Genomic DNA, 57,671 nt, shown 5'->3' with positions numbered 1-57,671 from the left:
CGCGGCGCGCACGGTGTCGGCGGTGATCTCGCCCGCCTCGACCCGTTGCGCCTTGGTCAGCACCTGCGCCTCGAGGCGCTCCTTGTAGTGCTGAACCCGCTGGCGCAGCTCGAGATCGGCGGTCCCCAGGATCTGCGCCGCCAACAGTCCGGCGTTCTTGGCGCCGTCGATGGCGACGGTCGCCACCGGCACCCCGGCCGGCATCTGCACGATCGAGAGCAGCGAATCCTGCCCCGAGAGCGCCGCTGACTTGACCGGCACGCCGATCACCGGCAGCGGCGTGATCGCCGCGATCATGCCAGGCAGATGCGCCGCGCCGCCGGCACCGGCGATGATCACCCGCAGACCACGTTCGGCGGCCTGCTCGGCATAGGTGAACAGCCGCTTCGGGGTGCGATGGGCCGAGACGATGCTGAGTTCGTGCGCAACCCGCAATTCGTCGAGGATCTCGGCGGCGGCCTGCATCACCGGCAGGTCCGAATCACTGCCCATGATGACGCCGACCAAGGGTGTGTCTTGATGCATGCTCATCAGTCTTGCTCACCTCCGATCTCGATCAGGGAACGCACCTGCTCGGCCTTTTCGCGCGCACGTTCGATATCCGCATCCAGGACCGTGACATGGCCCATCTTGCGAAACGGCCGGGTCTCGGCCTTGCCATAGAGATGCACCGAGACGCCGGGGATCGCGAGCGCCGCGCGCAAACCGCGGATCACCGGTGGCCCCGACTCGCCCGGCGCGCCGAGCAGGTTGATCATCGCCGCCGGCATCAGCTGATCGGTCACTCCGAGCGGCAGTCCGGTGATCGCGCGCAGATGCTGCTCGAACTGATCGGTGATGCAGGCCTCGATGGTGTAATGGCCGGAATTGTGCGTGCGTGGCGCCACCTCGTTGACCAGCAGCTCGCCGTCCTGGGTGAGGAACAGCTCGACGCCGAAGATGCCGACCCCCTCCAGCGCGGTCACCGTCTCGATGGCCAGGCGGCAGGCCGCCGCAGCGGTCGCGGCTGGGAGCCGTGCCGGGGCGAGCAGCATATCGAGGATATTCTCGCCGGAGCGGAAGCACATCTCCACCGGATCATAGCTGCGTACCTCGCCCTCCTGGCCGCGCACCACGATCACCGCCAGCTCCTTGGCCGCCGGGATGAACCGCTCGATCAACGAGGGCACCGGCAGCGCTTGGTCAAAATCAGCCGCCGAGCGCATCACCACCACGCCGCGACCATCGTAGCCGCCGCGCCGGGCCTTCTGCACCAGCGGATAACCGAAGCGCGCGAAGCTGTCCACATCCGGCTGTTCGGCGGCGACGAACTCGGCGCTCGGGATGCCGAGCCTGAGCAGCAGCTGCTTCTGGCGCAGCTTGTCCTGGATCTCGGCGAGCAGGGCCGTCGGCGGCAAGATGCGGTGCCCGCGCTGCGCGATCGTGCTCAGGATGGCGACATCGATGTCTTCGATATCGAAGGTGATCACATCGACTTGGTCGGCGAGCTGCTGCAAGGCGTCCGGATCATGCGAATCGGCCAGGATCTGACGTCCCGAGACCTGACCGGCCGGCGACTCCGGGGTGGGATCGAGCACGACGCAGGTACAGCCGATGCGCCGGGCGGCCTTGACCAGCATGCGCCCGAGCTGGCCGCCGCCAATGATGCCGATACGAAACACGGGATAGGGATACTGGTCCGGTGACCGATGCTGCTTGGACATGGCTAGAGGCTATTTAGGCGTGGCGCGATGGCGCGATCAGGCTGTCGCGCACATGGGCGAAATTGGTCTCGGCCTCGGCCAAGCGTGCCCGAATCTCGGGCTCGTAGTCGATGGCAAAATCGAGAAAGGTGCGCGCGATCAGCGACAGCTCGCGCGCCCGGGAATAGACCAGGTGCCAGCGGCGGATGATCGGAAAGCCCTCGACATCGAGCAACGCCAGGCGCCCGCCGGCGCTCTCGAGGGTGAGCGAGTGCAGGGACAGGGCGGCGATGCCCAGACCACCGACGATGGCGCGCTTGATGGCCTCATTGCTGCCGAGCTGCATGCGCACCCGTGGCACGAGTCCGCCGGCGGCAAAGTGCGCGAGCACCGCGTCCCGAATGCCGGAGCCCGACTCGCGCAGGATGAAATTCTCCTCGGCCAGGGCGCTGAGTGGGATCGCGCGTTGCCCGGCCAGCGGATGATCGACGCTGGCGACCATGACGAGTGGATTCGGCGCAAACGGGATGGTCTGAATCTGATCATTGAGCTCGCGCGGTTGGCCCATCACATAGAGATCATCGTCATGCCCGAGCAGCCGCTCGAGGATGTGCTCGCGGTTGGTGACCTTGAGCGAGACATCGATGCCCGGATAGACCTGGCAGAAGGCGCCGAGGATCTCGGGGGCGACGTACTTGGCCGTGGTCAGCACCCCGAGCCGCAAGCGGCCGCGTTTCAGCCCCTTCAGATCGGCGAGCTTGATCTCGAGGTTCGACAGCGTACCGAGGATATCGCGACAGGCCGCATGCACCTCACGGCCGGCGTCGGTCGGCTCGATGGTGCGCCCGACATGGCGAAACAGTGGCGTGCCGATGGCCTCGGAGAGCTTCTTGATCTGCATCGAGACCGTCGGCTGGGTGAGGAAGAGTTCCTCGGCCGCGCGGGTGAAACTGCCCAGCCGCACGATGGCCTCGAGCAGTTGCAGTTGGCGCAGGGTGGTATGGCGGATCAGATAATCCGTGCCGTTACCGCCGGTGCTCGTGCGCACCTCAGCGGCGGCGGGAGTGATCGATTTGGGCATCGCGCTGTGACGACTGCTTCCAGCAGGTGCGCCCTTGGGTTTACGTCCGGCCATGCGACCACGTCCTCGGCTCGACAGGCTCTATGCCAGGATCAGCCTGTTGGCTCATCGCGGGACTTGGTCGAGCGGGTTGAAGCGCGTGCAGGAACTGCGCTCGCGAACCAGCCTGGATGCAGCACCGGTGCCGGACCGAACGGTCTCGGCGCGGTAGGATCAATCTGGCCAGACCCGGTGACCGCCTTGAAAGGGATCATCGACGGAGGGATTCAGCGCGCGTGACTCGCTCGCGAGCGCCGCAGCGCCAAACGCCTTCGAGTGGGAATGCACCGTTCGTTTTTGACGGCTCTTGCGGGCCGGTGCAGCGGCCTTAGCCGGCGCTTTCTTACGCGTCGTTGTCGCCGAGTTCGAGGGAGACGCGGACGTCTCGGTCGACCCGGATTGGGTGTTCTCTTCGCTCATTATCCATTCTCCAAGCAGTCTGCGAAGTGCAACGCGCTGGGCATCGATAGACCGCCCTATGGGCTGCGCTCTTAGGAGCCCTCGGCGGTGTCGAGAAGCGCATCGGCCTGGCGCGCGAAGGCATGCAACGCCTCACCGACCTGCTCCGCCCCTTCTTCGGCAAAGAGGGTTAAGTTCACATAGGTGCGGCCAAAGCTCAAGTTCGGAAAGATCTGGGTTGCTTCAGAAAGCGCTGCAACCTGATCAAGGTACTCTCGCAAAGGCTCATAACCGTCGAATTCAATCCGGCGCTCCAACCTCAGCGGGCGCGCGCGCTCGCGCCAGGGATGACCGCCGGTGTCGGCCGTGGATCTAGCCATCAGAAATAGGCCCGTTCATTTGGCTGATGCCGGGGCACCCCGAGAGCCTCGAGCCAGGTCTCGATCTCGGCGGCGTGATGCAGCTCATCCTGGAGCAGGCCATTGAAGAACTCGCCATTCTCGTGATCGCCAATGCGCCGACAAAAGCGCGTCGCCTCGTCGTAGAGGGCGACGATCTCGGCCTCGAGCACGGCGTCCTGGCGCAGCAGATCGATCAGGTTCCGGGCCACACCCGCCGGGCGCATCTGCGACGCATTCGGCGAGACGCCAAGGCCGAGCATGCGCTTGACCAGGCGTTCGGCGTGCTGCATCTCCTCCACGGTCTCGCGGCGGAACCGATCAGCCGCGTCCTTCAAGCCCCAGGCCTCGGCCAGTGCGGCTTGCGTCATGTACTGCTGCACGGCTGAGTATTCGAGACTCAGGGCACGGCCCAGATAGCCCAGTGTGCGTGGATGTACGGTTGCGTGACGCATGCGCTGCGTGGACCCCAGTCCGTCGATGCTGATTCGCCGAGCAGGCTTGGCCGATCAGGCCCCTGTTCGCCCCTGTTTCGCGCCCTCTCAGTCCGCCGAGCTGTTGCCGCTCGGCAGCACCTGCTCGACCTCGCGGTGCGGGCGGGCGATGATGTGCGCGGCCACCAGGCCGTCGCCGACGCGCTCGCAGGCATCGGCACCGGCGCGCACGGCGGCGTTCACGGCGCCGGTTTCGCCGCGCACCAGCACGGTGACATAGCCACCGCCGACGAACTCGCGGCCGATCATCCGCACCTCGGCGGCCTTCGTCATCGCATCGGCGGCTTCGATTGCCGGCACCAGGCCGCGCGTCTCGATCATTCCGAGGGCAATGCCCATCGTTTCATGTGCCATCGAACTTCTCCCAGGGTTGACGCGCCGGGCCTAGGGGACCCGCTTCGCGGTCGTGTCAATGAGGCTCGAGGCCGACCGCGACGAGGGCTGGAACTGCCCAGCCCAGCGCGCGGCGGCTCGCTTGGATGCTGCGGCCGGGCCGCGCCCGATCAGTCCGCGCTGTTGCCACTGCCGGTCGGCAGCACCGGCTCGACCTCGCGGTGCGGGCGGGCGATGATGTGCGCGGCCACCAGACCGTCGCCGACGCGCTCGCAGGCGTCGGCACCGGCGCGCACGGCGGCGTTCACGGCGCCGGTCTCGCCGCGCACCAGCACGGTGACATAACCGCCACCGACGAACTCGCGACCGATCATCCGCACCTCGGCGGCCTTCGTCATCGCATCGGCCGCTTCGATTGCCGGCACCAGTCCACGCGTCTCGATCATGCCAAGCGCAATACCCATGGTCTCGTTCGCCATCGTTCTTTCTCCGTCTGTCTACTGTCTTTGATTAGGTTGGTCTCGATCGTCAACGCCCGTGGACTCAGCGACCGGGCTCACCGGGCTTGAATCCCTCGCCGGCCTGCTCGAGCACCGGTTCCACTTCGCGGTGTGGACGCGCGATGATGTGCGCGGCCACCAGGCCATCGCCGACCCGCTCGCAAGCATCGGCACCGGCGCGCACGGCGGCATTGACGGCGCCGGTCTCGCCGCGCACCAGCACGGTGACATAGCCGCCGCCGACGAACTCGCGGCCGATGAGCCTGACCTCAGCCGCCTTGGCCATCGCATCCGCGGCCTCGATCGCCGGCACCAGACCACGGGTCTCGATCATGCCGAGCGCAATGCCAAATCTTTCGCCTGCCATTTCTGTCGTCTCCGTTAAAGACTTTGATGCCGCTTCGATCGCGGTTGGGGTTGATCCACTCTGGGCCATTCGTCTCTGGGCCATTCGCCAGCCTAGGCGGCCTGATCGCGGTGTTGCTCGAGCATCCCATCACTGTCACCAGGCTCTGGCTTGGCCACATCCTCGGGCTGCCAGGCATCGATAATCCCGCCGATGGTGAGATCGGTCATGATCTTTGCATCGCCCATCGCGTAGCGTCCGGCCGAGCCACTGACGGTGAACACCCAGTTTCCGGGCCGCACGCCGACCGGATCGGTCGCCACCGCGAGCTTGCCCTTGCGATCCTTGAGGATCTGCAGGCTGCAATGGCGCAGGCCGTCGATCCGTTCGGTGCAGTACAGGGTGCCGACCACTTGATTGATCTCCATGCCGGCCCGCCTCAACGCTCCGCGTCCGGGTCCCAGTCGTCGATGATGCCGACGATGGTCAGATCGCTCGGATATTCCTTACTGCCAGCGGCCTCGCGCGCGGCGGAACTGCCCACGCAGATGACCCAGTCGCCGGGGATCGAACCGACCGCATCGACCGCGACCAGTTGGGCGCTGCCGTCCTGCACCACCTGCAGATGCTTGTGCTCGAACCCCGGAATGCGGTTGGTCGAGACCAGGGGCTTGAGAACCTTGCAAATCTTCATGAGCGACCTGGGCCTCAGTGCGCGGCGGCTGCCGCTGGCTGTAACGACGAGCCAACGATCTCGATCGGCGCCGCCTGATCGCAATCGCGCACCGCGCGCAGGCAGTGCAGCATGCCCTCGGCGCAGAGCTGCGGATAACGGGCCTTCAAGGCGGCGGCGATTCGCTCGCAATGCGCGATGGCGCGCTCGCGCGCGCCCGGCACGCCGCCGTGATAGTCGTGGCGGACGATGACCGGCACCGGCAAGCCGCGATTGACATTCAGCCCGGTAAAGATCTTGATGCCCACATCGAGATCGGCCGCGCCTTCCTCGACCGTGCTCAGATAGGCGAAATAGGTCAGATTACGCAGCTGGATCTCCTCGAAGCCGATGCCGGCGCCGATGAAGCGCTCGGCATGGCCGATATCGGCGTAGCCACCGGCGTGATACTGGCGCACGTAATCGATCTGCGAGAGATTGTTCTCGATCAGGCCGGTGATCAGACGCACCATGCCGTCGCTCAGCGCCTCGCCGGCCGCTTTCCCCGGCGCATGCGCCCGCACCAACTCGGCAATGCGCACGCGCGCCTGCTCGGGTGACAGCCCACGGGTGATCTCGTAGACCTTGGCGGCATCGAGCCAATGCGCGAGGTCGCAGTAGCCCTCGGCATCCGGCACATGCACGCGGATCGCGTCCGTATCGGTGTCCAGCCCGACCAGCAGCAGGTCGACCGAGGCCCCGCAGCAGAAACTGTTCTCGATCGCCTGGCGAAACGCCTTGAGCCGCTCGAGCCCGGCGCTGGCGGCGGCGGCATCATCGGAGCCGTGCGCGGCGCAGCCCTGATGCGCGGGATCGACCGAGCTGCCGTGATACATCACCACCTTCAGGTAGCGTGTCGGTTCATCGGCGCTGTTCGGACGCCCTTCGCGGAAGCGCGAGAGTTCCGTTTCAACCCATTTCTCGACTGTGTTCTCGATGTCAAACAAGGACCCGGCATAAGATTTACGGCGCACGCGCCCATAGGGCAGGCGCAGGACATAACTGATCGCATGTGCCAGGCGACCGTCCGCGCAGGGCGTCACGTCCATCAAGTGGAAGCCGCAATCGAGCAGAAATTGTTCAAAGGCCTCGCCGTCGCGCCCGCCGAGCGGATCAGCGGTGAAGAACGCATCGCTAACCCGGTGATAGGTCTCGAACACGCAAGCCGCGAACAGGCGCCGCATGTCGAGTCCATTGATCCAACTGTCCTCGAGGATCTGGGTGGGCAGGTCGAAGCCGAACTCAGCGCGCGCGATCGACTGTGCCCGCGTCACGAAATCCGGTTCGCAACGCTCGCTCGCGATCCGTTTTAGAACCGGCACCAGATGATCGAATGCATGCTTCACCGAGGACTCGTAATCATGCAGTCGCGCATTGGCTTGGGCATCGGTCAGCGGGTGTAGTCCGCGCTCAGCGCTCGAGTCTCGGCTCCCTGCCCCGAATCCCATCGGCTTGGGCTCAGGCGCGCCACGCTCGGCCACAGGCCGGTGTGCCTTCAGTTTCGACGGTCCTGGCGGCGCCGGCCGAGGCGGACGCGTAGGCCGGGTCGCCCCGCGCCCGAGGCTGGCCGGACGTTCCATCCGGCCACGCGGCGCGGCAGCCTCGCTTGGCTCCATCGCCGGCGCACTGCTCGTCTCCGCGTTCGCGGGCGACAGGCTGCGTGGGCTTCGGCCCAGGCTGCGCGAGCGCGGTGGTGGTCGATGGCGGATAGGCATGGATCTTATGGACGTTTCTAGCTAGCTAAGGCCTGTACGTACGCGCGCTCGCTCAGCCGCGAGCACCCCCAGAGTAGGTAATCAAGGCACCACGATCGGTGCTGCCCGCGCTACCAGTCACCTGGCTGGTCGGCTGCGGTACCTCCTCGTTACGCTTGGCCTCAACCGGCGGCATCGCACTCATCACACCGGGCCGGGTTGGATTGCGACGCCGCGCCGAACTGCCCTCGGTGCCAGTCACACGCTCGCCACGATCCCAATCATCTCCGGTGATCTTTTTACCAGCCGATTGGCCCTCGCCTGTGATACGCGAGGGCGCTGCCGCGGCACCCGAGGCCTCAGTTTCACCTGCGCCCGACTCGGGAGTCAGCAGATCCGGGCGGGACCGCCGGCTGTCAAAGCGAGACTGTTCGGTGCCCGTGATCTTGCCCGTCCCCATCCCAAACGGTCCGGTGATGTGGCGATTCGACTCATAGCTGGTCCCGGTCACATTGCCACGGCGTCTGTCGTCAAAGGCCGCTCGCGCTGGCGAGCTGACGCTAAACCCCTGTCCGGGTGGCGGTGCTGATGCTGCTCCAGGTACTGATGCTGGTGTTAGCGTTGGTGCCTCATCGCCTAGGTTCATGGGCCGCGGGAAGTCAGGCTGCCCAGGCTCGGCGGCATTGCTGACATCAGTTTCACAGACGCTCGCAAACTGGTCCGCCCCCAGATAGGGCGTCCCGGTCAAGGGCTCGCAGGCACCTTTGGAGCCCCCCGTCATGACACCGCCGATTCCCGGTTGGATACCGGTCATACTCGGCCCCGGTGTCGCCGACATGATGCGGGTGCGGGCCTTGATCTCATGCTGCTGATTGGGCGCACAGTAATCAGAGGCCTGCTCCAAGCCCGCGTATGGGGTACCAGTCACCGCTTTACAGGTACCCGGCTCGTCACCGGTCACCTTGCCCGAGCGACCAGTTTGGGTGCCGGAGACGCGACGTCCCTTGTTGGTCATCGACATCCCGACCTTGGGCGGCTCAGGCTGCGGACTGATCTCACAGAACTCCTCGTACTGAGCGCGATCGGCATATTGATCACCAGTAACCAACCGGCAGGTGCCCGGCTCGTCGCCTGTCATGCTCGTGGCGCGCCCAACCCGCGTGCCCGTGACTGTCCCGCCAGAAAGGGTCACCGAGGTACCAACCTTCGGCGGCACTGAGCGATCAGTCGGGATCTCCGAGGCGGCGGTGTACTGGGTCCCAGTCGGGACCACATTGGCGCCGAGTTCATTGCCGGTGACCTTCGCGGAACGAGTGACCATGGTCCCGGACAACCCTTGCCCGGTGAGGGTCGTATCGACACCGGTCTCGCGCGGTTCCGGCGCTGGACGCGTATTGCAGTAGCTCTGATACTGATCGGGCGATAGATATTGCGTCCCAGTCACACTCGTACAGGTGCCCGGTTCATCGCCGGTGACCCTAGGCGAGCGTCCAACCTCGTTACCGGTGACAAAGTTGCCATAGCCGGTGGCGCTCACGCCGAACTTATTGAGCGCCGGCGCGGGGTCGGTCTGACAGAATTCACGGAAGATGTCCGCGCCCATGTACTCGGTGCCAGTAATCGTTCGGCAGGTACTGGGCTCATCGCCGGTGGTCTTCTGACTGCGACCGACGCGGGTACCAGTGACGAACTGGCCCGTGGTCGTCTCGCTCACGCCGACCTTCCACGGCTGATCACTCGCGCCGGTCCGGGTCGGACGCATCCGGCCGGTCGGCTGTGACTTGGGTTCGCCGGCGCCGCCATTGGCGCTGCGTTGGGCGCGAACCCGCTGTGCCAGCTCACGAGAACTCAGCTTGGGATTAGCCTGACGGGCGATACCGGCGGCCGACTTTGGCACATTCGTCGCGCCCTTACCGCGTCCGCTAAGCGCGGCGCGCCGAGCAAGGGCTACGGCACGGCCGGCCGGCTTGATGGCGAGCGCTGGATTCAGCTTTTGCTTGCGGTTCTTCGCTTGGCCATTGTTCGCCGCGGGCGCGCTTAGCGACAGTGAAGGAGACGCCGACCGGGCCGTTGGCTTGGCGGTGGCCGATTCCGCGCCATTGTTTGGTGGTGACGTGGGTTTTGATCGGTCATGAGCGGCCCGGGGATCACGCACTCGATCACCGTTGCGCTGGGCACGGCGCCCGTCACGCGAGAGCTTTACGCGGCGTTGGCGCGCGATTTCACGGCTTGCTTGCGCTGGGCTCTGCGGCAGCGCGTGACGCGGACGCGAACTCGCCGTGGACGAGAGATCAAGACTAGGCCTAGAGCTGGGCGCCCGCGCTGGAGCGGTGCTGGCCGGCGCCGAAACAGGCTCGGGATTGGAGCGCTCCGCGGAACGTTCGGTGCGCGGTGCCCGCTTGCGCTCGGGCGTCGTCTGCACCAAACCCTGCTTGCCCTTGGACGACAGGGCACGCCGGCGGGCCAGGGCCGCCTCGCGGCCACTCGATCTCAGGTTCGCTTTGCTTGCCATGGGTAATTCCGTGGTGCTGTCGGGTTGGCTGTCCGTCGTCGCCGGGCGAGCGGGCAGCTCGGGATAGTGCATCGCTTGCCGGACTGTCGCACCCGCCAAGTGCTGAAAGACCGAGAAGGCGAAGATCGACATCGTTGACGCTAGACTTCCGGCGAGGAGCCGGTCGCGGACTCAGCGTCCGTAACCGGATCGAGCGGAGGCAGCGCTTGGCCCAAGCGTCAAGCGCGGCCTTCAAAGACCACGAAACACGAGCCCTGGCTCTGCGTATAACTGTCGTAACCAGTCAGGCGAACATGATGATCCGGATAAGAGCGGTGGCAGGCCTCAAGCTCGGACGCCACATTGCCCAGTTCCTGCTCACCGAAGAACGGCAGCTTCCACATGGTCCAGTAGTCATCCATGGTGCCGCTCGGATGCACATGCTCGATCGCGGGCGTCCAGCCCTGAGCAATGATGTACGCGATCTGGTCATAGATCTCCTGTTGCGACAGCGGCGGCAGGAAGCCGAAGGTCTCGAGGGTCTTCTTGGTCTGGTAGTCGCCCATGGTGGCTTGCAAGGACATGGCGGATACTCCTAGTAGGTGCGGTTCGAATGTGAGATGGCGAAGGCCGATGAAGCCATGCTCCGCTGGGGAGCAGGCCGGGAACAGGCGCCTAGGGCGCGGCCGCTCCCAGCGGGATCAACCGATCAGGTATCGAGCTTATCGACGGTCTCGAACTCGAACTTGATCTCCTTCCAGGTCTCCATCGCAATGGCCAGCTCTGGGCTGTGCTGCGCAGCCTCGGTGAGGATCTCCCGAGCCTCTTTCTCGAGCTCACGACCCTCGTTGCGCGCCTTGACACAAGCTTCGACGGCGACACGGTTAGCGCAAGCGCCAGCGGCATTGCCCCAGGGATGCCCCTGAGTACCACCACCGAACTGCAGCATGGAGTCATCACCGAAGATCGTCACCAGTGCTGGCATGTGCCAAACGTGGATACCACCGGAAGCGACGGCGAAGACACCAGGCATCGAGCCCCAGTCCTGATCGAAGAAGACACCGCGCGAGCGGTCTTCCGGCACGAAGGACTCGCGCAACTGATCGACGAAGCCGAGGGTGGATTGGCGATCGCCCTCGAGCTTGCCGACGACGGTACCGGTGTGCAGGTGATCACCGCCGGAGAGGCGCAGGCACTTGGCCAGCACACGGAAATGGATACCGTGCTTGGGATGGCGGTCGATGACGGCGTGCATGGCGCGGTGGATGTGCAGCAGCATGCCGTTCTCGCGGCACCAGTTGGCCAGGCCGGTGTTGGCGGTGAAGCCGCCGGTGAGGAAGTCGTGCATCATGATCGGCGAGCCGACTTCCTTGGCGAACTCGGCGCGCTTGTACATCTCTTCCGGCGTCGAGGCGGTCACGTTCAGGTAATGCCCCTTACGCTCACCGGTCTCTTGCTGGGCCTTTTGGATGGCCTCGCCGACGAACTCGAAGCGGTCGCGCCAGCGCATGAACGGCTGCGAATTGACGTTCTCGTCGTCCTTGGTCATGTCTAGCCCACCGCGCAGGCACTCGTAGACGGCGCGGCCGTAGTTCTTCGCGGACAGGCCCAGCTTTGGCTTGATGGTGGCGCCGAGCAGCGGACGGCCGTACTTGTTCAGGCGGTCGCGCTCGAGCTGGATACCGGCCGGCGGGCCACCGCAGGTCTTGATATAGGCGATGGGGAAGCGGATGTCTTCCAGACGCAGGTGTTTGAGCGCCTTGAAGCCGAACACATTGCCAACCAGCGAGGTCAGCACGTTAACGATCGAGCCTTCCTCGAACAGGTCGATCGGATAGGCGACGAAGGCGTAGAAGGACTCGTTGTCGCCAGGCACGTCTTCGATGCGATAGGCGCGGCCCTTATAGTACTCAAGGTCGGTCAGCAGCTCTGACCAAACCGTTGACCAAGTACCGGTCGAGGATTCAGCGGCGACGGCAGCAGCAACCTCTTCACGGGGGACGCCGGGCTGCCCAGTGACCTTGAAACAGGCCAGCAGGTCAGTGTCCAGCGGGACATAGTCGGGGGTCCAGTACATGTCCCGGTATTCTTTAACACCGGCGTCGTACTTTTTGCTCATGCTCAGCTCCTGTGGGTCTGTTCTGCGTCTGCTTCGCTTGATCCGGGTTGCCTTAACTCAGGATCGTGTTCGGAGGGCTCGGCAACGATGCCGCTGAAAACCCGATAACCATACGCCCCGTGCAGTCTTCAGCGGAAATCGATTGTTTCGATCGACGGAATCGATTTCCGTCTATGGCGAGGACCGTCAACGGCGCCGTTTTAGTGCGCTCGGCACGATAAACGAGCCGTGACGGTGCAGCAATAGCGACTATGAGCCAGCGCGCATCACATTGACCCAGAGCAATCGATCGACCGATCACGGGGGGCACTGCTCGGCCCCACCGGCGCGCTCAGCGTAGCCTGGCTGTGCACAGCAGGCCCTAGTAGCGCACGCGGACTCGATAGCTCAGCCTTGACTCGCCTTCGGCCGGGACCTCGAGCCGCCAGACCGCGGTATCGGCATTCCCCTTCTCGTGCGCGGCGCTCTCTTCCAGCATGGTCCAATCGCCAGGAATGCGCTCCTGAATCACCACCGTCTCGGGCTCCGACTTGGCATTCCTGAGCAAGATCTCGTAGACGCCTTCGAACTGATACTGCCAAGGACCGGTCCCTGAGAGCTTCTTGAATTCGGTCTGCCTGCGCTCGGCGGTGACGTCGAATGAGCGGCCCAGCTTGAGGCGGATGGTCTCATTCTTCGGCGTGTGGTCGACCCGGTCCTCGCCGATGAACTGGGCATTGCCTTGGCTGTCGCGCTGATAGATGCGCAGGATACCCGCTGGCAGCGGCAGCCCAAGATTCGAGGCCTCATCGTTGGTCGCAGTCAGGTACACAGTTACCGGGAGCGCTTGTGCGAGCTTGCCACGCGGCTCGCGATACGCCTGCTGATCGCCTTGCACGAGGAGCTCTTTGCCAACAGTCACGCCCGGTGCATCGAGCAGCGCGACCTGCTTGGTCTGGTTGTCGGCGATGCTGGTTGGATGCGCGAGCGAATAGAGATGGTATTCGAACAGACTCTCCTCGCGCATGTTGGGTGCCGGCGAAGCGGAACGCATCGCCATCATCTCGTGCTGCGGGGCCCGCATCGCCTCCTCCACCTGATTCACCTCGCCAGCCACCAACTGTAGCTGGGCATTGCGATAGCTGGTGCCGCTGCGATTGGTCAGCGTTACCCAGCCTGCGAGATCAAGCTGCTGCTCGTCCGCTGAGAGCTCACCCACATAGTCCGCCTTCCAGCCGAGCCCGCCGCTGAGATAGCTCAGTTCGAGTCGCCGGCTGCCAGCCTCCTCGCTCTCCAAGGTCAACACCAGTGTTGGGCGATCGCGCAGGGTCGCGGGGATATCGCGGTAGACGATGCGTCCCGGCGCCTTGCCGACCTGGAAGGTCTCGATCCGATCGCCGACCCGCAGCACCACGCCCTCAGTGGCCGCAAGCACGGTTGCTGTCTCCTCGGTCTCCTCGCCACTCGTGGGGTGGGTCCTGACGAGCCCAACCTCGCGGCCCACGTATTTTTCGAGCAACGCAGCCGGCGTCAACAGGTCGAAATCAAAGTTCTGCTCGATCACCTGTGGCGCCGAACCCTCGGTGGCCCGCAGCAACGCCGTCTCCGGACGGATTTGCCCGCTAACGTCGCGAAACGCTAGTTCGCTGCGCCCTGCCGGCAGCTCGACCCGGCGGCTGTCACGGATCAGGGCTAGATCCTCGTTGTAGATCGTGACCGCGACTGCGGTCTGATCCTCGAGCGTACTGCGCTGTTCACGGACTTCCGGCGCAGGCGCCGGCTCATTGGAATCCGCCATCGTCGTCTCCGCCGTCCCGATGCTTGGAAGTGCGATAGACGCAATCAGGCAGGATGCAATCGCAAAGGTCGGTCTCATTCAGTTCCCCTCAGCAGCAAGTCAATTCCGAGCCAGCGCTGGGCTAACTCAGGGGCCAAGCCTAAGAGCCTGAGCCGGCCATCTCTTTAACTACCATCGGCTTTGGTGGGCTCATTCCCCGAATATCTCTTGCTCAAGTGAGAGATAGATGCCGTAGGCATTGCGCCGATGGGTGGCGGCAAAGGCCGGCAACCGCTCGAAGCGCCACCAATCCGCGGCCTCGTAGGCCTCGGCAAAGGGCGTCATCTCGTCGACGGCCTCAGCCATCACCCCGCGGGTGTAGCGCAAATACTCCAGCGTGCTGTGCACCGCCTCGGCAGGCTCGCGCTCTGCCGGCCCATGGCCGGGGATCAGCGCCTCGACCCCGACCTGATCCAGACTTTCCAACGCCTCCAGCCAGCGACCGGTGTTGGCACTCCCGGTAAAGGGTATACGCCCCTCGAAGATGATGTCGCCCGAGATCAAAACCTGATCTGGCCGGACCAGCACCGCGAGGTCTCCGTCGGAATGTGCCGGCCGCAGATAACGAATATCCAAGGTCACGCCGCCCAGACTCATCTCCGTCTGCTCGACAATCACCCGATCCGGGCGCACGAGTCGGGTGTCCTCGTTGACCCAGGGCGAGAGCGAGAAGCGCCGCTCCTCGAGCCGTTCGTCGGCCGCGGGCGAGTCCAGGTAATCCTGAAAACCGCCTGGCGCAATAATCTCTGCGTCGAGATCTTCAAAGACCTGAAGCCCGTAGATGTGATCCGCATGATAGTGGGTCACAATCGCAGCCGCATTGGAGATAAACCCCTTGTTGTCCGTGGCGATCCCAGCCATAACTTGCGCGTAATAGACATGCTCCGAGACCTGTTTGAGCAACATCTCGATGTCGATCGGCGCTGGCTCCGAGGTCGCAAGCGCTGCGGTTGGCAAAAGCAGGAAAAGGAACATGGATTGACACAAGGTGGCAAAGGGATTGGACATCGATAAGGCCCTCGTTATTCGTCTCGCTTTGGTGTTGGGCGACGGCAGCATGCGGTCTATGACGAGCTAGGGCAAGCAGGCGAGCAACAAAGGCTAGCTGGCCTTGACACAGCGCCCCGACAGCTTGACCCAATGGGCTTGCCGGCGCACCCCCTCGTCGCCATCATCCTTGAAGGATGCGCTCCTGGTAGCGAGAACAGCTTACTCTTTCAACTAGGCTCCGCCGACCACCTCAGAGAGGCCCCATCTTAGATCTTGACCCTGTCTCAATCTCGCGGCTGCAGCTTGCCTTCACCGTCTCCTGACCACGGCCTTCTGCATCGCCGCGGTGTTGACGCCGCTTCAAATTGGGTACGGCCACTTCAATGGCGAGTACACCGCCGAGCAAGTTCACCACCCTCAAGGGCCGCTGGTAGACCGAGCAACCGGCAAGGCTGGTCTTGCTCGCTTGGCCAGACCTTGCCAACGAGCGCAATCGCTTCGAGATCACGCTGCCCTTCTTAGGCAGCTTCGTCGCTCAGGGCAACTTCAGCGCCGAAGAGCCTGGCATCGTCACGATACCCATGGATGAGCGGCCCCGTTCTTGATCCCTTTCTACGCCTTCCGGGGCATGGTCGGTCTCGGCCTGCTGATGCTGGCCTTGTCCTGGGGTCGCCTCTGGTTGATTTGGCGACCGACTCAGGGCCTTGCGCCGCATTCGCCGCCGCGGGCGCCATGGCTTCCAGCCCAGGCAACAACGCTGAAAAGTCCTCGATCGCATCAAACTCTTCACAGCTGCGCACGGGCTGCGCAGAGTCTGGCATTAGGATCGCCAGCAGCCAGCGGAAGCCATACTGCCGTGCAGCGCGCAGCACCGGCAGACTGTCATCGACGAACAGGGTCCGCTGCGGATCAAAGGGCTCGACCTCTTGCACCCGCGGCCAGAACTCGGGTGACTCCTTCGCAGCCAGCAGATCGTGGGAACAGACGATATGCTCCAGATGGCCATCAAGACGCGTCTTGCTCATCTTCAGTTCGATCGACTTCTGATGCGCATTAGTCACCAGGACGCGCCGCTTGCCAGCAGCGGCCAAGGCCTCGAGAAAGCTCAGCACATGCGGATGAACCGCGATCAGATGCTCGACCTCGGCCTTGAGCATCGCAATGTCGAGCGCGAGCTCCTGCGTCCAGTGATCGACGCAGTACCATTGCAGCGAGCCCAGGAGCGCCTGATAGCGCGCATAGAGGGCGTCCTTCGAGGCCGCCAGCGAGATCCCTCTGGACTCGGCATAGCGCAGCGGGACATGCTCGAGCCAAAAGTGGTTGTCGAAGCGCAGATCCAGCAAGGTGCCGTCCATGTCGAGGAACACGGTGTCGATACAGCTCCAATCCAGCATGATTCGGCTCGGCTCAGTGGTAAAATGATCGTATCGCTCGCAAAGATTTGGGGGCGCTGCCACCCATCTCACGTTGGAAGCACTTCAGCATCAATGCAAAAGCCTCTTCACCTGCTTGTCAGCCTAATCATGTGCCTCTGCGCCAGCATGGCCGTCGGCGCTGCGGAAAACCGCGTTTTCGAGCTGGAGCATCGGCGCGCCAGTGACATCATTCCACAGCTGCGCGACCTCTATGGGAGTGAACCTCGGCTCTCGGCCAATGGCCAGAGCCTCGTAGTCAGGGCGGAGCCCGAACAGCTCAGCGAGATCGAGACACTGCTCCAGCGGATTGACCAACCACCCCGCCAGGTGAGGCTCTCGCTCCGCCACAGCAGCGTGGCGAACAGCAACAGCCGCGAAGGGTACTCCAGCCGGAGCTACAGCACCGGCCGGGACTCAACACGTCATATCACCGTCCAGGACCAGCAGTTTGCCCTGATCTCTTCTGGCCAAATCACACGGCTGCCGGTTGCCGCTCGCGGCGGCTGGAGCCCCGCTGTCGCCCTCGAGGACGTCGATATCAGCAGCGGTTTTCTAGTGCGCCCGACGGTGCTCAGCGAAGACCAGGTGGAACTTCAGATCACCGCGATCCATAACGAGCCTCACCTGGGGCGACCGGCGTACGAGACCGCGGATGTGACGACCGTCCGCCGCGTCAAGCCCGGCGAATGGGTGGCGCTGGGCGCGGAAGATCGCAGACGGAGCGCGCGCGGGAGCAATCGGGTCTACGGTTCCCAGTTACACGGCAATCGCCTCTGGGAAGTGCAAGTGGAGGTGCTTCCTCTGCCATGATGCGGCAGCGCGCGCGGCGCCAGGCAGGCCATTGGGCGCGGACTGCGCCTCTGCGTCAACCATGACGGCCAGCGTAGCGGGTCGCGGACGCACCCCAGCGAGCCATCGGTCGTTGCTCGGCCTCTGGATGCAACCGCTGAAGTCACGATTCAACGCCGGTGAAAGAGCCGGCTGTAGAAGGCGCGAAGGCCTCTACCTGGGATGCGTGCGACGTGATCCGCGAGCGTTTCCGTTTCCGGTTCCGCGCCATCATCGGGACTCGCCGCAGCCGTAGCACTCGCTGTCAGCGGTTCGAAGACGGCTGACGATGTCCGGTGCAGCAAGCCACGCAGTGATTCCGCGAGCGGATCGCGGCGCAGCGCCAAGGCCCGATGCAACGCCTGCCGAGCGCACTCGAACTCATCCCGCGTCAGATGCGCGATGGCGCGGCGCAGCCAGGCATCGGCGGCGCGCTCAGTCGCCCGCAGCAGACCAAGCTCCATGCCGCAGCGGCGGCAGGTCTCGGCGCCATCGAGACGGGCACGGCAGTTAGGGCAGCGGTCCATGACGGGTCTTGCAATCCAGTCGGTCATCGTCGCCACACGCGGCTATCCGTTTCGCCCGCGGCTTTAAGTCTCGAGGTAGTAGAGCAGGTCCGCAAGCGCATCCGTCGAGCGTTTGAGACCGGCCATATCCGAGGCATCCAAGGTATCGCGCACCGCCTCGACCAGGTCGATCAGGTCTTCCTTGTCTTCGGCGCTCGCGGTCTCGAGCAGGCGCTCGGCCTTGTCGAGCAAGGCCTTGGCCTGCACCTGCTCGCGGTGCTGCTCGGTGTCGGCGTCCGCGCCGCCCTCGGCGGCGTCGACATACTCGGCATCGCCATCGATGAGACGCGACAAGCGCTGTTTCGCCGCGCCGAGTTTTTGCGCCTCGAAACGCGTGGTAGCATTATCGATCTCGATGTGTTTCTCCAGCCCGGTGCGCTTCTCGACCGCTGTGACCTTGAGGATGCCGTCCAGATCCAGATCACAGCGCATCAGGATCTGATTGCCGGCCGGCACATCGCTCAGTCCCTCGATCCGAAAAGAGCCGATCTCGGTGTTATTGAGCGCATCGCGGTCCTCTCCCTGATAGATGCGCACATCGACCGCTTCCTGACCGTCGACCATGGTAAAGAAGGCCTCGGTCTTGCTGGTCGGGATCGGCGTGTTCTTGCGGATCACCGGCACGAAGCAATACGGATAGGTCATCCCGTTCATCTCGCCGAGGGCGCTGGTACCGAAGGTATAGGGCGTCACATCGACTAGCACCGTACTGGTCGACTGCCCCGCCATGACCCCTGCCTGGATCGCCGCCCCGGCGGCCACGCACAGGTCGGGATCAATCTCGGCGCGCGGCTGCATGCCGAGCATCTCTTCGAGTCGGCGCTGGATCACCGGGGTGCGCGTGGCACCGCCGACGAGCACCACCTCGTCGATGTCGGTCACGGTCAACTCGGCGCCCTTCAGCGCGGTATGCACCGCTTCCAGGGTCTCGTCGAGATAGCCCTCGATCATCGCCTCGTAGTCGAGGCGACTGATCTCCAGCGACAGGTTGACCGGCGGGTCGCGATCCGGCAGCAGATATTCCTCGTCGATACGCGCATAGGGGGCATCGCTGAGCGCGATCTTGGCCGCCTCGCAGGCGCGGGTGATGCGTGCCATCGCGGCCGCATCCTCGCGTGGATCACAGCCGTGCTGCTCCTGGAGATGCGTGACCACATGCGCGATGAGCTTGGCGTCGAAATCATCACCACCGAGGTGATTGTTACCATGGCTGGCCAGCACCTCGGTGATCTCGCCGCCAGCGCGCACCACCGAGCAGTCGAAGGTCCCGCCACCGAGGTCGTAGACCAGGATGGTGCGCGGCTCCACAGCGTTGACCTCGTAGGCCAAGGCGGCGGCGGTGGGCTCATTGATGATGCGCACCACCTCGAGCCCGGCCAGCTCGCCGGCATTGCGCGTCGCCTGACGCTGAGCGTCGGAGAAATAGGCCGGCACCGTGATCACCGCCTTGCCGAGCGCCTCGCCGAGTTGCGTCTCGGCGGCGGCCTTGAGCCGCTTCAGGATCAGCGCCGAGACCTCCTGCGGGCTGTAGGACTGATCGCCCATCGGCAACAGCACATCCTCACCCATGCGCCGTTTCACCGAGCGGATGGTGCGCTCTGGGTAGAGGGCGTATTGATTGCGCGCGGCTTGGCCGACCAGCAGCGAGCCGTCATCGGCAAGGCCGACGATCGAGGGCAGGATGCGGGAGCCGTCGATTTCGAGCACCTCCGGGCGGCCGTCGCGCAGTACCGCGACCTCCGAGTTGGTGGTGCCAAGATCGATACCGATGATGATGTCGCTCATGATGAAGATTCGCAATACTCGGTCGATGTCTGGACGATAGGGTCGGCAGGCTTGGTGGGCTCGGCGGATTCGGGCCGATTGACCACCACCTCGGCGGCACGCAGCAGCTCGCCATCGAGCAGGAAGCCGCAGCGGCGCTCCGCGATCACCTGACCGACCGGGAGCTTGGGGTCGAAGGCCAGCTCGGCGGCATGCATCCGATGCGGGTCGAACGGCTGGCCGAGTGACGGTAGCGGGCGCACCCCGCGGCGCGCCAAGGTCTCGTCGAGCCGGCGTAGATTCATCGCCAGGCCCTCGGCCATGGCTGCCGCGAAGCCGCGCGCCTGGCGCCGACCGAACAGCCCCTTGGGACGATAGCCTGCGGCGCTGCCGTGCCCGGCATCGAGTCGGTCGCGCAGTTCCAACAGCTCCAGCAGCAATTCCTTGCGCTCGCGGGCGCGCGCGCCGCGCTCCTGCTCGCGTCGACGCTGCTGCTCCTGTTCAAGGCGTGTATTGGCCGATTGCAGGGTCTCGAACAGCCCCCGAAACTCGTCGAGCGCGGTCTTGACCTGCCGCGATTCGAGCTTGACCTCGTTCTTCAGTGCCGCGACTTCGGCGAGCAGACTGAACAGATCTGGCGCATCTTCAGGGAGGTCCGTGGGATCCCGTGCATCGCCGTGCGAGCCCGCGTTGGCCCCGACAGCCGCCGGCGGTTGATCCAGATAGGCGCGAAAGCGTTCCGCCAACGCATCTTTGGTCGCGCTATCCACTTAGTGCGCTCCTCGCAGCAGGGCCTTGATCAGCTCTGGAGCGGGCCGGTTGCTGGCCGGCTCATCCCCTGCCCCAGCATCCGGCGCGACGGTGTGGCGCCTCGCCTCGGCCCGGCGCAGCAGGTCGAGCGGTTGCGGCGGCTCGGTCTCGAACAGCCGATAGGCGATCCGATCGCGCTGGGTGCGCACGCGCTCGTAGGCCTCGCGAACGGTCTGAAAAGCGGCCGGTTCGCGATCAGGTGGATTGCGCTTGATGGCGCTGCGATAGGCTGCTTCGACTGCAGCGTCGTCGGCATCGGGATCGATGCCGAGGGTCAGAAAGGGATCAGACATTAGAACAGATCGAAATTGAACGGATTCTTCTTGGATGTACGCTTGCGCTGTCCCGAGGCGGGACGCGGCTGCGGCGCATCGTCAAGGCTCGCCGCAGCACCCAACACCATATCCTCGAGGAGCGCGACCACCACCTCTTCGCCCTCCTCGCGGGCAATCGCCAGGAAATGGTCGCGCAAGAACTTGGGCATGTTCGTCTCCTTGAGCGCCTGTTTCAATGGCTTTCGCCGCAGGGCGTCGAGCAAGTGGTCGAGTCCGAGCGCGCCGGTGAGGGCTGCGGCGACCTCGGCCGAGGGAATATCATTTTCCTCGTCTGGATCGAAATCCGGATCGAAGCCCGGCCCCGGTAAGCCGCCGAAGGGCAGGAACTCCTGCATCAACTCCCGCAGCTGGTTGGCAACACGCATGTCGCCCACCTCTTGCGCCTGCATCAACGCTTCTTGCATCCGATCTATCTCCTTGGCACTTGGGTGGCCGCTCTTGGCATACTTGGCGGCGTAGAGGTGGTACTCGAATATCGGTGTGCGCGCCCAACGCTTCAGCGCCGCCTGCGCGGCCTCCTGACGCGCGGCATTGAGCTGCATTCGACCGAACGTCTCGCAGGCCAGCTCCAGCTCCGAGCGCTCAAGCCGTTTCCAGGGAGCCCCCTTCAACATGGCTTGCAACTGCTCGACCAGCCGCACCGTAAAGCGGCTGGTTTGCTCGAGGAAGTCGCGTAACTGGGTGATGATCGCGAGCAGATCGTCACGCTCGCGCACCTTGCCCACGCGCAAGCCGAGCAGCTCGGTGGTCTGATCCTGGCGCAGCCCGAGCAGATCGATCGCCAGCATCAGCTCGACGCGCCCCAGCATGCCCTCGCCGCGTTGCTCGAGCTGCTCGAGCAGGCGGGCACGTCCCGCCTCGCGCTCGACATAGATCATCTGCAGCACGCCATCGATCCAGCGCAGGCGCTCACGCAGGCTCTCGAGCCCCGCCGCACGCCCGACCCACGCGCGCGCCTCGCCGATTTCCTTGAGCGCGAGATCCCCACGGCGGTTACGCACCTGCTTGGCGGCATGCTGGAGATGCGCCTTGACCAACTGCTGGCGCACACTGTTGTTGATCGGATCGATCTCTAGCATCTGCCGCGCCAGACCCGCCGCCTTCTTGAAGGCGTTGCTGGCGAGCGCGGTTTGCATCGCGGCCTCCAGCACCGCCATGTCGCGCGGCCAGCGCGCTTGGGCAGCACTCAGGATGCGCCGGGCATCCTTGAGCTGATCGGCGCGCCGATACCAACGGATGAGGCGCAGATAGGTCTCGCAGTGGTCGGGGTCCCATTCCAGACTGCGCTCGAGCTGGCCGGCGGCGATCGTCTCGGGCGAGTCCGGGTCAAGGTCCGGCTGATCGGCCTCAAGCACCCGGAAGCGCGCATCGAAGCGGCGCAGCGCCAAGGCGATCGCCAGCGCGCGCTCCTGATCGACGCCCGCTTTCGACGCCTCCTCCAGCGTCATGGCGACCCGCTCCCAGGCCTCCGACAGGTCCCAACCGTAGGTGTTGTGATGCGCCTCGGCGTTCCAGGCCTCGACCAGCGCCCGCTCCGGCGCGCTCAAGGCGTTCCAGCCCTTCGGGCGTCGATCCCAGGGCTCGGGGATCGGCGGCAGCAACCGCAGCGAGACCTGTTGCACCCACTCCGCGCCGAGCAGATCGCGGTGACGCTGCAGCACCCGCTGCAGGGCCTGCTGACTCGGCGCCTTGGCGGCGGAGGCATCGCTCTCGATCGCGGCCAGGTCGCGCGCCAACTTGATGTGTTGCGCGGACCAACCGCGCAGTTGCGCGACCAGCTCGGCCTGGCGAGGGCCGGCGTGCAGGAGCGCGCGCATGAGATCCGTGCCCTCGAGCAAGGCGATCTCGGCGGCGCGCCGCAGCGGCGCGAAGGCGGAATCGTCATCGATGCGCTTGAGCATCTCGCGCGTCGCCTCGGGCTCGCGCTCGGCGCGCGCGAGGGCCTTCAGCAACAAGGCCCAGCTCCGATAGGGCGAGCGAAACGGGATCTGCGCAAGCGCCGCCTCGAGCGCCGCAGCCTCATTGGCACAGTAGGCGTCGAGTGCGGCGCGCGCCGGTTCGGCATGGCGTCGGACTGGATCATCGGCCGCGAGCTGCTCGAGCAGCGATTCATCGCCAGCCAGCACCGCAGCCGCGAGTTGCTCGCCGATGCGCTCGCGCTCGGCGCGCGACAGCGCCTCGCCCCGCGACCAGTGCCGTAACGCCGGCGCGTGATCGCCGAGACGCAGACACAGCAGGCTGTGCTCCAGGGCCGGTGGCACCTCGGGGCCGAGAGCGGCGCGATTCTCCCAGAGCACCAGCGCCTCCTTGAGCATGCCCTTGTCGCTCAGCTCGCGCGCCCGCCCGGCATAGGCCTCGGCGAGCGCCAGCTGCCGCGCATGACTGCGCTCACTAGCCGCATCGTCCTTCAGCAGCGCCTTGAGCGCGGCGATCGCATCGCGATACTGGCCGATCTCGAGCGCTTGCAGCGCTTCGGATTCACGCGCCTCTGGACTCTGTGTTACGGCCGCTTTGGCGGTCGATCGGTGTGCTTGTTTCTTTCGCTTCTTAGCCATGCGCTAGAGCCTAATCGATCATGCTAATCAATGCGAACGCTTGGTCAGCCTCGTGAGCCATTCACTTAGCCTCGTCACCTGGTCTCTTCAATTGGACTCGACGCCCTCAACCCGACGGCAGCGGATACTCCGCCAGCGGTCGCGGCCGGGCCAGGTGGTAGCCCTGGGCATAGTCGACACCGATCTCGCGCAGGATCTCGACCACCCGCGCATTCTCGACGAACTCGGCGATGCTGCCGAGCCCCATCACGCCGGCGATGCCGACGATCGCCTCGACCATCGCCCGATGGATCGGGTTGCTGTCGAGATCACGAATGAAGCTGCCATCGATCTTGACCAAATCCACATCGAGATCACGAAGATAGCCGAACGACGACAGGCCACTGCCGAGGTCGTCGAGGGCAAAGCGACAGCCGAGCTGTTTGACCTCATTGATGAAGCGTTTAGCTTGATCGACGTTGGCCATGGTCGAGGTCTCGGTGATCTCGAAACAGATCAGCTGGGGATCGATGTGGTGGCGCCTGAGACAGTCGCGGATGCGAGCCGTGTGCTTGTCGTTGCCGAGCGTTGCCCCGGAGAGGTTGATGGCACAACGCTTGATCTCAGCGCCACCGTTCGCTTGGTAGGCCGATAGCCACCGCAGGCAGTGCTCGACCACCCAGTAGTCGACCTCAGGCATCAATCCATAGCGCTCAGCGGCAGGGATAAAGGCGCCCGATGGTATCACCTCATCAACATCGCCGGTCAAGCGCAACAGTATTTCGATGTGGCTGTTGGTATTCTGCGGGTGCGTTACCGGCGCGATCCCCTGGTAGAAGAGTTGGAAGCCATCCTCGTCAAGGGCGCGCTGGATGCGCGATACCCAGGTCATCTGTCCCTGACGCAAGCTCAGTTCGCGGTCGCCCGGATCATAGAGATGCACCCGGTTGCGCCCGCTATCCTTGGCCGCGTAACAGGCAGCATCAGCGCGGCTCAAGGCATCGGTCAGACGCTGTAGAGGAACTCATCCTCTAAAAATCAAAAGCTTGTCGTGAAAATGGCCATAGGGCAGCCCTATAGCCACAACCTTTCCGAGTCTCAGCCCTTTAAAAACAATCAGTTATTTCTTATACAGCGTCTAAGGGTCGGACGTCAATCGCGCCAGATTGCATGGCTCTGGAGTCAACCGCGCGCTGGCCACGGGCTGCCGAGGATGCCGCTGGCAATGACTTCAAGTGAGCCGCAGATCCCGCGGCCGATCGACATCACGCAACACGCCTGGGTCCGTACACCGCACCTCGGTCACCGCAGCCTGTCGCAGTAGACCCCGCGCGCCTTGATCACCTTGCAGACCAAGAAGCGTCGCACCGAAAGCGGCACTGAAGGCGACCGGATGACCGGCAACACCTTCATAGACCGGGCGGGCCACGCTCGCCCCGGCTGTCAGGGTCTCAGCCACTGCCGCAATGCTGCGCGTGCTGACCCACGGCATATCGCCGAGCGCGATCAACCAGCCATCGGCGTCGCGGCTAGCCGCCACACCGCAGGCGATGCTATGACCCATGCCAGCGCTAGCGGCTGGGCAGATCATCACATCCACGCCTTCTGCTGCCAGACGATCGGCGACTGGCCCGGGCTCGCGCACCACCGCCAACACCCGAGACAGCGCTAAGCGCAGCGGACGCGCTGCGGCCACTACCATCGGCGTGCCATCCGGCAGCACATGCAGCCGTTTATCGGAGCCGAAACGGCGGCCCTCACCTGCGGCCAGCAACAACCCAACAGGCATCGCGCACCACCTATTAGCCGTCCTAACTGATTGCCGGGCATCATTGGCCGACAATAGCCTGAGGTCACAGGATGTTCATGACCTCTCATCATGGCAGATGACGCTAGGCGTCTACGCCAAACCTGCTCAGACGCTGTAGAGGAACTCATCCTCTAAAAATCAGAAGCTTGTCGTGAAAATGGCCATAGGGCAGCCCTATAGCCACAACCTTTCCGAGTCTCAGCCCTTTAAAAACAATCAGTTATTTCTTATGCAGCGTCTCAGCCAGTCGCGGCCTCGCCAGCCGGACTCAGCGGCTCGCGCTGAGCAAGTGGCGAGCCGTTACGCACCGCGATCAGCTCGGCGATGGCGGAGACGGCGATCTCGGCCGGCGTGCGGCCACCAATCGCCAGCCCGATGGGGCCGCGCAAGCGCGCCAGCCGCGCAGCCGACACGCCGAGCGAGGTCAGCCGTTCTCGGCGCTGGGCGTCGCTGGCTCGGGAGCCGAGGGCGCCGACATAGCCGGTCTCGGCATTGAGCGCTTCCAGCAACGCCAGATCATCCAGACGCGGATCATGCGCCAGCGTCATCACCGCGCTGAGCGGATCAACGGCCTGAGCGCGCACGGCATCATCCGGCATGCGGGTCTCCAGGCGAACACCAGGCAAGGACCAGCCGGCCGGGTCCTGGATGCGCGGATCACAGAGGATCACCTCATCGCCAAGCGCCAGCGCCATCTCGGCGATCAGACGCGCGATCAGCCCATCGCCGATCAGCAGCACTCGCCGCCGAGGACCGAAGACCCGCACGACCGCACTTTCATCGCGCTGCAGCTCGGCCTCGTCACGGCCGGCCGGGACCAGGCTCACAGCGCCATCGGCCAAGGCGACACGACGCGCGATGCGCCCGCGCGCGGCGAGTGTCGCCAAGATATGCTCCAGCGGTTCTGGGTCTGACAGCGATTCCGCCAGCAGCTCCACCTGCCCGCCGCAGGGAAGCCCAAAGCGCTGTGCCTCGGCGGCGGTGACGCCATAGCGCAGCACCTCGGGCCGAGGCAAAGGGCCGCGCTCGCGCAGATGGCGACGAAGCTCATCCTCAAGGCAACCACCGGAGACCGAGCCGACGCTGTCGCCCTGCGCCAGCCTGGCCAGTGTCCCATCACGCATCGGATGAGACGCCCCACCTTGTGCGCCATCCGGCGTCCCCTCTTGCGCCAAGGCCCAGAGCGAGCCAGCCGGGCGCGGCGAGGAGCCCCAGGTCTGCAACACCGTGACCAGATGCACACAGCGACCAGCCCGCAGCCAGCCAGCGGCCGCCTCTAGCACCTGCTGATCCACTTGAATCATGACTGCGAAACCGCCACTGAGACGCGACCCAGAAAGGCCGCATGAGGCCCGCCACCCGTCATGCTGGCGCGCCAGCGCGGGCCACTCACAACCGGATCGGCAATCGACGCACCGGCTTGCCAGTCAGCGCGAACACCGCATTGGCGACCGCCGGGGCGATCGGCGGCGTGCCCGGCTCGCCAACACCACCTGGTGAGGCATCGGAGTCGACGATATGCACCTCAACCGCCGGCATCTCGCTGATGCCCAAGAGCGGATAGTCATCGAAGTTGCCCTGTTCGACCCGACCGTCCTTGATGCTGATCTCACCATTGAGGGTGGCATTGAGGCCATAGAGGATACCGCCCTCCATCTGTGCCTCGATGATGGACGGATTGACGATCTGGCCGCAATCGATGGCGCAGACTACGCGCTTGACCTTGACCTGATCGTCCTCGATCTCGACCTCCGCGACCTGGGCGCAGTAGCTGCCGAAGGATTCCGCCACGGCGATGCCACGGGCGCGCCCTTCCGGCAAGGGCTCGCCCCAGCCGGCCTTCTCCGCCGCCAGCTTGAGCACCCCGAGATGGCGTGGCTGCTCGGCAAGCAGCTCAAGGCGCAGCTCAAGGGGATCACGGCCAGCGGCCTGCGCCAGCTCATCGAAGAAGGCCTCGGTGACGAAGGCGTTCTGCGAGCTGCCCACCGAGCGCCAGTAGCCGACCGGCACCGGCGGATTGACCATCGCATAGGTCACCTCGAGCGCATCGATGGCATAAGGGAGGTTCTTGGCACCCTCGACCGAGGAGCCATCCATGCCGCTCTCGCGCACCTCGCTCGAGAAACGGGCGCGAATCGAGGATCCGGCGATCCGATGGCGCCAGGCCAGCGGCTTGCCGTCCGCGTCCAAGGCGGCGGTGAGACGGTTCAGGGTCGCCGGGCGATAGTAATCGTGGCGGATATCGTCCTCGCGACTCCAGATCACCTTGACCGGACGCCCGGTCTGCTTGGCCAATGCCACCGCGTCACGCACGAAGTCTTGCTCCGAGCGACGACCGAAGCCGCCACCCAAGAACTGGGTGTGCACCCGCACCTGCTCGCGCGGCAGGCCGGTGATCTCCATGCCGGTTTCTTGGGTGCGGGTCTGGGCCTGGGTGCCGACCCAGATATCGCAGCCGTCGTCGCTCACCTCAGCGACGCAGCTCATCGGCTCCATGCAGGCATGGGCGAGATAAGGCACTTCATAGGTGGCGTCGAGGGTCTTGGCGGCATCCTTCAGGACTGCGCTCACATCGCCCTCGGTGCGGACGCTCTGGCCGCTGTCGACCGCCTGCTCGAACTGGCGGCTGATGTCGGCGCTGGAGAGGTCGCCATGACCGGCGAAGTCCCAGTCGATCGTCAGTTGCTTGCGCGCCTGCTCAGCGGGCCACCAGGTCTCGGCGAGCACGGCCACGGCATCCTCATGCAGGGGCACCACATCGACCACGCCCTTGATCTGGCGCGCCGACTCGGCATCGAAGCCCTTGCGCGTGCCGCCGAAGACCGGGCAGCGCTGCACCACGGCGTTGAGCATGTTCGGACGCTGGATGTCCTGTGCGAACAGGGCGCGACCATTGCACTTCTGCGGGGTGTCCAGGCGCTTTTGCGCGGTGCCCAACAGGTTGAACTCATCCGACTCCTTCAGGAACACCGACTCCGGCACCGGCTGCTTGGCCGCGTCGCTGGCCAGCTCGCCATAGCCGAGGCGGCGGCCGCTGGCCTCGTGGATGACCTCGCCTTGCGTCGCCACGCAGGCGTTTTCACTCACCCCCCAGCGCTGGGCCGCCGCGGCCAGGAGCATCATGCGTGCGGCGGCACCGGCCTCGCGCACCGAGGTCCAGTAGCCGCGCACGGCGGTGCTGCCGCCGGTGAGCTGCTGACCGATGATCGGGTTGGTGTAGGCCGCGTCAGCGGGGGCGAATTCGGCCTGGATGCGAGACCAGTCCGCCTCCAGCTCCTCGGCCAGCAGCATCGGGATGGCGGTCATCACGCCTTGGCCCATCTCCGAGCTGCCGACCACGGCGGTAATGGTGCCGTCCGGATCGATGCGCACCCAAGCGTTCGGCGCGAAGGCGTCCTCGGCCACCGGCGCGGTGCGCGCCTCGATGGTGGGGATCTGGAAGCCGATCAGCAGGCCGCCGCCGGTGAGGGCGCTCGCCTGCAGGAAACCGCGTCTCGTGATACCCATTTCAAGCCTCCTCGGTGCCGGTTTCGGCGGCCCGTTTGATCGCGGCTCGGACGCGGTTGTAGGTGCCGCAGCGGCACAGGGTACCGCTCATCGCTTGGTCGATATCGGCATCGTTGGGGGTCGGGTTCTCTGCCAGCAGCGAGGCCGCCGCCATGATCTGGCCGGATTGGCAGAAGCCGCATTGCGGTACGTCCAAGTCGATCCAGGCCTGCTGCACCGGATGCTCGGCATCCGTCGATAGCCCCTCGATGGTGGTGACCGCTCGGCCTTCCACAGCCGATACCGGGGTGACGCAGGAGCGCGTGGCAACCCCGTCGAGATGCACGGTACAGGCGCCGCACTGGGCGATGCCGCAGCCGAACTTGGTGCCGGTCAGGCCAAGATGGTCGCGCAGCACCCAGAGCAAGGGTGTCTGCGGGTCGACATCAAGCGCCTGTTGCTGGCCGTTGACGGTCAATCGGATCATGCGGATCACCTCGCCTGTTGAAGCCACCGCCGGTGACGGCAGGCATTCGGGGACTGTATGTCGTTTCTGGAGGTCAGGTTAGGGAGGCGTGGCGCGATCGTCAACGCTCGGGCAGCCTCAGCTACCGGTGACTGAACGCAGGCCCAATCGCGTCGACTTGTAAACCCAACCTCATTGGCCTCTTGGCGGCTGCGGGCCGAACTCTCATGGCGCGCGTGCCACGCCCGCAGATGAGCGTTTCCTGGCGATCTCCGGGGCGGAGGCAGGCGAGGATCGGTGTTCTGGGGGCTGGTAGCAGCTGCTTAACCCGTACCGACACGAGGTTGTTCTGGCGGATGTCATCGCCGGCTCCCCACCTGGCTGCGATAAGATCTACAGTCTCTTTAAGCAGTGCCATGGTCCTTCATGCTCGATCCAGACCGCTCACAGCCAGAAACGCTCACGTCGCCAAACGCGGCCGCCCCTGAACACATCGACAGCGGTGACAGCGCGACCGCAACGTCTCGCATCCGCGAGATCCCCTACAACTACACCTCGTTCTCCGACCGCGAGATCGTCATCCGCTTCCTCGGCGCGGAGAACTGGCAGCGCATCGAGCGCCTGCGCGGGTCGCGGCGCACCGGGCGCTCGGCGCGGATGCTGTTCGAGGTGCTCGGCGATATGTGGGTGGTCAGCCGTAACCCCTATCTGCAGGACGACCTGCTCGAGGACCCAAAGCGTCGTCGGCTGCTGCTCGAATCGCTACAACATCGGCTCGAGCAGTTCGAGTTGCGCCTGAACGACAACCAAGAGGCCGCCGCGCTGCTGAACGCCGCGCGCGAGGCCATCGCCCGCTTCGATGCCCAGCTCGATGCTGATCGCGCGCTGCGCCAACGTCTGCGCAAACGGCTCAGCGGCATCACCCGCAAAGACAACATCGACTTCGGCGGTCTGGCGCGGGTCTCGCACGCGACCGATGCCACCGACTGGCGCGTCGAGATGCCGTTCGTGGTCATCCTGCCGGACACCGAGGACGAGGTCGCGCCGATCGTCGCCGCTTGCATCGACTGCGGTCTGTCGCTGATTCCACGCGGCGGTGGCACCGGCTACACCGGCTCGGCGGTGCCGCTCTCGCCGCGCTCGGCGGTGATCAACACCGAGAAGCTCGAGGCGCTGTCTGGCGTCGAGCGCATCGCCCTGCCCGGCGTTGCCGAGCCGGTGCCGACGGTGCGCTGCGGTGCCGGCGTGGTCACGCGCCGGGTCGCCGATCTCGCCGATGCCAATGGGCTGGCCTTCGCCGTCGACCCGACCTCGCAGGACGCCTCCTGCATTGGCGGCAATGTCGCGATGAACGCCGGCGGCAAGAAGGCGGTGCTCTGGGGCACCGCGATCGATAACCTCGCCTCCTGGCGCATGGTGACCCCGGATGCCGATTGGATCGAGGTCGAGCGCCTGGATCACAACCTCGGCAAGCTGCAGGACACCGAGGTCGCGCGCTTTCGCATCACCCGCTTCGCGCCCGACGGCCGCACGCCTAAGGGCAAGCCCGAGCTGCTCGAGATCCCGACCGCGCTGATGCGCAAGCCGGGGCTCGGCAAGGATGTCACCGACAAGGCCCTCGGCGGCCTGCCCGGCGTGCAGAAAGAGGGCTGCGACGGGCTCATCACCTCGGCGCGCTTCATCCTGCACCGGATGCCCGAGCATGTGCGCACGCTCTGCCTGGAGTTCTTCGGCACCGATCTGAACCGCGCCGTGCCGGCGATCGTCGAGATCAAGGACTTCGTCGAGGCGCGCACCGACGTGCAGATCGCCGGCCTCGAGCATCTCGACGAGCGCTATGTGCGCGCGGTGCGCTACTCGACCAAGGCCGCCCGGCGCGAGCTGCCGAAGATGGTGCTGGTCGCCGACCTGGTCTCGGACGACGAGGCTGCGGTGGCGTCAGTCGCTGATGCCGTGGTCGAGCTGGCCAAGGCGCGCGATGGCGAGGGTTTCATCGCCATCAGCCCCGAGGCGCGCAAGCGCTTCTGGCTCGACCGCGCCCGCACCGCCGCCATCTCGCGGCACACCAACGCCTTCAAGATCAACGAGGACGTGGTCATCCCACTGCCACGGCTGGCCGAGTACAGTCGCGAGATCGAGCGCCTGAATATCGAGCAGTCGATCAAGAACAAGGACGCCATCATGGCGGCCGTGCTCGAGTATCTGGATGGCCCGCTGCGCGAGGCGCTGCCGGCCGGCGAGTACCAACGCTCCGATGAGGCGCTGGCGATCCTCGAGGCCAAGTGCGCCGCCGCCCGCGATGCGGTGCGCGCCGCCCGTCAGCGCTGGCAGCAGATCCTCGCGCGCCTGGATCAGCCCGCCGCCGAGCAGACCGTGCTGCTGCGCGACCCGGAACGCGCGCTGATCCGCGACGGCGACAGCCTGCTCGAGATGATGCTGCGCCGCGACCTGCGCCAGACCTATCGCAAGGAGGTCGGCAATCGGCTCGCCGAGATCTTCGCTGGTCAGGATGTCACTGGCGTGCGCGAGCGCCTGGCCGAGATCCATCGCGAGGTGCGCAGCGCGCGACTGTTCGTCGCGCTGCACATGCACGCGGGCGATGGCAACATCCACACCAACATCCCGGTGCACTCGGCCAACTATCAGATGCTGCAGGAGGCTGATCGGCTGGTCGATCGGATCATGGCCATCGCCGAGCGGCTCGATGGCGTGATCTCGGGCGAGCATGGGATCGGCCTGACCAAAGTACGTTATCTGGCGCCCGAGAAGCTCGTCGCCTTTGCCGAGTACAAGCAGCGGGTCGATCCGCAGGGACGCTTCAACCCTGGCAAGCTGATGCCGGATTCCGGCCTCGAAGGCGCCTATACACCCTCGCTGCAATTGGTCGAGCAAGAGGCGATCATCCTTGAGGCGACCGAGCTCGGTGCGCTGAACGACGACATCAAGAACTGCCTACGCTGCGGCAAGTGCAAGCCCAAATGCATGACCCATGTGCCGCGCGCCAATCTGGACTACTCACCGCGCAACAAGATCCTCGGCACCGGGCTGATCATCGAGGCCTTCCTGTACGAGGAGCAGACCCGGCGCGGGCTCTCCGAGCGGCACTTCGATGAGATGAACGACGTCGCCGATCACTGCACCATCTGCCACAAGTGCCTGACGCCCTGCCCGGTTGATATCGACTTTGGCGATGTGACCATGCGCATGCGGCGCATCCTGGTCGAGCGCGGCAAGAAGCGCTCGAGCCCCGGCGCCAAGGCGGCGATGGCGTTCTTGAATACCCAGCATCCGCAGGCCATCCATCTGATGCGCAAGGGGCTGGCCGAATGGGGCTTCCAAGGGTTGAACCTGGCCAATGCGATGGCCAAGGGCCTGCACCTGACCGAGCAGACGAACGCACAACCGGGCGCCAGCAGCGGCACGCCGAATCCGGTTGGGCAGGCGGTCAACCTGGTCAGTCGCTCGATCCGGGTCGATCTGCCCAAGCGCACCTTCCGCCATGTGCTCGGGCTCGAGGACCGCACGCGGGTGCCGATCCTCGCCGATCCGGCCAAGGTGACCGAGGACTCGGACGCGGTCTTCTACTTCCCCGGCTGTGGCTCCGAGCGGCTGTTCTCGGATATCGGCCTGGCGACCCTGGCGATGCTCTATGAGCAAGGCAGCCAGACCGTGCTCCCACCGGGCTATCTCTGCTGCGGCTATCCGCAGCGCGCGGCCGGGCTCGAGGAGTCGGGACACCAGATCACCACCGAGAACCGGGTGCTCTTCCATCGTGTCGCCAACACGCTCAATTACCTGGATATCCGCACCGTCATCGTCTCCTGCGGCACCTGCATGGATCAGCTGCTCAAGTACGAGTTCGAGCGCATCTTCCCCGGCTGCCGGCTGCTCGATATCCATGAGTACCTGATGGAGAAGGGCGTGAGCCTGGAGGGCGTCAGCGGCAAGCAGTACCTCTATCACGACCCTTGCCACACGCCGATGAAGACCTATCAGCCGACCTCGGTCGCCGAAAAGCTGATGGGTCAGCCAGTGCCCTTGTCAGACCGCTGCTGCGGCGAGGCAGGCACGCTGGGCACCAGCCGCCCGGATATCGCCAATCAGGTGCGCTTCCGCAAGAGCGAGGAACTGAACAAGGGCATCCAGGCGCTCACCGGCAAGACCCGCGCCGAGAACGGCGAGGTCAAGCTGCTGACATCATGCCCCGCCTGCCAGCAGGGCCTGGCCAAATATGCCGATGAGACCGGCCTGATGACCGATTACATCGTCGTCGAGATGGCCAAGCATCGCCTTGGCGAAGGTTGGCAACAGCGGTTCTTGGAGCAGGTGAAGGCTGGTGGTATCGAGCGAGTGTTGCTATAGCGTCACTAGTCCGCGTCATCGACCATGACGAAACAACCGATCCACGAGGTTTTACATGTTTTACATGGAACCCCTATCTTAGCGAGGGCTGCTAGCAACGGCGCATCAATCGTTGCCGAAGAGGTCCTTCAACGCCTGCAGCGTGGTCTGGCGCCCAAGCTCGCCGATGGCGGTCGTGAGCGGAATCGCCTTCGGGCAGACACGCACACAGTTCTGGGCGTTGCCGCAGTCGCTGAGGCCACCCTCGGCCATGATCGCGTGTAGGCGCTCGGTCTTATCATAGCGCCCGGTCGGATGGGCATTCATCAGCCGTACCTGAGCCAAGGGCGCCGGGCCGACGAAGGCCTGATCCGACCCGACTTGCGGGCAGGCGGCCATGCAGCAGCCGCAGCTCATGCAGCGGCTGTAGAGATAATTGGCGGCCCAATCCTGCGGCGAGATGCGCGGTGCGCGCTCGTGGTTGTCCCAGGCGCCATCGATGCGCACCCAGGCCTTGACCTGCTTGAGGTGCTCGAACATCCGCGCGCGATCGACCATCAGATCGCGCACCACCGGGAACTTGGGCAGCGGCTCGAGGCGAATCGGCGCCTCCAGCTCCGCGATCAGCGCCGAGCAGGCCGGCCGTGGCAGGCCGTTGATGAGCATGGCGCAGGCGCCACAGACCTCTTCCATGCAGTTGTGCTCGAAGGCGACCGGATCGACGCGTTCGCCGTCCTTGGTGACGCAGTGCTCGCGCAGATCCATCAACAACGAGACGACATTGGCGCCCGCACGCGCCTCGAGCACGAACGACTGCCAATAGGGCGCCGCGTTCGGGCGATCTTGACGGCGGATGCGCAACTCGACGGTTTGCCTGTTCGCCTCGGCGTGCATCAGCGGTAATCCCTCGGTTGTTCGGGCGCCAGCAGCCCGAGATCGACCGGCTCGAAGGCGATGCGCGGCCCATCCGGGTGATACTCGGCGACCGTGGTCTTCAGCCAATCGGCATTGTTGGCCTTCCAGCGCTCGCGATAGGCCTCGAATTCGGGATCGCCTGGGAACTTGCCCTGAGGGATCGCGAGATCGAACGCGGGCTTGAAATGGGCGCCGCGACATTCATCGCGCGCGCGGGCGCTCGCGGCCATGACCTGCGCCAGCTTCACCATATCGAAGACCTGGCGCGCATGCGCCAAGCTCTGGTTGGCCCAGCGGCTGGATTCGCTCAGATCGAGCCGCTCGAAGCGCTGCTCGAGCTCCCGCAGGCTCGAGAGGGCCGCATCGAGTTCGGCGTTATCGCGCACCACGCCGACCTGGGTGGTCATCAAGGCGCCAAGCTCGCGGTGCAGGCGGAACGGATTCTGGTCGCCGCGCGGACGCGAAAACTGTTGGTTGAGGTCGGCTTGGCGCCGCGACTCGGTCTCGAAGAGCGCGGCGGGCGCGGCCTCGGCCCCCTGCTCGAGCCCGCTCAGATAGCTCGCCACCGCCTCGCCGGCGACCCGCCCCGAGTACGAGGCCGAGAGCAATGAATTGGCGCCCAGCCGGTTGGCGCCATGATAGGCATAGTCGCATTCGCCACAGGCATAGAGGCCGGGGATGTTGGTCGCGTGATTGCGCGGACTGCCCGCCTTCATACCGCCGCGCGTCGGGTCTTTCTCGTAGTCGACCCACAGCCCGCCCATCGCATAGTGCGCGGCCGGGAAGATCTCCATCGGCGTCTCGAGCGGGTCTTGACCGGCGAATTTGCGATAGATCGAGAGGATGGCACCGAGACGGGTCGAGACGAAATTGCGATCCAGATGGGTCAGGTCCAGATAGACTCGATCGCGGCTCTCACCCGCATCCGCGCCACCGACGCCCAACCCCAGCTCGCGGGTGACCTTCCAGATCGCGCGCGCGGCGATATCGCGCGGCACCGTGTTGCCATAGCTCGGATACCAGTCCTCGAGGAAATAGAAGCGTTCCGACTCGGGGATGCGCAGCGGCTCGCGCCGATCACCCGGGTCCTTCGGCACCCAGACCCGGCCGCCCTCGCCGCGCGCGGCCTCGGTCATCAGGCGCGTCTTGTCCTCGCCGAGCATCGCGGTGGGATGGAATTGGAAGAACTCGGCATTGGCGAAGCGCGCTCCTTGCTGGTAGACGCGGCTCGCGGCGGCGCCGGTCGAGTTGGTCGAGCAGGTGGTCTTGGGCGCATAGATCTGCCCGAGCCCGCCGCTGGCCAGGACCACCGCATCGGCGCGGAACGCGCGCACCTCGAGGCTGCGCAGGTCCATCGCGACGATGCCACGACAGACGCCGTCGACATCCTTGACGATCGACAGGAACTCCCACCATTCCTGCTTCTCGACCTTGCCCTCGGTCTCCAGACGGCGCACTTGCTGGTCGACGCCGTAGAGCAACTGCTGGCCGGTGCTGGCGCCGGCGAAGCAGGTGCGCTTGTGCTTGACGCCGCCGAACAAGCGCTGATCGAGCAGCCCCTCGGGCGTGCGCGAGAAGGTCACGCCCATGCGCTCGAAGGTGCGGATCAGCCCCGGTGCGTCCTCGCACATGGATTGGATCGGCGGCTGGTTGGCGAGATAGCTGCCACCCTTGATGGTGTCGACGATGTGCTGCTGCACGCTGTCGTGCTGGCCCTTCATATCGAGCACGGCGTTGATGCCGCCCTGGGCGCAGGCCGAGTGCGAGCGCATCACCTCGAACAGCGAGAACAGCATCACGCGATGGCCGGCCTCGGCGAGCGCGAGCGTCGCCCAGAGGCCGCCGAGCCCGCCGCCGATGACGATCACCTGGCGTGCGCTTGCGCTCATGCCACACCTCCAGCAGTGGGCGCGATCAGGAAGCCGAGCAGCCCGTGCACCCCGAGCGCGGCGAGCAGCAGCCCAAGTCCCGCGCAGACCCAACCGAATCGCCGCTGCGCCTCAGCACTGCTGGTCAAGCCCCAGACGATGGCCGCAGTGGCCAGCCCATTGGCCAGATGGAACACCGCCAGCAGCACGCCGACGAGATAGAGCGCGAACACCGGCGGTTGCGCCAGTGCCTGCTGCATATAGCCGAACAGATCGGCGCTGATCGCGGGATCGAACAGCCCGGCGATCCGCGTCAGCCCCACATGCAGCAGCAGGAACAGGATCAGCGCCACCCCGGAGACCCGCTGCAGCCAGTAGAGCCCGTTGCGCACATAGCCGTAGCGCAGCGGCTCGGCGCGTCCCGTGCGGATGATCAGCAGGCCATAGCCGGCATGGAACAGCAGCGGCAGCGCGATGACGAACACTTCCAGCAAGAGCAGATAGTTCAGTCCCTGCAGCGCCCCCACCACCTCCTGGTTGTAATGGGTCGCGCCGAACCGAGACTGGGAATTCTCCCAGAGATGGAAGACCAGGAAGGCGCCCACCGGCACCAGGCCGAGCAGCGAGTGCAACCGGCGTAGCAAGAAATGGGGATGTTGGATGGAGGCGGACATGGCGATCCGTGGCCGTGGGTTTCCCTTCAGCATAGTCAGCCCGGGGCTTGCGTCCGTTGACGCGCCTCATTATTTGCGAATATTCGCATCAAGCAACATTCTCGGTTGCTCGCCGGCCTTTTGAATTCACGTCCTTGGGCGGCTAGAGTTTCGCTCTGGTCCCAACCGATCCAGGTACTCGCCATGCCTCAAGCTCCCCTGCCCCGCCTTGGCCTGCCGCTGTTGCTCTGGGCCAGCCTGCGAACGCCGTTCGTCGGCGCGAGCCATGCCGGCTCCGGTCTCGATACGATCGACCCATCCACCGCCACTGACCTCGAGACCGAGCATCAGGATCTCAGTACCGCCGTGCGCGCCGCGCCGCCGGAGCTGACCCTCGCGCAGGTCTATGAACCCGGCGTGGACTTGACCCAGTACCTGGTCAGCGAAAAGTTCGATGGCGTGCGCGCGTTCTGGGATGGGCGCCGCTTGATCACACGCGGTGGCCTGATCATCAATGCCCCGGCCTGGTTCACCGCCGGCTTCCCGAACCAACCACTCGATGGCGAACTCTGGATGGGGCGTGGCACCTTCGCCGATCTCTCCGGCACCGTGCGCACCCTGGAGCCGGAGGTCGAGGCCTGGCAACAGGTGCGCTATGTGCTCTTTGATCTACCGGCGGCCGAGGGCGGTTTCGAGGCCCGTTTCACGGCGCTCGAACAGCTCCTCGAGCAGGCCCCGAGCACGCGCCTGAGACTCGCCCATCAGCATCCGATCGCGGATCACGAGGCGCTGCAAGCACGGCTGGAGCGCATCGTTGCCGCCGGCGGCGAGGGGCTGATGCTGCATCGGCGCGATGCCCCCTATCAGGGTGGGCGCAGCGCCACGCTGCTCAAGGTGAAGCCGTATCTCGAAGGCGAGGCGATCGTCCTCGAGCACCTGCCAGGCCAAGGCAAGTACACAGGCATGCTCGGCTCGATGCTGGTCGAGGAGCCGGATGGCACCCGCTTCAAGCTCGGCACCGGCTTCAGCGACGCCGAGCGTGCTGACCCGCCGCCGGTTGGCAGTCTGGTCACCTTCAAGTACCACGGCCGCACCAAGTACGACCGGCCACGCTTCGCCAGCTTCCTGCGCGTGGCCGACGATTTGTAGCCGTTTTCCTGCGCCAGGAAATACCGCGAGCGCCGCAACCGGCCAGCGTTGGCGATCGAATCCAAGGCCCAAGGTCGAAACGGATGTGCGTTTTCTGCGACAATGGGCACTGTCACAGCAATCACAGGAACAGTATGAGTACCTACGACATCTACGCCCTCGGCAACGCACTGGTGGATATGGAATACGAGGTCAGCGCTGACGACCTCAAACGGCTCGGCATCGACAAGGGCGTCATGACCCTGGTCGACGAGGCGCATCAGCTGCGCATCATGGAGCATCTGCGCGAACATCATCACCAGCGCGGTTCTGGTGGCTCAGCGGCGAACTCGGTGATCGCGCTCAGCCAGCTCGGCGGTCGTGGCTACTATGCCTGCAAGGTCGCCGACGACGAACTCGGCCACTTCTACATGAAAGACCTGCGCGACGGTGGCGTCGCCACCCTCGATGGCACCTATCTGGAGAAGGGCGATACCGGCCGCTGCGTGGTCCTGGTGACGCCTGACTCCGATCGCACCATGTGCACCTATCTGGGCATCAGCGGCAATCTCTCGGTGCACGAGGTCGAGGTCGACGCGCTCAACGCCGCCAAGTGGTTCTACACCGAAGGCTATCTGGTCACCTCGGATACCGCCCGGGTCGCGGCGATCGAGGCGCGCAAGGCGGCCGAGCATGCCGGCGTGCGGACCGCGCTGTCGCTGTCCGATCCGAACATGGTCAAGTTTTTCAAGGATGGGCTCAAGGAGATGATCGGCGACGGTGTCGACCTGATCTTCGCCAACGAGGAAGAGGCCATGGGGATGGCCGAGAGCGATGATCTGAACGAGGCGGTCGCCTATCTGAAAACGCTGAGTAAGGAGTTCGCGATCACGCGCGGTCCCAAGGGCGCGCTGGTTTTCGATGGCAAGGAGTTGGTCGAAATCGATCCGGTCAAGGTCGAGCCGGTCGACACCGTCGGCGCGGGCGACATGTTCGCCGGGGCCTTTCTCTACGGCCTGGCCCAGGGCTGGAGCCACAAACGCGCCGGCGACCTGGCCTCGGCGACCTCGGCCAAGCTGGTCACCAGCCTCGGGCCACGGTTGCCGCAGGAAGAGACGCAAGCGATCCTGAAGTCGCTGAGCTGACCGGCGCGCGATCCCGCCTGCATCGTTTCTGGCTCAAGCTTTGTAGCCCCCGTCTGTTGACGGGGACGAGCGAGGCTCAGAAGCCGTTAGGCATACATCCTTATAAGGATTCTGGGTCCACTCCAAGCGCATGCAAGCGCTCCGCCAAACGCTCGGCGCGGATATGCTCGGCATCGGCCCGCATGGCCTCCTCCTTGGCGCGCATCGCCTCCTGTTCAGCCCGCGTGGAAGCCTCCTCGGCGCGGCGCGCCAGCTCTACAGAGGTCAAGAACGGCTGGCCATTGGGGTAGTCAAGCAGCAGCGTCTCGAGCGTGAGCGCGAAACGCACCCCGAGCAATGGACTGGTCCAGCCGTGGATGTGCGACTGGCGGGTGAGCCTTGGGCGGGTATCCTGACTGCCCGGAGCGGATTTGGGTTTGGACTCGAACCTGGACGTCTGCTCGAGCGCGGACGCGGACCGATCAACGCCCTGGCGTGTCCAGATGCCGAGTGTGTGCCGATCCGGGTCATAGACGTAGTATTCCTCGACGCCGTAGCGATCATAGAAATCCAGCTTGTCCGCCATCTCCTTGGCGCTGTTGGAGGGAGATAGGATCTCGAAGGCGACCTGTGGAGCGATGCCCTCCTCTTCCCACTGGCGATAGGAGCCGCGCCGCCCCTTGGGCCGGCCGAAGACGACGAAGACATCCGGCGCAATCGGGCCGGTTTCGCGGCGATCCGGCACGGGATACCAAAGCAGATCGCCGGCGACGAAGACAGTCGGGTCATCGGCAAACAGGATCTCCAGGTTCTCCTTGATCTTGACCAACCACTGATACTGCTCGGTATTGTCGGCCATCGGCTGTCCGTCGCTGTCCGGATAGGGGTCATCCGGATCGATGTGAGATAAGGGGTTCATCGCTCGGCTCCGGTGGTGGTTCGCTCATAAGCCGCATCATAGAGCAAAGGCCGTTCGCTAGGCTTGCCTATAAACTCGCGCGTTTATCATGTACCGCCACTGCACGCCCAAAGGAACCTGCTGTGAATGACATGAGTCCGGAGTCCGACATCGAGTCCAAGGTCAACGCCTTCATCGCACGCTGGGGCGGCGGCACCAGCCACGGTGGCAACGAGCGCGCCAACCTGCAGTTGTTCCTGACCGAGCTGTGCAGCCTGCTCGATCTGCCGCAGCCGCAGCCGGCCAGCGCCGATAAAAGCCAGAACGCCTATGTGTTCGAGCGCCGCGTCACCGAGCAGCGCCCTGACGGCAGCACCAGGCCGCGTTCGCTCGACCTCTACCGCCGCGGCTGCTTCGTGCTCGAGGGCAAGGATACCGGCAAGCAGACCGGCAGCGAGCACTGGGATGCCGCTATCGTCAAGGCACACAAACAGGCCGAGAACTATGTCCGCGCCCTGCCGGCGGCGGAAGGTCGCCCGCCCTTCATCGTCGTGGTCGATGTCGGGCGCAGTATCGTGCTGTTCTCCGAATTCACCTGCTCGGGCGGCCACTATGTGCCCTTTCCCGACCCGCGCAGCCATCGCATCGGGCTCGAGCAACTGCGCGAGCCGGCCATGCGCGAGCGCCTGCGCGCGCTCTGGCTCGATCCGCTCGGGCTCGACCCCAGCCGCTACGCCGGTCGAGTCACCCGCGAGATCGCCAGCACGCTCGCTGGCTTGGCTAAGTCACTGGAAACCTCGGGGCAGGACTCCGAGCGCGTGGCCGGCTTCCTCTCCCGCTGCCTGTTCACCCTGTTCGCCGAGGACGTCGGGCTGCTCCCGGAGGGCAGCTTTTGCGCGCTGCTGCAGCGGCTGAAAGACCAGCCCGAGCAATTCCCGGACGCCCTGGCCAGCCTCTGGCAGACGATGCACAGCGGCGGCTTTTGCGGCGTGCTGATGCACCAGGTGTTGCGATTCAACGGCGGCCTGTTCGAGGGCGCCGACCCGCTGCCGCTGAGCGCCGAGCAGATCGGCCAGCTCATCGCCGCCGCGCGCGCCGACTGGCGCCAGGTGGAGCCGGCCATCTTCGGCACCCTGCTCGAGCGCGCCCTCGACCCGCGCGAGCGCCACAAGCTCGGCGCCCATTACACCCCGCGCGCCTATGTCGAGCGCCTGGTGATGCCGACCGTGATCGAGCCGCTACGCGCCGACTGGGAGGAGGTGCAGGCCGCCGCGCAGAACTACCAGCGCCAGGGCAAGCTCGAAGCCGCCCTCGCCGAGGTCAAGCGCTTCCACGGCCAGCTCTGCCAGACGCGGGTGCTGGACCCGGCCTGTGGCAGTGCCAACTTCCTCTATGTCGCGCTCGAGCACATGAAGCGGCTGGAAGGCGAGGTGCTCGATGTGCTGGGCCGCCTGCAAAAGACCACTAGCTTTGAACTCGAGGGGCTCACCGTCAGCCCCAACCAATTCCTCGGGCTCGAGGTCAACCCGCGGGCCGCCCGCATCGCCGAGATCGTGCTCTGGATCGGCTATCTGCAATGGCACTTCCGCACCTATGGCCATATCAACCCGCCCGAGCCGGTGCTGCGCGATTTCCACAACATCCAGTGCCGCGACGCGCTGATCGCCGCCGAGGCGCGCGAGCCGCTGCTCGATGACCAGGGCCAGCCGGTCAGCGTCTGGGACGGGCGCAGCACCAAGCCGAGCCCGATCACCGGCGAGCCGATTCCCGATGAGACCCAGCGGCTGCCGGTCTATCGCTACTTGGAGCCGCGCCGCGCCGACTGGCCGGAGGCCGACTTCATCGTCGGCAATCCTCCGTTCATCGGCGCAAAAAGACTGCGAGAAGCGCTCGGTGACGGCTATGTAGAGGCAGTGCGCGGGGTCTATAGCGGACTGGTGCCAGATTCAGCCGATTTCGTCATGTACTGGTGGCAGATCGCTGCCGAAAAGGTCCGCCAGGGTCAGGTGCGGCGCTTTGGCTTCATCACCACAAACAGCCTGCGCCAGACCTTCAACCGACGTGTGCTGGAGCCGCATCTGAACGATGCCAAGACGCCGCTGTCGCTGGTGTTCGCGGTGCCCAATCATCCCTGGGTCAAGACCAGCGATGGCGCGCAGGTGCGTATTGCCATGACCGTCGGCGCCGCAGGCGATCAGCCGGGGCGGCTGTGCGAGGTCACGGCCGAGCGCTCGGGCGACGAGGACGCGCATGCAGTGGAGTTGAGCAAGCGCGAAGGGAAGCTGTTTGCGGATTTAGCGATTGGGGCGGATGTAGCTGGGGCCAAGACGCTGCGGGCGATGGGCGAGATCAGCTCGCCCGGTGTCAAGCTGCATGGCGCCGGCTTCATCGTTACCGAGGACGAAGCCCAGACGCTCGGCTTGGGTGAGGAACCGGGACTCGAGGCGGTGATCCGCGACTATCGCAATGGCCGCGATCTGACCCAGAGCCCGCGCGGCGTGAAGGTCATCGACCTGTTTGGGCTCGGCGTCGAGCAGGTGCGGGATCAGTATCCGGCCATTTATCAGCGGCTGTTGGAGCGAGTGAAGCCGGAGCGGGATCAGAACAATCGTGCCACCTACCGGGAGAATTGGTGGATTTTCGGCGAGCCTCGAGTCGAGCTACGCGCGATGGTTGCGTGTCTTGATCGGTACATCGCGACGGTTGTAACGAGCAAGCATCGATTTTTCTGTCTCTTGGAAAAGAACGTTCTCCCTGACGATGCGCTCGTCACTATAGCGACCACTGATGCCTACCATCTTGGTGTCCTGTCCAGCCGCCTGCATTGCCTTTGGTCACTCGTTGTCGGCGGCACGCTCGAAGACCGCCCCCGCTACAACAAAACCCGCTGCTTCGAGACCTTCCCCTTCCCGGCCGCCAGCGACACCCAAATCACCCGCATCCGCAATCTCGCCGAGCAGATCGACGCCCATCGCAAGCGCCAGCAGGCCCAGCACCCGAGTCTGACCCTGACCGGCCTCTACAACGTCCTCGACGCTCAGCGCCGCGGAACCGCGCTGACCGACAAGGAGCGCGCTATCAATACCCAGGGCTTGGTCAGCCTGCTCGCGGAGCTGCACGATCAACTCGACGCCGCCGTCTTTGCCGCCTATGGCTGGCAAGACTTGGCCGAGACGCTCGTCGGTCGCCCCGGCGCCACCAGCCCCTGGCCCGATAAGCCCGCCGTCGAGCTCGAAGCCGAAGAAGAACTACTGACCCGCCTGGTGGCGCTGAACACCGAGCGCGCCGCCGAGGAGGCCAAGGGCCTCATCCGCTGGCTGCGCCCTGCGTATCAGTGCCCCGAGACCGAGACGCCGCCCGAGCAACGCACGGCCGATCTCGCGACATCCACGCCGGCCCTCGCCGCCACCAAGCCGAAGAAAGCAAAGAAGTTTCCCCGCGCCAGCGCCGGCATGCGCGCGCAGATCGCAGCGGTGCGCGAGGCACTCGGCAACCAGGCACGCAGCCTCGATGAGCTGACAGCGGCGTTCACCGAGCCGAAGAAGACCCGCCCCAGGATCGCCGACACCCTCGCCGCCCTTGAAGACCTCGGCCTACTGCAACGCGAGGGCGAGCAGTATCGTTTGGTACGCTGATCGCCGGAATGTCCCCCAAGCGTCCTCGGCTTGCGCCGGGTGAGGTCGCCACGCGGGAAGCCGAAGCGATCCAGGCGCGTGCGCTGATAGCTTCCCCGCCCCGTGGCGTTGATGGCTAGCGTTGGCCGATTCCATCCATGCAACGCACCGAGCGGACCGACACAGGCGGCATCGAGCGCATGGGTCTTGGGAATCCCGAGGCGCTGGCGGTTGTATTTGGTCTGAGCACCAGAGCTGCTCGCCACGGGCAAGCCGGTGGCCTTCAGTCGCTCGAACAGCGCCCAGCGGGTGGCATTCACAGCAGCGGCATCCCTGAGTGGCGCCTTGGCCTGTGCCTGGATGCGGCGCAGCAGCGCCGGTTCGTCCTGAAGGAAGACCTCAATCGGCTGGTGGCCTTTGCGTTGGTTGCAGGCGCAACAGGCCAGGGCCAGGTTGCTGACCCGATCCGAGCCGCCCCGGCGCTTGGGGTCGATGTGTTCGATCTGGAGGGGGACGCCCTGGGCGCCGCAGTAGGCGCAGGTGCGGTGCCATTTCTCCAACAGGTATTGTTAGCCGGGGGCAGGATGCTCGTTCAACACGGAGACGTAACTGTCGCCATCCTCACCGCACTGGGTGGCGGTACCCCGCGCGGCGTCCTGCTGCTTAACAGCTCGTTGACATAGAATGGCGCCCTCGCTTTGGCGATTGCCCAACAAGCGCGTCGCAAAAGGCGCAGGATCTTCGTATAGCCAGGTTCGACTCACAACAATGACCAACACCTTCGACGCCTTCGACCTCGACGAGCCGCTGCAGCGCGCCATCGCTAACGCCGGCTGGCAGCAGCCGACACCGGTGCAACAGCGGGTGATCCCCGCCGTGCTCGAGGGCCGCGACCTGCTCGCCTCGGCCGCCACCGGCTCCGGCAAGACCGGCGCCTTCCTGCTGCCGATGCTGCAGCGCCTCAGCGAGGAGCCGGCGCCCGATGGCGGTATCCGCGCCCTGGTGCTGGTGCCGACGCGCGAGCTGGCAAGCCAGACCCAGAGCGAATTCTTGAACCTCGGCAGCCGCACCCGGCTGACCGCGGCGGTGATCGTCGGCGGTGAGGATCGCGGCCGCCAGGTCTCGGCGCTGCGCAAGAACCCGGACCTGGTCATCGCCACTCCCGGCCGGCTGCTCGAACATCTCGAGACCGGCGAGGCCGATCTGACGCAGCTCGGCTTCCTGGTCCTCGACGAGGCCGACCGCATGCTCGACCTCGGCTTCGCCGCCGATGTCATCACCCTCATCAGCGCCAGCAACCGAGCGCGCCAATCGCTGCTGTTCTCGGCCACGCTCAAGCACGGCGGCCTGCGCCCGCTCACCGATCATCTGCTGAACGATCCTCAGGTCATCGAGATCGATGCCATCCGCGCCGCGCATCCGGACATCAGCCATCAGATCATCCTCAGCGACGAGCTGCCGCACAAACAGGCGCAGCTGCTCTGGCTGCTGCAGCATGAGGACTATCAGAAGGCCTTGGTGTTCACCAACACCCGCGCCCGCGCCGATGCCATCGGTGCCTTCCTGATCGGCGAGCAGGTGCGCGCCGCCGTGCTCCATGGCGAACTCGATCAGCGCGAGCGCAAACGGGTGATGGGCCTGCTCGAGCGCGGCCAGGTCTCGGTGCTGGTCGCCTCCGATGTCGCCGCGCGTGGCCTGGATCTGACCGGCGTCGAGCGCGTGATCAATCTCGATGTCCCGCGCAGTGGCGAGGATTACCTGCACCGCACCGGACGCACCGGCCGCGCCGGACGCGCCGGCATTGCTCTTTCGTTGGTCTCGGCGCAGGAATGGAACAGGATGGAATCCATCAGCCGCTGGCTCGGCATCGAGGTCGAGCGGCGCCAGTTGCCCGGCCTCGAGGCCCGGTTCAAGGGCCCGAATCCGCAGCGCAAGGGGCGTGGCAAGCCGAGCGGCAAGACGGGTCACAAGGCCAGCGGCAGCCGCGCGAAAGCGGGCTCGAAGATCGGTGCCAAGCGCGGCGCCCAGCCTGGCACTCAGCCCGGCCCTCGCGCCAACGCGGCCAAAGACACGCACGGTGCCGAGACCACCAAGCCGAAGCAACGCCTGCGCGATCGCAAGAACCTCGGCAAACGCCGCCAGCCCAGCACCCAATCCAGCGCCCAATCCAGCACTCAGCCCAACGCTGCCAGCCGTGCCGTCACCGAGCGCGTCGATGCCGGCTTTGCCCCACCCAAGCGCCGCCGGGACGACGACGGGCAGGCTTGATCTGGGCGGGACTCGAAGGGTGAAGGCGGAAGGATGAGTGAACGCGATTCAGGGCGTGGTCAAGTCGGCAGGCGGCGGCTGCGCGGCCTGTGAAAAGACGCTCATCGTGGTCACCGTGACCAAGATCAGCGCCATGCCGATCATTTGCAGCACGCCGAGGCTCTCCTGTAACACCACGACGCCAAACAGCGATGCGGTGACCGGCTCGACCATGGCCACGATCGAGGCCACGGCGGGCGCGGTGTGATTCAGTCCGATGATATACAGCACGAACGACAAACCCGCGCCCAGCACACCGAGGGCGGCAAAGAGCGGCCAATCGGGTGTCTTCAGCGCGGCCACGGCCATGGTCTGACCGACATCGCCCGGGCGGATCAGGATGACGCCGACCAGGAGGATGGCAAGGACGGTGAAGGCGATGACGAGAATGGCCTGCGGACTGCCGTGTGGCGCCGCGTATTTGAAGCCGAAGATGAAGATTGCGTAGGACAGCCCGGCCAGCAGCCCGGCGGTCACCCCCAGGGGCGTCACGCCGCTCGCCTCGATATCGTAGATCTGGGTCAGCAACCCAATGCCCAGCATGACCACCGTGATGGCGGCAAACTTCAGCACGGTGGGGCGTTCCAGCCTCAGGGCGAACGACACCAGATAGACGAACACCGGGGCGCAGTACATCAACGTCGCCGCCACCGCGACACTGCCCTGCGCGATGCTGACGAAATAGAACGCGAAGTTACCCGCGACGCCGACCCCGGCAAGCGCCGACCAGGCCCAGAGCCGGCGATGGGCGAGCCCGCTGCGGCCTGGACGCAACGCGAGCCAGAGCAGCACACACAGCAGTCCGATCGCGCCCCGATAGAACGACACCACGAACGCATCCCAGCCATCGGCCATCAGGATGCCGCCGATGCCGCCTGACAATCCCCAGAAAAGGGCCGCCAGCGCGACGAGTACGATACTCAGGTTCATCCGTTTTGCTCTTGCTGCAAGCGTAGCAGCTGAGTCTCGCCGCCGACGCGGTCTTTCAATCGGATGGTGAAGGGATCGAGCCGTACCACCACAGCCCGGCCTCGTTCCAACAGCAACCGTGCCCGCTTCTCTGAGAAGGGCATGAGCGGTTGCTTTTTCTTGTCCAAAACAAACACCGCCATAGTCTTCTCCAAATCGGTGCCCTTACGGGCCTGGTGATGCAGTCTTCTGATGTGCAGGCTGGCCTTCAACTCGGTCCTGCTCGACCCGGTTCCGCCTCTGCTGTCGCCACGCCGATACTCAGGGTGACCACGCTAGCACTGCTGGAGCCTGCGTGGGGAATCGAATCAGATCGAACACCTGTTCGCGCATCTGTGCAATCGCCTCGGCACCGTCTGCAGCAATGCTGACTAGCGTCGTCAGGCGGCAATGTCGATATAGTCGACTTGGCTCTGTGGCGATGGGACTGTCAATCCGTCTTCGCACAGTCCCTCAATGTGCAACAGGATCGCTTCGCGGATGCGACTTTCGACCTCAGCGACGCTCTCTCCGGTGGCAATACAGCCTGGCAAGTCAGGCACATAGGCTGAAAAATTACCCTTGGCTTTCTCAATCACGATGGCATACCGCATAGCTATTTCCACCCTGCTTGCTTGAAGATGCTGTTCTGAGTTCCGGCCGCTAGCTCGTCACTCGGTTTACCGGAAACCGTGACCCGGCCAGGCTTCGAGGGATGCTTGAACTGGCGATGGCTGCCTCTCGTGGTGGCGAGATAACAGCCATCAGCGTTGAGTCTGGACAAAACCTCTGAGACTTTCATGGGCAACTAGGGTCGACCTTCTGGCGCCGCATTCCGCCCATCCGTTCCGCCACCGAACCTGCTTCATTGATCAGCCTGCAGGTAGCACCCTGACGACATATGATGAGCGCCATCTGCATGAATCGTCTGCTGCTTATGCAAAGCGCCGTACCTCCCCCCCGCCGTCGATATTCTCCACGCAACGCCCGCAGAGCTCGGGATGGGCGGCGTGAGTGCCAACATCGGCGCGGTGATGCCAGCAGCGCACGCATTTCGGGTGCTCGCTGGCGCGGATGCGCACCGCGAGCCCCTCGACGTCGGTGTCGAGTGCGTCCTCGGGTCGCTCGACCAACGCATGCACCCGCGCCTCGGAGGTGATGAGCACGAAGCGCAGCTCGTCGCCGAGGCGGCTGAGCAGGGCTTGTAGCTCCGCTGAGCAGTAGAGATCGATCTCGGCATCCAGCGCGGCCCGGATCTGGCCCTGGGTGCGCGCCGCCTCGAGCTGACGACCGATGGCGGTGCGCACCGCGAGCACCTGGCTCCAGAAGGCGCGATCAAAGGGATCAGCGGCATCGAGCGCGAACAGCCCTTGATACCAGGTCGCGGTGAAGATGGTCTCGTCGCGCTCGCCGGGCAGATGGCGCCAGATCTCCTCGGCGGTGAAACTCAGGATCGGCGCCAGCCAGCGGCTCATGGCCTCGACGATGTGATACATCGCGGTCTGGCAGGAGCGCCGTGGCAGGCTGTCGGCGCCGGTGGTGTATTGGCGGTCCTTGATCACATCGAGATAGAAGCCACCCATGTCCACCACGCAGAAGTTGTGCAGGCGGTGGTAGATCAGATGGAACTGATAGTCCTGATAGGCTTGAGTGAACTCCTGCTGCAACTGTAGCGCCCGATCCACCGCCCAGCGGTCGAGCTCGATCATCTCGGCGGCGGGGACTAGGTCCCTGGCCGGGTCGAAGCCATTGAGGTTCGAGAGCAGGAAGCGCGCGGTGTTGCGGATGCGCCGATAGGCATCGGCGGTGCGCTTGAGAATCTCGTCGGAGACGCGCATCTCGCCGCGATAGTCAGCGGCGGCGACCCAGAGCCGGATGATGTCCGCGCCCAGGGTCTTCATCACCTCCTGCGGGCGCACCACGTTGCCCTTGGATTTGGACATCTTCTCGCCCTTCTCATCCACGGTGAAGCCGTGGGTGAGCACCGCGTGATAAGGCGCCTGGTCGTGCATCGCCACCGAGGTCAAAAGCGAGGATTGGAACCAGCCGCGGTGCTGGTCGGAGCCTTCGAGATAGAGATCGGCCGGGCGGCGCAGACCGGCCCATTCGCTGGCTGTGTCGCCAGCTGAGGCACCTCCCGGCTCCCTCCCTGCCTCAGCGGCGCCGCGATCGAGCACGCAGGCGTGGGTGACGCCAGAGTCGAACCAGACATCGAGCGTGTCCTGCACCTTCTCGTAGCGCGCGCCCTCCTCGTCGCCGAGCAGCTCCTCGGGCCGCAGCTCGAACCAGGCATCGATGCCTTTCGCTTCGATGCGCTGGGCGACATCCTCGATCAGCGCCTCGGTGCGCGGATGCAGCTCGCCGCTCTCCTTGTCGACGAACAGCGTGATCGGCACGCCCCAGGTGCGCTGGCGCGAGATGCACCAATCCGGGCGGTTGCGCACCATGCCGTCGATGCGCGACTGGCCCCAGTCCGGCATCCAGCGCACGCGGTCGATCTCGCGCAGCGCGGACTCGCGCAGACCGGCCTGCTCCATGCTGATGAACCACTGCGGGGTGGCGCGGAAGATGATCGGCGTCTTGTGCCGCCAGCAATGCGGGTAGCTGTGGCTGAAGCGCTGCTCGCGCACCAGCGCCTGGTTCGCCTTCAGGGTCTCGATGACCTGCTCATTGGCATCGAAGACGTTCTCGCCGGCGAACAGCGGCGTGCCTTCGAGGAAGCGTCCGTTGCCGCCGACCGGGTTGTCCACCGCCAGATCGTAGCGGCGGCCGACGATGTAGTCCTCCAGGCCATGACCGGGCGCCGTGTGCACCGCGCCAGTGCCAGCCTCGAGGGTGACATGCTCGCCGAGGATGATCGGCACCTGACGCTCATAGAACGGATGCGCGAGCATCAAGCCCTCGAAGGCATCGCCGCGACCGTAGGCGATGACCCGATAATGCTCGATGTCCCAACGCACCATGGTGTCCTTGAGCAGACCCTCGGCGACCAGCAGCCGCTCGGCGCCGTTCGGCCCGTCCTCGGCCACCTGCACCAGCGCGTACTCGAGTTCGGGGTTCAAAGCGACGGCCTGGTTGGCCGGCAAGGTCCAGGGCGTGGTGGTCCAGATCACCACCGACATCGGCCCGCTGCCGTGCCCGGCGAACTCTCCGCTCGCGGCCCCAGTCTGCGCTCCGTGAGCAAGATCAGCATCGGCACCGGCACCGGCATCGACGACATCAGCAGCGCGAGCAGGGGAATCGCCAGATCCAACCTCAAAAGCGTCCGTGTTGGAATGGCCAGCGCCATCCTGAGCAGCGCCCGCATTAGCATGGCTAGCGCCTTCCGGAACCCGATGGCAGCGCGCCAGCAGCGCCTCGGGATCGGTCACCGCAAAGCGCACATCGATCGCGGTCGAGTCCTTATCGGCATACTCGACCTCGGCCTCAGCCAACGCCGAGCCGCAGTCGATGCACCAGTGCACCGGCTTGGAGCCCTTCTGCAGATGGCCGTTGGCGATGATCCGGCCGAGCGCACGGACGATGTCGGCCTCAAAGCGCGGCGCCATGGTCAGATAGGGATGCGCCCAATCACCCAGCACGCCCAAGCGCTGGAAATCCGCGCGCTGGCCATCGACCTGCTTGCCGGCATAGTCGCGACAGGCATGACGGAACTGGGTGGCGCTGATCTTCTGCCCCGGCTTGCCCTTCTTGCGCTCCACCTGCAGCTCGATCGGCAGGCCATGGCAATCCCAGCCCGGCACATAGGGCGCGTCCAGCCCATCGAGCGTTCGCGACTTGACGATGATGTCCTTCAACACCTTATTGACCGCGTGGCCGATATGGATCTCGCCGTTCGCGTAGGGTGGGCCATCGTGCAGGATGAAGGTCTCACCGCGTGCGCGCGCCTCGGCTCGTGCCGCGCGCACCAAGGCGTAGACATCGATCGCCTGCCAATGCTTGAGCATCTCAGGCTCACGCTGGGCCAGGTTGGCCTTCATCGGGAAGCCGGTCTTCGGCAGATTGAGGGTATGTTTGTAGTCGGTCACAGCTTGAAAAACCCGTTGTGCGCGCGGGTGCAGGCAAACAGCACCCGATCTGAATCAGTTGGGGGAGAGACTACCAGACTCGCCTCACTCTGGCGCTCGACGCGCGAGGCTCACAGCTCATGGCTCATGGCTCATGGCTCACTGAGCCTTATGGCGCCTCGGGAAAGAGCTTGCTGACTTTGCTGACAAAGAACCGCTCGCTCCAGAGACCCAGGCTAGCCTGATCCGGCGCGCTGACAAAAGGGGCCACATCACGCGCTGCCTGGGGCCAGTCGATCTCAGCAATGCGCGCCATCAAGGCCGCTTTCAGCCATTGCGAATCGACGCGCGGAGGCTGCTGCGCCCAAGGGCCGACTTGGGCCAAGGCCGCCTCCAGATGCGGCAGATTCGGGGCAACTCGGCCCGCGACATACCAGGCAAAATCAAACCAATCCCTGCCCTTTACATAAGGCCGGCACAGCAATGCGTGCAGCTTGAGCGCGAAGTTGCTCGGTAGATCCTGAGCGCAGACCTCGAAGTCCAGCGGGAAATCCAGGTACTGAAAGTCGAAGCCCGATCCTGCCGGTGGTCGGCTATCCAGCTCCAACTTGACGCGCAGCTTCTTGCCCGAGCCTCCCCGGTAAAAAGAGAGATCCAGTTGGCGGCCGAGGGAATCGTCCTTGATCATGGCCTCACGCACGGCTCGCGTCATCCTGCTTCGGTCGCGCAGCTCACAGCGGATGCCGAAATCGGCCAGCACATCGGCCATGGTGGCGAGATAGGGCTCCCAGCGAAAATCAGGGGCAGGCGTTCGCGAGATGAAATCCAGATCTTCCGAAAAGCGCCTGAGACCCTGCAGGATGCGCAAGGCCGTGCCTCCCTGAAAGGCCGCCTGCTCGAAGAAGCCTGCCCGCCAGAGTCCGTAGAGCGCAACTTCCTGCAGGATTTCCCGCAACGCTTGCTGCTCGCGGTGCGCATCCGTCGCGGCATAGGACTGCAAGCGCTCACGCAGCAGGTCGATCACTGACAACCGCCCTGGCTGAGCACCCGTCCATCACCTGCCTCCCCTGACAGTAGACAGCTGCTGAGACCATCGATGACCTGCTGCATCCGCCGATGCCGATAGACGCGGCGCAGTGCTTGCAGCCGCTCGACCTCTAATGAGGCCAATGGCTCCAGATCGATCCGCGCCCCGCCGAGCCATGCGCGCGCGCTGCTCCAGTCCCAGCGATGCAGGCAGAAGAGATCAAGCAGCGCCCGTAGTGGTTGAGCAATCAGGGCGGCTTGCTCTTGAAGCACGACGCGGTCCACAGCCTCCAGCATGAACCCCTTGATCAACGGCAGTGGGGCGAATTGGAATAGGCCGGCTTCGTCGATCTGGTACTGACGGCTGCGCCGATCCGGAGTGACCGCTTGGACCAGCGTCACCGCCTCCGGAATCCAGCCATGAAAGGCCAGTGCCGACTCGAAAGAGACATAGGCACCAGGCACCAAGCCTTGCACCAACACAAACGGATGCGCTCCGCCACCAGGATGGGCGCCGCCGCCGGGATACGAGCCGCCGTTAGCAACCCGACTCGCGAGACGATAGCGGCCACGCCGCAGGCGCAGCAATTCACCACGGTGCAAAGCACGATTAACCAGATTGTAGCGACGTTGCGCGCTGCCCCCGAGCAGGCGCGCGAGCTGTGCCTCGGTCAGCGTCCGCTGTTGCAAGCCGGCGCTCAGGATGGTTTTGGTCAGCGTCTCCATTCATGCAAGATACTTTCATTTTATGAAAGGATCAAACATGACTTGGACAGCCTCACAGCCCGCCTCCGCCATGGACGACCTTCAGCGGAGACGCCGCCAGTCGGCCTGGATCAGATTGCGCGCGGCGCTGCTGAAGACGAGGCCGACTTCAAAGAGACCCTTGCCCGGTGCTTGCTGGTATTTCTGGCTGTAACCGCGTGCCTGGATCTGCGCCAGGGCTGGGTTGGTGGCGGGCGCGGCTGGACCCTTAGCCGTTCGCTCAGCGCCAGTGCCAGTGCCAGTGCCAGTGCCGAAGGCTGGGGCCGCGCTGGCCGGATTGCCAAGCAGAGCAGGCGAGTCCTCGCTTGTTGCCGTGGCAACGGTTGCCGGAACTGTTGCTGGGGCTGTTGCTGGAGCTGTGACTGACGCTGCGGTGACTGCGTTCGGACCTAGATCCCGATCGTCCTTGCCGCGCGCATCACGCAGCAATTTGATCTCGATGACATAGATGTACCCGGCAAGCTTGAGGGTCAGATCGACCTGACCATGATTGGTCAGGTCTTCCGGAATGATCTCAGCATCCAGGCTGGCGAAGAAGGCATAGAGCACGCTGGCATAGTAGCCCTCGGCATCGGGGAGGTCGTTGCCGGTGAAGTTGCGCCAGGGGATGCTGGCGAACAGGCGCTTGATGGTGGCGACGAGGGCCGGCAGGTCGGCCTGTGCCAAGGCCTCGATGAGCCCCCGCTTATAGCTCAGGCGCGTGTCGCTGATGCCCGCATAGGCATCGATGAATTGGTTGTTCAGCGCGCGCCGCACCTCGCTGTTCGGGATGCGCAACCGAAAGGTCAGCTCACCCCACTGCTGCGTAGTCGAGGCCACGGTCAAATACCCCGCCTGAAATAGCAAGGTCACGGGATTGATGCGCTCGACGTCGAAGGAATCCAGGATCTCTTCGCCCACCTCAAGCTGTTCCAGATCGGGCAGGAAGTAGCGTCGCTGCTGGAACAGCTTGATCAGGAAGCTCGGGCTGCCGGTCTCGAACCAGTAGTTTCGGAAGCTGTGGCCATCGCTAATGAACAGCAGGATGTCATAGGGGTTATAGACCGGCTCTCCGAGAAAACCGTAGCCGTTGTACCAGCGACGCAGCTCGTCCCAATCGACACCGGCCAGATGCTCGGCAAAGGTGGTCTCGAGATCCTGCTGGGTGTAGCCGCAGATGGTCGCAAAGGGGGCGCTGAGCGTGATGTCGCGCAGTTGATTGAGTCCCGAGAATAGGCTGACCCGACTGAATTTGCTGACGCCGGTCAGAAAGACGAAGCGCAAATGGGCATCTTCGGCCTTGAGCGCCGAGTACAGATTCTTCAAGCCCTCACGCAGCTCGGCGGCGCGCTCCGGATGTTCGATGTTGTCGAGGATCGGCTTGTCGTATTCATCGATCAGCACCACCGCGCGTTGGCCGCTCTGGCCATGGGCCTGGCGGATCAGGTCAGCGAAGCAGCCGGGAATGTCGTTATCCTGCCCGTCGCCATCGATCCCGAGTCGAAGGGCATTGTCCTTGATCAGTTGCCGGATACGCCGATCCAGCTCGGCACGGTTCTGGACCACGCCGGCGGCGAAGTCGAGCAGGATCACCGGATGGCGTTGGCTCCAATCCCATTGGTCATGGATGTGCAGGCCATGAAATAGCGCCTCGTTGCCCTCGAACAGTTCCTTCAGCGTATCGACGAACAGGCTCTTGCCGAAGCGGCGCGGACGCGAGAGGAAGTAGACCCCGGCTTGTTGCGCCAGCGCCTTGGCCTCGACAGTCTTGTCGACATAGGTAAAGCCGCCTTCGCGAATCTTGCGGAAGGTTTGGATGCCGATCGGGAGCTTTTGCTGGGACATAGGGCTTGGCGTGATGACCGCTTGCTGACTGTGCGGGTCATAGCATGCGCGCAGCCTTGATGTCGATCTACGGGCGATCCATCCCTACTGTGCTCCGAGGTACAGAAGGCACATCACTGACAGGCTCAGCGTGCCTGTATCCAATCCAGCAAGGCCCGAGTCACGGCGCCTGGATCGCTAAGCATCATCCAGTGTCCACCGCCGGCGATGAGCGAGTAGCGCCAATCCGTTGCCACGTATCGTCCGGTCTCGATCATCTGGCGCTCCGGCACTAGGTCGTCTGCCTCCCCCCAAAGCCCAAGCGTTGGCACCTGGCACTTCGGGGCATACGGGTGCTGGCGACTCAGTCTGTCGAGCAAGAGGTCCGCAACCGGCATGCTCAGCTCGATCCGTCGCATGTTGTGAAGCCGCTCGGGGTCGTCGAGGCAGCGTTGTGTCATCATCGCGCCCTCCGGATGGGAGCGGAGAAGCTCGCGCATCAGGCAGCCCTTGCTCGCAAGATAGAGGTCGGCTCCGATACTCGTATTCGCCAGCGCCAAATACCAGTGATAGCGAAGATTTTCGATGCGGATTTCCGTCAGCGGCGCCGGATGGCCAACCGAGAGGGCGCTGAAGCTCGCGAAACGTTCAGGCGCTGCTAAGGCCATTTCCCAGGCAATCATGGCACCATAATCATGACCGACGAGATGGACTGCGTCCGCATTGAGCTGATCGATCAGAGCCAGCATATCGGCTGCCATCGCGGGGACCGAGCAACGCGCAAGCTCATGCGGCGCGTCACTCTCACCATATCCAAGGAGATCGGGGCAGATTGCACAGTACCCCGCATCAGCCAGCACGCCTGCCTGATGCTGCCAAAGTTGCCCGTCATCAGGCCAACCGTGAAGCATCAATACGATGTTGGCTCCCGCTCCGGCCTTGCGGACTCTGTAGCGAGCGCCATTCAAGACATGATCAGCGGTTTTCAAAGGCAACATGCAGTGTCTCCAGTCCAGTCTCGGACGTCATGGGGTTGGAACTTGATGCGCGCTCGATCGCACGCTCTGAGCCAAAGCATCCAGAACGTCGGAGCGCACGACAATTCCACGCGGGGAATCAAGCCATGAGTGTGGGAGCCTTGTTGAAAACGCTGCGCCGGGCGAGGCAACGCTCGCAGCTTGACATTGCCGTGAGCGCCGGATTGACGCAAAAGCATGTCAGTTTCATCGAGACGGGCCGAGTACGCCCGGGCCGAACGACGCTGGAACGCCTCGCTCAGGCACTGAAACTGTCACAACCTGACCGAGAGATCCTGCTCGCTGCAGGTGGATATTTGCCGAGCACGCCGACTAGCCCGAGCGCCCCCGAATCCGTTCATGCACGCACTGCTGCCATGACTCAGCGTTTGTTGGCACAGCAAGAACCCTATCCAGCGATTCTTGTCGATCGCGCTCAGAATCTGATCGCGATGAACCAAGGGTTCGCGCGGCTGATTGCACACTGGGCCGATGGTGATGCACTGTGGCAGCGTACCTGTGGTGACGGTCGTCCGAACCTACTGCGCGCGTCGCTGCATCCAAAGGGCCTCTTTCCCTTCATGGCCGAACCCGAACAGCTGGTTCCGAACTATCTGAACCGCGTCATCGCTCAGGGATTTGATGATCCGGACTTATGTCGCTTGCTCGACGCTATTTGCGAGTGGCCCAACATTGCGCCGCTCTTCGACAGCGATCGCTCACCCGACATGCCGATCCAGACCGAGGAGCGTTACTGCCTCGATCGCACTGAGTTGCGGTTTGACTGTTTGAGCGCTGCGATCGGTGCGCCATCAGCCTGGCATCGAAGCACGCTGTTCCTTGAGCTGTTCTATCCAGCGGACGACACCACCGAGGACGTGCTGCGCTGCGCGTAGTCGTTGTTCGACAGTGGCACTTGCTTAAGCGCTTGGGTAGGACGCAAGAATAACCGGAGCATCTAAAGGCAAGCTATTGTCCTGACTTGTGTGATCCGGACATCAAGATGCCTCCGGATACTGAGAACAAGGGCATCTGCCGTCTGGATTAGTGCTGGCGGAACAATAAGCCCTTCTTGATCTGGCATCTTTAGTGGAATTGTGCCACTTGTTTCTGAACCGTTACTGAGCAGGTCGTCGGCGAACCATCTGCACACTCAGTGCAACCGCCGCCAGTCGGCCTGGATCAAGTTGCGCGCGGCGCTGCTGAAGACGAAGCCGACCTCGAAGAGGCCCTTGCCTGGTGCTTGCCGGTATTTCTGGCTGTAACCGCGTGCTTGGATCTGTGCCAGGGCTGGGTTGGTGGCGGGCGCGGCTGGAGCGTTAGCCGCTAGCTCAGCGCCAGCGCCAGCGCCAGCGCCAGCGCCGAAGGCTAAGTCCGCGCTAGCCGGATTGCCAAGCAGAGCAGTCGAGTCCTCGCTTGCTACAGTGACAACGGTTGCCGGAGCGGTTGCTTGGGCGGTTGCTGACGCTGCGGTGATGGCGTTCGACTCTAGATCCCGATCGTCTTTGCCGCGCGCATCACGCACCAGTTTGATCTCGATGACGTAGATGTAACCGGCAAGCTTGAGGGTCAGATCGACCTGACCATGATTGGTCAGGTCTTCTGGAATGATCTCGGCATCCAGGCTGGCGAAGAAGGCATAGAGCACGCTGGCATAGTAGCCCTCGGCATCGGGGAGATCTTTGCCGGTGAAGTTGCGCCAGGGGATGCCGGCGAACAGGCGCTTGATGAGGGCAATCAGCCCCGGCAGATCACCGGCGACCAGACTGTCATAGAGGCCATCCTGTAGCCGGATGCGCGTCTCTTCGAGGCCGGTGTAGCCGCTGATGAACTGATCGTTGAGCGCGAGGCGGACCTCTTGGTTGGGCACCTTGAGTCTAAACATCAGGCGACCACGACGGACCTGCGTGCTAGCGACGGTCAAATACCCCGCCTGAAACAGCAAGGTCACGGGATTGATGCGCTCGACGTCGAAGGAATCCAGGATCTCTTCGCCCACCTCAAGCTGTTCGAGATCCGGCAGGAAGTAGCGTCGCTGCTGGAACAGCTTGATCAGGAAGCTCGGGCTGCCGGTCTCGAACCAGTAGTTTCGGAAGCTGTGGCCATCGCTAATGAACAGCAGGATGTCATAGGGGTTATAGACCGGCTCA

Annotated in this window: 48 protein-coding genes and 2 pseudogenes (1 of these 50 cut by a window edge); 8 read left to right on the top strand and 42 right to left on the bottom strand. The window is 64.6% G+C overall.

Annotated features, from left to right (window positions below; translation table 11 throughout):
* From purE to CCR82_RS09575, 16 genes are all read right to left on the bottom strand, one after another.
* Nucleotides 1-525, bottom strand: partial view of a 5-(carboxyamino)imidazole ribonucleotide mutase gene (gene purE / locus CCR82_RS09650; RefSeq protein WP_201245528.1) — the 5' portion only. Its footprint begins 15 nt before the window's first position; only the first 525 of its 540 coding nucleotides appear in the window; the start codon lies at nt 523-525; the stop codon falls past the left edge of the window.
* A 5-nt stretch (nt 526-530) separates the two neighbouring features.
* Nucleotides 531-1,703, bottom strand: a complete 1,173-nt coding sequence (locus CCR82_RS09645; protein WP_201245459.1) for a 5-(carboxyamino)imidazole ribonucleotide synthase — start codon at nt 1,701-1,703, stop codon at nt 531-533.
* 13 nt (nt 1,704-1,716) lie between these two features.
* Nucleotides 1,717-2,763 carry a LysR family transcriptional regulator gene (locus CCR82_RS09640; protein ID WP_207190968.1) on the bottom strand — a complete coding sequence of 349 codons (1,047 nt, stop codon included), beginning with the start codon at nt 2,761-2,763 and terminating at the stop codon, nt 1,717-1,719.
* A 530-nt stretch (nt 2,764-3,293) separates the two neighbouring features.
* Complete coding sequence (locus CCR82_RS09635; protein WP_201245458.1) at nt 3,294-3,581, bottom strand: pterin-4-alpha-carbinolamine dehydratase; 288 nt, start codon at nt 3,579-3,581, stop codon at nt 3,294-3,296.
* Nucleotides 3,581-4,054: a ferritin-like domain-containing protein gene (locus tag CCR82_RS09630; RefSeq protein WP_201245456.1), complete on the bottom strand. Its 474-nt coding sequence runs from the start codon at nt 4,052-4,054 to the stop codon at nt 3,581-3,583. Before CCR82_RS09630 ends, CCR82_RS09635 begins: the two co-directional genes overlap by 1 nt.
* Before the next feature lie 87 nt (nt 4,055-4,141).
* The gene (csoS1, locus tag CCR82_RS09625; protein WP_276570560.1) at nt 4,142-4,447 is read right to left on the bottom strand and encodes an alpha-carboxysome major shell protein CsoS1; all 306 of its coding nucleotides are present in this window, start codon (nt 4,445-4,447) and stop codon (nt 4,142-4,144) included.
* 149 nt (nt 4,448-4,596) lie between these two features.
* Entirely contained in the window at nt 4,597-4,905 is a 309-nt protein-coding gene (csoS1, locus tag CCR82_RS09620) for an alpha-carboxysome major shell protein CsoS1 (protein WP_276570559.1), read from the bottom strand.
* 64 nt (nt 4,906-4,969) lie between these two features.
* On the bottom strand, nt 4,970-5,293 hold the full coding sequence (csoS1, locus tag CCR82_RS09615) for an alpha-carboxysome major shell protein CsoS1 (protein WP_201245454.1): 324 nt from the start codon (nt 5,291-5,293) through the stop codon (nt 4,970-4,972).
* A gap of 92 nt (nt 5,294-5,385) precedes the next feature.
* Nucleotides 5,386-5,700 carry a carboxysome peptide B gene (locus CCR82_RS09610; RefSeq protein ID WP_201245452.1) on the bottom strand — a complete coding sequence of 105 codons (315 nt, stop codon included), beginning with the start codon at nt 5,698-5,700 and terminating at the stop codon, nt 5,386-5,388.
* 11 nt (nt 5,701-5,711) lie between these two features.
* Nucleotides 5,712-5,966: an alpha-carboxysome shell vertex protein CsoS4 gene (gene csoS4 / locus CCR82_RS09605; RefSeq protein ID WP_201245450.1), complete on the bottom strand. Its 255-nt coding sequence runs from the start codon at nt 5,964-5,966 to the stop codon at nt 5,712-5,714.
* A 14-nt stretch (nt 5,967-5,980) separates the two neighbouring features.
* Nucleotides 5,981-7,432, bottom strand: a complete 1,452-nt coding sequence (locus tag CCR82_RS09600) for a carboxysome shell carbonic anhydrase (RefSeq protein WP_242513381.1) — start codon at nt 7,430-7,432, stop codon at nt 5,981-5,983.
* Between the two features lie 319 nt (nt 7,433-7,751).
* Nucleotides 7,752-10,322 carry a CsoS2 family carboxysome shell protein gene (locus CCR82_RS09595; RefSeq protein ID WP_242513380.1) on the bottom strand — a complete coding sequence of 857 codons (2,571 nt, stop codon included), beginning with the start codon at nt 10,320-10,322 and terminating at the stop codon, nt 7,752-7,754.
* An 86-nt stretch (nt 10,323-10,408) separates the two neighbouring features.
* Nucleotides 10,409-10,753 carry a ribulose bisphosphate carboxylase small subunit gene (locus tag CCR82_RS09590; protein ID WP_201245448.1) on the bottom strand — a complete coding sequence of 115 codons (345 nt, stop codon included), beginning with the start codon at nt 10,751-10,753 and terminating at the stop codon, nt 10,409-10,411.
* Nucleotides 10,754-10,878: 125 nt separating this feature from the next.
* Nucleotides 10,879-12,288, bottom strand: coding sequence for a form I ribulose bisphosphate carboxylase large subunit (locus CCR82_RS09585; RefSeq protein WP_201245447.1), 1,410 nt, complete (start codon nt 12,286-12,288; stop codon nt 10,879-10,881).
* 361 nt (nt 12,289-12,649) lie between these two features.
* A complete protein-coding gene (locus tag CCR82_RS09580; protein ID WP_242513379.1) occupies nt 12,650-14,065 on the bottom strand; it encodes a DUF4139 domain-containing protein in 1,416 nt (471 codons plus the stop codon).
* Nucleotides 14,066-14,254: 189 nt separating this feature from the next.
* A complete protein-coding gene (locus tag CCR82_RS09575) occupies nt 14,255-15,112 on the bottom strand; it encodes an MBL fold metallo-hydrolase (RefSeq protein ID WP_201245445.1) in 858 nt (285 codons plus the stop codon).
* A gap of 440 nt (nt 15,113-15,552) precedes the next feature.
* On the opposite strand from CCR82_RS09575, the pseudogene CCR82_RS19340 reads away from it, so the two are divergent.
* Nucleotides 15,553-15,633: pseudogene (locus CCR82_RS19340) on the top strand (hypothetical protein); the annotation flags it as partial.
* Here the strand turns inward: CCR82_RS19340 and yrfG are convergent.
* Nucleotides 15,613-16,488, bottom strand: coding sequence for a GMP/IMP nucleotidase (gene yrfG, locus CCR82_RS09570; protein WP_201245444.1), 876 nt, complete (start codon nt 16,486-16,488; stop codon nt 15,613-15,615). The pseudogene CCR82_RS19340 and the gene yrfG sit on opposite strands and share 21 nt — an antisense overlap.
* Nucleotides 16,489-16,635: 147 nt before the next feature.
* Between yrfG and CCR82_RS09565 the strand changes: the two genes are divergently transcribed.
* Entirely contained in the window at nt 16,636-17,319 is a 684-nt protein-coding gene (locus CCR82_RS09565; RefSeq protein ID WP_201245443.1) for a secretin N-terminal domain-containing protein, read from the top strand.
* A gap of 149 nt (nt 17,320-17,468) precedes the next feature.
* Here CCR82_RS09565 and CCR82_RS09560 read toward each other — a convergent pair whose 3' ends face one another.
* The 10 genes from CCR82_RS09560 to CCR82_RS09515 all read right to left on the bottom strand — a co-directional run bounded on the left by CCR82_RS09560 (nt 17,469) and on the right by CCR82_RS09515 (nt 29,129).
* Nucleotides 17,469-17,864 carry a hypothetical protein gene (locus tag CCR82_RS09560; protein ID WP_201245441.1) on the bottom strand — a complete coding sequence of 132 codons (396 nt, stop codon included), beginning with the start codon at nt 17,862-17,864 and terminating at the stop codon, nt 17,469-17,471.
* Nucleotides 17,865-17,927: 63 nt separating this feature from the next.
* A complete protein-coding gene (locus CCR82_RS09555; RefSeq protein ID WP_201245439.1) occupies nt 17,928-19,688 on the bottom strand; it encodes an Hsp70 family protein in 1,761 nt (586 codons plus the stop codon).
* The gene (locus CCR82_RS09550) at nt 19,685-20,437 is read right to left on the bottom strand and encodes a nucleotide exchange factor GrpE (RefSeq protein ID WP_201245438.1); all 753 of its coding nucleotides are present in this window, start codon (nt 20,435-20,437) and stop codon (nt 19,685-19,687) included. The genes CCR82_RS09555 and CCR82_RS09550 overlap by 4 nt, the downstream gene beginning before the upstream one ends.
* A complete protein-coding gene (locus CCR82_RS09545) occupies nt 20,438-20,770 on the bottom strand; it encodes a molecular chaperone DnaJ (protein ID WP_201245436.1) in 333 nt (110 codons plus the stop codon).
* Nucleotides 20,770-23,367: a hypothetical protein gene (locus tag CCR82_RS09540; protein WP_201245434.1), complete on the bottom strand. Its 2,598-nt coding sequence runs from the start codon at nt 23,365-23,367 to the stop codon at nt 20,770-20,772. The genes CCR82_RS09545 and CCR82_RS09540 overlap by 1 nt, the downstream gene beginning before the upstream one ends.
* 106 nt (nt 23,368-23,473) lie before the next feature.
* A complete protein-coding gene (locus CCR82_RS09535) occupies nt 23,474-24,343 on the bottom strand; it encodes an EAL domain-containing protein (RefSeq protein ID WP_201245433.1) in 870 nt (289 codons plus the stop codon).
* A gap of 234 nt (nt 24,344-24,577) precedes the next feature.
* Nucleotides 24,578-25,135 carry a nucleotidyltransferase family protein gene (locus CCR82_RS09530; RefSeq protein ID WP_201245431.1) on the bottom strand — a complete coding sequence of 186 codons (558 nt, stop codon included), beginning with the start codon at nt 25,133-25,135 and terminating at the stop codon, nt 24,578-24,580.
* 260 nt (nt 25,136-25,395) lie between these two features.
* The gene (locus CCR82_RS09525; RefSeq protein WP_201245429.1) at nt 25,396-26,460 is read right to left on the bottom strand and encodes an XdhC family protein; all 1,065 of its coding nucleotides are present in this window, start codon (nt 26,458-26,460) and stop codon (nt 25,396-25,398) included.
* Nucleotides 26,461-26,545: 85 nt separating this feature from the next.
* Nucleotides 26,546-28,663 carry a xanthine dehydrogenase family protein molybdopterin-binding subunit gene (locus tag CCR82_RS09520; RefSeq protein ID WP_201245427.1) on the bottom strand — a complete coding sequence of 706 codons (2,118 nt, stop codon included), beginning with the start codon at nt 28,661-28,663 and terminating at the stop codon, nt 26,546-26,548.
* A gap of 1 nt (nt 28,664) precedes the next feature.
* Nucleotides 28,665-29,129, bottom strand: coding sequence for a (2Fe-2S)-binding protein (locus CCR82_RS09515; protein WP_201245425.1), 465 nt, complete (start codon nt 29,127-29,129; stop codon nt 28,665-28,667).
* 405 nt (nt 29,130-29,534) lie between these two features.
* Here CCR82_RS09515 and CCR82_RS09510 point away from each other — a divergent pair, with 405 nt between their 5' ends.
* Entirely contained in the window at nt 29,535-33,470 is a 3,936-nt protein-coding gene (locus CCR82_RS09510) for a DUF3683 domain-containing protein (protein WP_201245423.1), read from the top strand.
* 105 nt (nt 33,471-33,575) lie between these two features.
* Here CCR82_RS09510 and sdhB read toward each other — a convergent pair whose 3' ends face one another.
* Genes sdhB through CCR82_RS09495 form a run of 3 tightly spaced genes read right to left on the bottom strand, consistent with a single transcriptional unit; the run spans nt 33,576 to nt 36,906 of the window.
* Nucleotides 33,576-34,343 carry a succinate dehydrogenase iron-sulfur subunit gene (gene sdhB / locus CCR82_RS09505; protein WP_201245421.1) on the bottom strand — a complete coding sequence of 256 codons (768 nt, stop codon included), beginning with the start codon at nt 34,341-34,343 and terminating at the stop codon, nt 33,576-33,578.
* Entirely contained in the window at nt 34,343-36,253 is a 1,911-nt protein-coding gene (gene sdhA / locus CCR82_RS09500) for a succinate dehydrogenase (quinone) flavoprotein subunit (RefSeq protein ID WP_201245419.1), read from the bottom strand. The genes sdhB and sdhA overlap by 1 nt, the downstream gene beginning before the upstream one ends.
* Nucleotides 36,250-36,906, bottom strand: coding sequence for an MDM10-complementing protein 1 domain-containing protein (locus tag CCR82_RS09495; RefSeq protein WP_201245417.1), 657 nt, complete (start codon nt 36,904-36,906; stop codon nt 36,250-36,252). Before CCR82_RS09495 ends, sdhA begins: the two co-directional genes overlap by 4 nt.
* Nucleotides 36,907-37,089: 183 nt before the next feature.
* On the opposite strand from CCR82_RS09495, the gene CCR82_RS09490 reads away from it, so the two are divergent.
* Both CCR82_RS09490 and CCR82_RS09485 read left to right on the top strand, forming a co-directional pair.
* Entirely contained in the window at nt 37,090-38,034 is a 945-nt protein-coding gene (locus tag CCR82_RS09490; RefSeq protein ID WP_201245416.1) for a DNA ligase, read from the top strand.
* Between the two features lie 134 nt (nt 38,035-38,168).
* Nucleotides 38,169-39,158 (top strand): adenosine kinase, encoded by a 990-nt coding sequence (locus tag CCR82_RS09485; protein ID WP_201245415.1) that lies wholly within the window; start codon nt 38,169-38,171, stop codon nt 39,156-39,158.
* Between the two features lie 100 nt (nt 39,159-39,258).
* On the opposite strand, the gene CCR82_RS09480 is transcribed toward CCR82_RS09485, so the two are convergent.
* Entirely contained in the window at nt 39,259-40,056 is a 798-nt protein-coding gene (locus CCR82_RS09480; RefSeq protein ID WP_201245413.1) for a Uma2 family endonuclease, read from the bottom strand.
* A gap of 131 nt (nt 40,057-40,187) precedes the next feature.
* Here CCR82_RS09480 and CCR82_RS09475 point away from each other — a divergent pair, with 131 nt between their 5' ends.
* Entirely contained in the window at nt 40,188-43,670 is a 3,483-nt protein-coding gene (locus tag CCR82_RS09475) for a class I SAM-dependent DNA methyltransferase (protein ID WP_201245518.1), read from the top strand.
* A gap of 446 nt (nt 43,671-44,116) precedes the next feature.
* Here CCR82_RS09475 and CCR82_RS18665 read toward each other — a convergent pair.
* Nucleotides 44,117-44,209: pseudogene (locus CCR82_RS18665) on the bottom strand (hypothetical protein); the annotation flags it as partial.
* 208 nt (nt 44,210-44,417) lie between these two features.
* Here CCR82_RS18665 and CCR82_RS09465 point away from each other — a divergent pair.
* Complete coding sequence (locus tag CCR82_RS09465; protein WP_201245411.1) at nt 44,418-45,917, top strand: DEAD/DEAH box helicase; 1,500 nt, start codon at nt 44,418-44,420, stop codon at nt 45,915-45,917.
* Nucleotides 45,918-45,965: 48 nt separating this feature from the next.
* Here the strand turns inward: CCR82_RS09465 and CCR82_RS09460 are convergent, their stop codons facing one another.
* From CCR82_RS09460 to CCR82_RS09420, 9 genes are all read right to left on the bottom strand, one after another.
* Nucleotides 45,966-46,886, bottom strand: a complete 921-nt coding sequence (locus CCR82_RS09460) for a DMT family transporter (RefSeq protein ID WP_201245409.1) — start codon at nt 46,884-46,886, stop codon at nt 45,966-45,968.
* Nucleotides 46,883-47,137, bottom strand: a complete 255-nt coding sequence (locus tag CCR82_RS09455) for an RRXRR domain-containing protein (RefSeq protein ID WP_242513378.1) — start codon at nt 47,135-47,137, stop codon at nt 46,883-46,885. The genes CCR82_RS09460 and CCR82_RS09455 overlap by 4 nt, the downstream gene beginning before the upstream one ends.
* A gap of 168 nt (nt 47,138-47,305) precedes the next feature.
* Nucleotides 47,306-47,518, bottom strand: coding sequence for a type II toxin-antitoxin system HicB family antitoxin (locus tag CCR82_RS09450; RefSeq protein WP_201245406.1), 213 nt, complete (start codon nt 47,516-47,518; stop codon nt 47,306-47,308).
* Nucleotides 47,519-47,520: 2 nt separating this feature from the next.
* Complete coding sequence (locus CCR82_RS09445) at nt 47,521-47,706, bottom strand: type II toxin-antitoxin system HicA family toxin (RefSeq protein WP_201245403.1); 186 nt, start codon at nt 47,704-47,706, stop codon at nt 47,521-47,523.
* A gap of 133 nt (nt 47,707-47,839) precedes the next feature.
* The gene (gene ileS / locus CCR82_RS09440; RefSeq protein ID WP_201245401.1) at nt 47,840-50,932 is read right to left on the bottom strand and encodes an isoleucine--tRNA ligase; all 3,093 of its coding nucleotides are present in this window, start codon (nt 50,930-50,932) and stop codon (nt 47,840-47,842) included.
* 148 nt (nt 50,933-51,080) lie between these two features.
* Nucleotides 51,081-51,935: a nucleotidyl transferase AbiEii/AbiGii toxin family protein gene (locus tag CCR82_RS09435; RefSeq protein WP_201245399.1), complete on the bottom strand. Its 855-nt coding sequence runs from the start codon at nt 51,933-51,935 to the stop codon at nt 51,081-51,083.
* A complete protein-coding gene (locus CCR82_RS09430) occupies nt 51,932-52,663 on the bottom strand; it encodes a hypothetical protein (protein ID WP_201245397.1) in 732 nt (243 codons plus the stop codon). Before CCR82_RS09430 ends, CCR82_RS09435 begins: the two co-directional genes overlap by 4 nt.
* Before the next feature lie 81 nt (nt 52,664-52,744).
* Nucleotides 52,745-54,526, bottom strand: coding sequence for a PD-(D/E)XK nuclease domain-containing ATP-binding protein (locus CCR82_RS09425; RefSeq protein ID WP_242513377.1), 1,782 nt, complete (start codon nt 54,524-54,526; stop codon nt 52,745-52,747).
* 125 nt (nt 54,527-54,651) lie between these two features.
* Nucleotides 54,652-55,503: an alpha/beta fold hydrolase gene (locus CCR82_RS09420; RefSeq protein ID WP_201245395.1), complete on the bottom strand. Its 852-nt coding sequence runs from the start codon at nt 55,501-55,503 to the stop codon at nt 54,652-54,654.
* A 35-nt stretch (nt 55,504-55,538) separates the two neighbouring features.
* Here CCR82_RS09420 and CCR82_RS09415 point away from each other — a divergent pair, with 35 nt between their 5' ends.
* On the top strand, nt 55,539-56,417 hold the full coding sequence (locus tag CCR82_RS09415; protein WP_201245393.1) for a helix-turn-helix domain-containing protein: 879 nt from the start codon (nt 55,539-55,541) through the stop codon (nt 56,415-56,417).
* A gap of 257 nt (nt 56,418-56,674) precedes the next feature.
* On the opposite strand, the gene CCR82_RS09410 is transcribed toward CCR82_RS09415, so the two are convergent.
* Nucleotides 56,675-57,671 (bottom strand): PD-(D/E)XK nuclease domain-containing protein (locus tag CCR82_RS09410; RefSeq protein ID WP_201245391.1); only part of this gene is annotated, 997 nt, incomplete at its 5' end.

This window comes from Halochromatium salexigens (genome assembly GCF_016653295.1).
GTDB classification, from domain to species: Bacteria; Pseudomonadota; Gammaproteobacteria; order Chromatiales; family Chromatiaceae; genus Lamprobacter; species Lamprobacter salexigens.
This window is presented reverse-complemented; position numbering and strand designations above follow the sequence as displayed.

Excerpts from the sequence above, each read along its gene's own strand:
- CCR82_RS09445 (WP_201245403.1), bottom strand. The coding sequence starts at position 47,706 with ATGAAAGTCTCAGAGGTTTTGTCCAGACTCAACGCTGATGGCTGTTAT.
- CCR82_RS09475 (WP_201245518.1), top strand. The coding sequence starts at position 40,188 with ATGAGTCCGGAGTCCGACATCGAGTCCAAGGTCAACGCCTTCATCGCA.
- CCR82_RS09635 (WP_201245458.1), bottom strand. The coding sequence starts at position 3,581 with ATGGCTAGATCCACGGCCGACACCGGCGGTCATCCCTGGCGCGAGCGC.
- CCR82_RS09585 (WP_201245447.1), bottom strand. The coding sequence starts at position 12,288 with ATGAGCAAAAAGTACGACGCCGGTGTTAAAGAATACCGGGACATGTAC.
- CCR82_RS09490 (WP_201245416.1), top strand. The coding sequence starts at position 37,090 with ATGCCTCAAGCTCCCCTGCCCCGCCTTGGCCTGCCGCTGTTGCTCTGG.
- CCR82_RS09575 (WP_201245445.1), bottom strand. The coding sequence starts at position 15,112 with ATGTCCAATCCCTTTGCCACCTTGTGTCAATCCATGTTCCTTTTCCTG.
- csoS1 (WP_201245454.1), bottom strand. The coding sequence starts at position 5,293 with ATGGCAGGCGAAAGATTTGGCATTGCGCTCGGCATGATCGAGACCCGT.
- CCR82_RS09480 (WP_201245413.1), bottom strand. The coding sequence starts at position 40,056 with ATGAACCCCTTATCTCACATCGATCCGGATGACCCCTATCCGGACAGC.
- yrfG (WP_201245444.1), bottom strand. The coding sequence starts at position 16,488 with ATGCTGGATTGGAGCTGTATCGACACCGTGTTCCTCGACATGGACGGC.
- CCR82_RS09630 (WP_201245456.1), bottom strand. The coding sequence starts at position 4,054 with ATGCGTCACGCAACCGTACATCCACGCACACTGGGCTATCTGGGCCGT.
- CCR82_RS09460 (WP_201245409.1), bottom strand. The coding sequence starts at position 46,886 with ATGAACCTGAGTATCGTACTCGTCGCGCTGGCGGCCCTTTTCTGGGGA.
- CCR82_RS09590 (WP_201245448.1), bottom strand. The coding sequence starts at position 10,753 with ATGTCCTTGCAAGCCACCATGGGCGACTACCAGACCAAGAAGACCCTC.
- CCR82_RS09580 (WP_242513379.1), bottom strand. The coding sequence starts at position 14,065 with ATGGCGGATTCCAATGAGCCGGCGCCTGCGCCGGAAGTCCGTGAACAG.
- CCR82_RS09540 (WP_201245434.1), bottom strand. The coding sequence starts at position 23,367 with ATGGCTAAGAAGCGAAAGAAACAAGCACACCGATCGACCGCCAAAGCG.
- sdhA (WP_201245419.1), bottom strand. The coding sequence starts at position 36,253 with ATGAGCGCAAGCGCACGCCAGGTGATCGTCATCGGCGGCGGGCTCGGC.
- CCR82_RS09530 (WP_201245431.1), bottom strand. The coding sequence starts at position 25,135 with ATGCCTGTTGGGTTGTTGCTGGCCGCAGGTGAGGGCCGCCGTTTCGGC.
- CCR82_RS09510 (WP_201245423.1), top strand. The coding sequence starts at position 29,535 with ATGCTCGATCCAGACCGCTCACAGCCAGAAACGCTCACGTCGCCAAAC.
- CCR82_RS09450 (WP_201245406.1), bottom strand. The coding sequence starts at position 47,518 with ATGCGGTATGCCATCGTGATTGAGAAAGCCAAGGGTAATTTTTCAGCC.
- csoS1 (WP_276570560.1), bottom strand. The coding sequence starts at position 4,447 with ATGGCACATGAAACGATGGGCATTGCCCTCGGAATGATCGAGACGCGC.
- CCR82_RS09610 (WP_201245452.1), bottom strand. The coding sequence starts at position 5,700 with ATGGAGATCAATCAAGTGGTCGGCACCCTGTACTGCACCGAACGGATC.
- CCR82_RS09640 (WP_207190968.1), bottom strand. The coding sequence starts at position 2,763 with ATGCCCAAATCGATCACTCCCGCCGCCGCTGAGGTGCGCACGAGCACC.
- sdhB (WP_201245421.1), bottom strand. The coding sequence starts at position 34,343 with ATGCACGCCGAGGCGAACAGGCAAACCGTCGAGTTGCGCATCCGCCGT.
- CCR82_RS09485 (WP_201245415.1), top strand. The coding sequence starts at position 38,169 with ATGAGTACCTACGACATCTACGCCCTCGGCAACGCACTGGTGGATATG.
- CCR82_RS09425 (WP_242513377.1), bottom strand. The coding sequence starts at position 54,526 with ATGTCCCAGCAAAAGCTCCCGATCGGCATCCAAACCTTCCGCAAGATT.
- csoS1 (WP_276570559.1), bottom strand. The coding sequence starts at position 4,905 with ATGGCGAACGAGACCATGGGTATTGCGCTTGGCATGATCGAGACGCGT.
- CCR82_RS09565 (WP_201245443.1), top strand. The coding sequence starts at position 16,636 with ATGGCCGTCGGCGCTGCGGAAAACCGCGTTTTCGAGCTGGAGCATCGG.
- CCR82_RS09465 (WP_201245411.1), top strand. The coding sequence starts at position 44,418 with ATGACCAACACCTTCGACGCCTTCGACCTCGACGAGCCGCTGCAGCGC.
- CCR82_RS09520 (WP_201245427.1), bottom strand. The coding sequence starts at position 28,663 with ATGGGTATCACGAGACGCGGTTTCCTGCAGGCGAGCGCCCTCACCGGC.
- CCR82_RS09595 (WP_242513380.1), bottom strand. The coding sequence starts at position 10,322 with ATGTCGATCTTCGCCTTCTCGGTCTTTCAGCACTTGGCGGGTGCGACA.
- CCR82_RS09495 (WP_201245417.1), bottom strand. The coding sequence starts at position 36,906 with ATGTCCGCCTCCATCCAACATCCCCATTTCTTGCTACGCCGGTTGCAC.
- csoS4 (WP_201245450.1), bottom strand. The coding sequence starts at position 5,966 with ATGAAGATTTGCAAGGTTCTCAAGCCCCTGGTCTCGACCAACCGCATT.
- CCR82_RS09555 (WP_201245439.1), bottom strand. The coding sequence starts at position 19,688 with ATGAGCGACATCATCATCGGTATCGATCTTGGCACCACCAACTCGGAG.
- CCR82_RS09600 (WP_242513381.1), bottom strand. The coding sequence starts at position 7,432 with ATGGGATTCGGGGCAGGGAGCCGAGACTCGAGCGCTGAGCGCGGACTA.
- CCR82_RS09560 (WP_201245441.1), bottom strand. The coding sequence starts at position 17,864 with ATGGACCGCTGCCCTAACTGCCGTGCCCGTCTCGATGGCGCCGAGACC.
- CCR82_RS09420 (WP_201245395.1), bottom strand. The coding sequence starts at position 55,503 with ATGTTGCCTTTGAAAACCGCTGATCATGTCTTGAATGGCGCTCGCTAC.
- CCR82_RS09515 (WP_201245425.1), bottom strand. The coding sequence starts at position 29,129 with ATGATCCGATTGACCGTCAACGGCCAGCAACAGGCGCTTGATGTCGAC.
- CCR82_RS09545 (WP_201245436.1), bottom strand. The coding sequence starts at position 20,770 with ATGTCTGATCCCTTTCTGACCCTCGGCATCGATCCCGATGCCGACGAC.
- CCR82_RS09525 (WP_201245429.1), bottom strand. The coding sequence starts at position 26,460 with ATGATTCAAGTGGATCAGCAGGTGCTAGAGGCGGCCGCTGGCTGGCTG.
- CCR82_RS09430 (WP_201245397.1), bottom strand. The coding sequence starts at position 52,663 with ATGGAGACGCTGACCAAAACCATCCTGAGCGCCGGCTTGCAACAGCGG.
- CCR82_RS09645 (WP_201245459.1), bottom strand. The coding sequence starts at position 1,703 with ATGTCCAAGCAGCATCGGTCACCGGACCAGTATCCCTATCCCGTGTTT.